The following is a 56867-nucleotide window of genomic DNA, read 5'->3' as shown; positions in this document are numbered from 1 at the left end:
GCCGGCCGGCGACGGTGGAGGCCGCCGAACCCGCCAGGTAGACCACGAAGATCAGCCCGACGACGACCTGGGACAGCGAGAAGGGTGGGGTCAGCAGGCGGAAACCCAGGTAGTTGTAGATGGTCACGAAGCAGCCCATCAGCAAGAAGCCAACCGCGAACAGCCTTACCAGCCCGGAATCCGTGAACGACCGGCCGATCGCCGCCGCCAGGTGCCGCACGCGCGGCGGGCTGGGCTCGAAGAAGGCCGAGGGCATCACGCTCACCCGGAACAACACCGCGCAGCCGAGCGCGACGACCCCGACGCTCCCGAGCGCCCATCGCCAGTCCGACACGTCGAGCACCAGGCTGGCGATGACCCGCCCGGCCAGCCCGCCGATGCCGTTGCCCGCGATGTACAGCCCCATCGCCGTACCCAGCGAACGACGGTCGATCTCCTCGGACAGGTACGACATCGCGGTCGCCTGCAGCCCGGCGAGCGCGAGACCCTGCAACGCCCGCAGCACGAGCAGCACCGTGAAGTTCGGGCTGAACGCCTGCGCGACCCCGAGCGCTGCCGCGGTGAACAGCGAAGTCGTCATCACGGGAGTCCGTCCGACGACACCCGACAGCGCGGTCAAGGGGATCACGCCCACGGCGAGCCCGGCGGTGCCGAAGGACACGGCGAGGCTGGCTTCGGCCGGGCTGAGCCGGAACTCGGTGCTCAGCGCAGGGAGCAGCGCCTGGACGCAGTAGAGCGTGGTGAAGGTCGCCAGCCCGGAGGCGAACAGCGCGAGGGTGATGCGCCGGAAGCCGGGCGTGCCGCGGAGGTGTCGCAGGATCTCGGTCTGCGTCTCTGTCACGTGGGACGACGGTAGGCAGGGGCGTATTATTCGTCCAATGCGAGATACTGGCTTGACTCATCCGCGAGTGGATTGAACTGATGGACGATCAGCTGACCGCGAGAATCACCGAACTGGCTCCCCGCGTCGCGCTTCTGGAAGCACTCGCCGAGGAGAGCAACCTCACGCGCGCGGCGGCGCTCGCCGGGATTCCGCAGCCGACGGCGAGCCGGTGGCTGACCGAACTGTCCGACCAGCTGGGCATCCCCGTCTTCAGCCGCGCCGGCCGCGGCATCAGGCTCACCCGCGCCGGCCGGCTCCTCGCCGAATCCGGGCGCAGCGCCGCCGCCGAACTCCGGCTCGGTTACCGGGCCGCGCTGGCCGAAGCCTCGCCTGGAAGCGGCCACGTCTCCGTGGCGTTCCTGCACACCATGGGCGGCGTCCGCGTTCCGGAACTGCTGGCCGGCTTCCGGTCCGCACATCCCGGCGTCCGGTTCACCCTCATTCAGGGCTCGGGCGAGGAGATCCTGCAACACCTGCACACCGGCGAAGCCGACCTGGTGCTCACCTCACCCCTGCCCACCGACGACCACGCCCTGGAATCCCGTGCCCTCACGGAACAGCCACTCGTGGCGGTCGTCCCGGCCGGGCACCCGCTCGCCTCTCGTGCCCGCGTGCGCCTGGCCGACCTCGCCCGGTTCGAATTCGTCGCCCTCAAACCCGGCTTCGGCCTCCGCCGCATCGTCGACGGCCTCCTCGCCTCCGCCGGATGCGCCCCGAAGATCTCGTTCGAAGGTGAAGAAGCCGACACCCTGCGCGGCATGGTCGCCGCCCGGCTCGGTGTAGCCGTCCTCCCGGAATCGGAACCCTTGCCCAACCCGGGCACAGTGGAGATCCCGCTGAATCCACCCGCGTATCGCGAGATCGGCCTGGTCTGGGCGGCGGGCCAGCCACTCCTGCCGGCGGTGCGGGTGTTCCGCGATTACGTCACCGCCCGAACCCACCCGGACTGAGTCCAGTTTCGTCTGCGGCAGACGCGATCGGGCTCGTATGTGCGATGCGTGGTGTTCATCGGCGAACGGATGTTCAGGCGGCGCTCGACGAAGTCGAAGCCTGTACGTCGGCGAGCGAGATCGGCAGAAGCCGCACCTTGACAAGGTCGCCCTGGGGCGAAGCACCTGGACTGGTCGGACGCCCCTCGTGTGTTCCCGGACGCGAACAACACGCTGCGCGTGCTGCGATACCTGTGCGACCTCTACAGGAAACCTTGCCGGCCGCCGGGCCGGCCACCGCGCGCCCGGCAGCCGACGAGCTCGCCGACCGCCGGTCGGGCGCCCCAAGTCTCACCCGGCCCGGACGTCGCCGGCGGATGCCCCGACGCCGAGGTGATTCCGTGACGCGCGCAGCGTCGCCGCATCGCCCGCTGCGTTCGCTTGCCGCCTGAACAGCCGACCGTGGCCGCGTCCGCTGCCCGAGCGTGAGCAGCTCGACCTGTGGGCCGCCACCGTCTGCCGCGAAGTCACCGAGATCAGGAGGTTCCCATGGCTGTAGGGCCTGAAATGAGTGCCTCGTCCCTGGCGACCATGCGGCGGCACGACTCCGCGAAGCTCGACCGCGTCACCAAGTCGGCCGAGTCGGACAGGATCTACCGCATTCTGCGGTACCGCGTGGCCGCGCTGAGAGCGGCGTCGCAGGACGAGGTTGCTGAGCAGCCGAGCGCGCGGGAGCCCGAGGTGTTGACGGTCGTCGCCGAGGGCCTGGCTGAACCTGCGATCGCACATGCCCCGTGCACCTTCACCGAGAAGGCCAGGACGCACGTCACCGATATTCTCTGCTCGTACGACCGCGCGAACGAGTTCCACCTCGCACATAAGCGCGCGCTCCTCGACGGTGCCCAGTGACGGCCGCCACGGTCTCTGGCAAGAGATCCAACGCCCGCACTCGCCCAGGAACTACCCACCCACGCCGCTACTGCGAGGCAGATCCGGTGAACCATGCCGAAGCTCCGGCCACCGCCATGCCATCCGCAGAAGCAGTCCGTTCACAGGAGACCCCGTGGCGCCCCAACAGACCCCATCGGCCCAGTTGACCATTTCGCGTCGCGAAGCCGTGCTCATCGTCCTCGTGCTCGCAGTCGTGCTCGTCGCCGGCACCTCCGGCCCCGCAGACGCGTTCCTGCTCGTCGTCGCCGCCCTGTTTCTGTCCACGATCAGGCTTGCGGATCAACAATGAAGCCGCGTTCCAGGACGTTCGGTCCTCGGTGGTGAACCGGGTCGAACACGGGGTGATTCCATTCCCGCGCACGCCGGGCACCAAATTCGTGGTTCGAGTACCGGGGCATACTCATGTTCGCCCCGGAGCAGACAAGGACAAGCCACTGTGGACTACCGCAAGCTGTTCACCGAGATCCACCGGCGCCCGAACATGTACGGCCTGGACGGCAGCTACCACGACTACTGCACGTACCTGCTGGGCGTCGACGCCGGCAACGACGGACAGTTGCTCACCGGGTTCACGGAGTTGCTCGTGCCGCGGGTCGGCGGCGGCAACAACCTGAGCTGGGTCTCATTGGTGCTGCACCTCGCCTTCCCCGACCGCACCTCGGGCTGGCGCGACGAGGCCGCCCGCGAGGGCAAGCAGGTCGCGGTGGATCTGCTCTTCTCCTTGCTGAACGAGTTCTTCGACAAGCGCGACGCCCACGGCGGGACCGCTGCCATCTTCGATGACTACCTGACCTGGTTGAAAGCTCAATCCTGGCATCGCCCGTGATGGTGGCGGCGCAGTTCAGGGGAGAGCTCAGGTGACACGACGCGGGGCGAGCCGGGAACATTCTGTACGACGGCAGCTGGCCGGTACTCGGCCGGCTTCCTGCCTGGGACAGGGACGATTGGCGCATGCCGGCCTTCGTGCACAAGGATTCCCTTGCCGGCCGGTACAGTCTCCTCGAGTTTCCCGGAGACGACCCGGGCGAGCGGCCGACGCGGCGCACGATCACCGCGGCCGAGGCTCAGGGGTTGCCCGAGTCGGGCAGTGCGGGTTCGGGGTTCGTGGAGCAGGTCCTCGCGAACCTGCTGTCTTGAGCCGAAACGAGGAGCTCGAATGACGCGGCGTGGAGCGACGCAGAAATACCGCGAAGGGGACTGGTTCACGGTTCCTCTCGAGGGTGGCCCGTTTGCCCTCGGGCTCATCGCGCGCAGCACCAAGAAGTCGCACTCCATCTTTTTCGGATACTTCTTCGGTCCGGCTCGAGCGTCGATTCCCTCGCTGTGGGACGTGGCCGACCTGTGGCCGGCCGATGCAGTGTGGGTCGGGATGTTCGGCGACGTCGGACTCCACGACGGGACCTGGCGAGTGCTCGGCCGGACGCCCGGATGGGATCGTGACACGTGGAAGATGCCGGCTTTCGTCCACAAGGATGCGCTCGTCCCCGGACGTTGGGTGCTTCGCGAGTATCCGAACGAGGACCCGGGTGCCCGTCCGGTCGGACGGCGGATCGGCGAAGCTGAAGCAGTGGGGCTTCCCCAGGACGGTCTTGCCAACGCGGCGCTCGTCGAGCTTCGGCTGACGCGGCTGCTGACCGAGGCCTAGTGGCGGAGGGCTGCGCCGACCGCGGAGTCCGCACCGACCGCGAACGCCGGGCGCCAGGAGCCGCCCGGCGATCGTGGGCGCCCGTCCTGGTCAGGGCCGGGCTGACAGTGAGGTCAGCGAGTACCCGGCGATCTCCTTGTACCTGCTGAGGATTGCCTCCAGTTGCTGGGGGTCGACGACGTCCTCGAGCCGGTCGAAGGGGCGGTCGCCGGTGCGTTCGTAGACCTCGCGCAGGATGGCGTCGGGTGGGGTGGTGCGGTTGGCGCGGACCACGGCGGCGGTGGCCGGGATGCGTTCGGCCTCGTAGGCGGACAGGGCGGAGACCACGTCGTCGGTCGCGGCGAGCTCGGTGGCCAGCTTGCGGGCGTCCAAAATGGACTGTCCGGCGCCGTTGGAGCCCCTGGGGACCATGGGGTGTGCCGCGTCGCCGAGGAGGGTGATGCGGCCGGTGCCCCACCGGGGCAGTGGTTCCTGGTCGACCATGGGGTATTCCAGGATCGTCGTGGACGAGGACAGGAGGGCCGGCACGTCCAGCCAGTCGAAGTGCCAATCGGCGAAGGCGGGCAGGAAGTCCTCGAGCCGTCCGGTGCGGTTCCAGTCGCGGTCGGCGTGCTGGGGCGTTTCGATCTCCACCACCCAGTTGACGAGCTGGCGGCCCTCGGCGTCGACGTGGTCGCGGATCGGGTAGACGACGAGCTTCCCGGTGGCGAGCCAGCCGGCGCGGATCATGCTGGCGCCGCCGAGGATCGCGGGCCACGGGGTGACCCCGCGCCACATGTTGTAACCCGAGTACACCGTGCCGCCGGCGTCCGGGTGCAGTTGCCGGCGGACGACGGAGTTCACGCCGTCGCAGCCCACGACGACCGCGCCGCGCACGCTGCCCTGCTCGAACTCCGCCGTGGCCCCGGTGGCGTCCTGCGAGACCGCCACGCAGCGCCGTCCGGTGAGCAGCCGGTCGGGGCCGAGCCGGTCGCGGACCGCGCGCACCAGGATGTCGTGCAGGTCGCCGCGGTGGATGGAGAACTGGGGCCACGCGTAGCCCGCGGTCCGGCCGGTCGGCTCGGTGTAGATGCGCTGGCCGAACCGGTTGAAGTAGAGCGAGCTCTCGGTTTCGATCGCGACGGCGGACAGCTCGTCCGCCAGACCGAGCCGGGTCAGTTCCCGGGTGGCGTGCGGCAGCAGGTTGATCCCGACACCGACGGCCGAGAGCTCGTCGACCGCTTCGTGGACCGTGCAGTCGACGCCGGCGGCGTGCAGTTCGAGGGCCAGGGTAAGGCCGCCGATGCCTCCACCGATGATGACGACTTCGGACATCAGTGCTCCATTTCTTCTCTGGGTGCCGCCGGGGCGACCCGGCGAGGTGCGTGATTTCGAACGAGCACAAAGGACGTACTGACCACGGCGAGCACGGCGGCCACCGCGACCGCGACGAACAGCACGGCGCTGCCGCCGAACGCGCTGAGCAACGCGCCGCCGATCGACGGGCCGAGGATGCCGCCGACCCGGCCGACGCCGAGCATCGCGCCCTCGCCGGTCGCACGGGCCTGAACCGGGTAGGTGGCCGCGCAGATGTTGTTGAGCAGGAACTGGCCACCGATGATGAACAACCCCGCGAACCCGATCGCGACGATGTTCAGCGCCGTCGAGCCGCCGGCGGCGACGACGAGCGTGGCCACCGCGCCCAGGCCGCACCAGAGCATCAGGCTGCGCCGGGCGCCGAGGTAGCGGTCGGCGACGAGGCCGCCGAGCAGGGCGCCCACAATGGACATCCCTTGCAGCACGGCGCCGAAGGCGTACCCGGTCGCGAAGGTCTCGCCGCGCGCGATCATCAGCTGCGGTGTCCAGGTGGACAGCCCGTAGACGCCGAAGAGCAGCAGGAAAGAAGACACCCACAGCGCCACCGTTCGCGTCCGGAAGCGGGGCGCGAGCACGAGCCGCCAGTCCCGGGGTTGCCGGTCGACGGACAGCCCGAGTTCGCGGTAGGACTGAGCACGCTCGGGTCGCAGCCGGGACAGCAAGCGCACCGCCTGTTCCTGTTTTCCCTTGGCCACCAGGAATTCCACGGATTCGGGGAACACGGCGAGGTAGATCACGCCCAGCACCGCGGCGGCACCGCCCACGTAGAACAGCGACTCCCAGTGGCCGCCCTCGGTGAGCGCGACGCCGAGGACCGCGGCCAGCACGCCGCCGAGGGCGAAGCCGGTGCCGCCGAGCACGGTGAGCCGGTTGTGCACCCGCTCGGGCAGGTATTCGTTCACGTACGCCGTGCCCAGCGGCAGCAGCACGCCCAGGCCCAGCCCGGTCACCGCGCGCAGCGTGACGAACGCCGGGAACGTCGTGCCGACGAGGCCGGTCAGCACGCTGAACACCCCGGCGATCAGCAGGCCGGCGATCAGGGTGGGACGGCGGCCGATCCGGTCGGCGACGACGCCGTGGACCAGCGAGCCGACGGCGAACCCGATCAACGCGGACGACACCAGGAAACCGGTTGCCCCGCCGGACAAATGCCAGGGTTTCACCACGAAGTGGATCATGTACGACGGGATGAAGGTGTCGTAACCGTCGAACAGGGTCGCCAGCGCGACGAGCAGGACCAGCAACCAGTGGAAGGGCCGGAGCGGAGCGGTCCGCAGTTCCGTGCGGATGTCGATGGTGGCGGCGGACAATACGACCTCCTCCTTGAGGGCTGTGCCTGGACTTTAAGTTCGCGCGCCCATCCACCGGAATCTGTGGGTTGTAGAATTCTGCTATGCGGGACGAGTCGGGGTACCTGGTTGAATCGGCCGACAACGTGCTTCGGCTGCTGGAACTGCTGGCCCAGCGCGGGCGGCTTCGCGTGAGCGAGGCGTCCGACGAGCTGGGTGTCGCCCGGTCCACCGCGCACCGGTTGCTGATCACGTTGCGGCACCGCGGGTTCGCGGTGCAGGACTCGCACAAGGTGTACCGGCCGGGGCCGGCGTTCGAGCGGATGGTGCGGCCCGGGCCGTCACCACTGGATCTGCGCGCGGCGCTACACATCCACCTGGCGGAGCTGAGCCAGGCACTCGGGGAGACCTGCCACCTGATGGTGCTGGAGGGCAACGGCACCCGGTTCCTCGACTGCGTGGAGAGCACGCAGATCCTCCGGGTCGGGGCCAGGACGGGGATGCTGCTGCCCGCCCACGTCACCTCGGGCGGCAAGGCGTTGCTGGCCGAGCTGTCGAAGGAGCAGTTCACCGCGTTGTACCCGCGGGACCTGCCCGCCCTGCCGGGCAGCGGCACCGTGAACCGGGCGGCCCTGTTGCAGCAGCTGACCGGGATCCGCCGCCGCGGGTACGCGACCAACTACGGCGAGAGCGACCGCGGCATCGTCGCGATCGGTGCCTGCGTGCGGGACGGCAGCGGCCGGGCGCTCGCGGCGTTCGCCGTCGCGTTGCCGAGCCCGCGGTGCCCGCGGTCCCGGATCCCGGAACTCGCCAAGGCCATCGAGGAACAATGCCGGCGGGCCTCGGCCGATCTGTGACGCGTCACCGGGCTCGGGCGCTGAGCGCCTCCCGGACGTCGCCGCAGGTCCGGAGCAGGTGCGCGGCCATCGCCTCGGAGCCCGCCGAGGCGAACCTCGCCGTGGGGACGGCGACCGCCAGTGCGACCGGCTGACCGTCGATGACCCCGATCGACGCGCCGATCGCCGTGACGCCGGGCTCGCTTTCGTCCTGGTTGAGTCCGAAGTGGTTGCGGCGGACCGCATCGAGCTCTCGGTGCAGTGCCGCGACGTCGTGAATCTTCTCGCCGGGCCAAGCGGGTAGCCCCGCCGTGTGCAACGCGGTGACCTCCGCCGGGTCGAGGTCGGCCAGCATCGCTTTGCCACCGGACGTGCGGTACGCCGGCATTCGCGAGCCGGTCCGCAAGCCCACCCGCAGCGGGTGGTGGCTCTCGATGCCGTCGACGAACCGGACTTCGGCCGCGGCGCGGACCATGAGGTGCACGGTCTCGCCGACGTCCGCGTGCAGGCGCTCGAGGTACGGCCGGACGCGGTCGGCCAGCGGCGGCGCCCAGCCGGGGGTGGCCAGGGCGAGCAGCTCCGGCCCGGGCCGGTACTGCCGCTTGTCGCCGCGCACCGCGAATCCGCGCTCGCACAGCGTCGACAGCAGCCGGTGCGCGCTCGACGGTGCCACACCCAGTTCCCGGCTCGCCTCGGTCACCGTGATGCGGCCGTGTTCGGACAGCAGGGTCAGCAGCGTCAGCGCCCGGTCCACCGCTTCGATTCGATACGGGCCGGAATTCCGCTCCACAGAAAAACCATACGTCGCCTTTGCGTTGTCCGGAAGGCTCTGCCTACGCTCCGGGAAGACCGCCGAACGCCAGAGGAGTGCGCATGTCCCCGGAGACGGAGCAGGTGATCGGCCGTGGCCCGGCCGCGAACGAGATGACCAGTGGGGACAGTCCGGAGCTGACGGAGCTGTACCGGGACTTCGAGTCCGAGCACCTCATTCCACTGTGGACGCAGATCGACGACCTCATGCCGATGCACCCGAAACCGAAGGCCGTGCCGCACGTGTGGCGGTGGTCGACGCTCTACCCCCTGGCGGAGCGCGCCGGGGAGCTGGTGCCGGTCGGGCGTGGCGGTGAGCGCCGCGCGATCGCGCTGGCCAATCCCGGCCTGCCGGGTCTCGCCTACGCGAGCCCGACGCTGTGGGCGGCGATCCAGTACCTCGGCCCGAAGGAGGTGGCGCCCGAGCACCGGCACTCCCAGAACGCGTTCCGCTTCGTCGTGGAGGGCGAGGGCGTGTGGACGGTCGTGGACGGTGACCCGGTGCGCATGTCCCGCGGTGATTTCCTGCTCACCCCCGGCTGGCGTTTTCACGGCCACCACAACGAAACCGACCAGCCGATGGCCTGGATCGACGGCCTGGACATCCCGTTCACCCACTACGCCGACGTCGGCTTCTTCGAGTTCGGCGCGGACCGGGTCACCGACGACGCGACCCCGAACTTCTCGCGCAGCGAGCGGTTGTGGGGGCACCCGGGCCTGCGTCCGCTTTCCGGACTGCAGGACACGGTGTCCTCGCCGATCGCCGCCTACCGCTGGGCGCACACCGACGCGGCGCTGACCGAGCAGCTCCTGCTCGAGGACGAAGGCCAGCCCGCGACCGTCGGGCCGGGCCACGCCGCGGTGCGCTACGTCAACCCGACCACCGGCGGCGACGTCATGCCGACGATCCGCGCCGAGTTCCACCGCTTGCGCGCGGGCGTCGAGACCCGGGCGCGGCGCGAGGTCGGGTCCAGTGTGTTCCAGGTGTTCGAGGGCCGCGGCGAGGTGGTCCTGGACGGCGTCGAGCACCGGCTGGACAAGGGCGACCTGTTCGTCGTGCCCTCCTGGGTGCCCTGGTCCCTGCGCGCCGAGAGCTCGTTCGACCTCTTCCGCTTCTCGGACGCTCCGATCATGGAACGCCTGCACTTCCACCGCACTCACGTCGAAGGAGAAGAGCGATGAGACTGGCGACGATCCGGATCGGCGGGACGACCGCCGCCGTACGGGTTGACGGCACGACGGCGATCGAGACCGGGTTCGCCGACGTCGGCGCCCTCCTGCAGGCGGGTGGTCTGGACCGGGCCGCCACCGCGGACGGTGCGCGGCACGACTTCGGCACCGCCGATCTCGCGCCGGTCGTGCCGCGGCCCGGCAAGATCGTCTGTGTGGGGCTGAACTACCGCAACCACATCCTCGAGATGGGCCGCGAGCTCCCCGAGTTCCCCACGTTGTTCGCCAAGTACCCCGAAGCTCTGGTCGGGCCCCGCGACGAGATCCTGCTGCCGCCGGAATCCGACCGGGTCGACTGGGAAGGTGAGCTCGCCGTCGTCATCGGCACGAGCGTGCGCCGGGCCTCGGCCGACGAAGCGGTGGCGGCCATCGCCGGCTACTCGGTGCTCAACGACGTCACCATGCGCGACTACCAGTACCGCACGGCCCAGTGGCTCCAGGGCAAGACGTGGGAGAACAGCACGCCACTCGGGCCGGTGCTCGTGACGCCCGACGAACTGCCCGCCGGCGCCCGGCTCGTCACGTCCGTCGACGGCGAACAGCTGCAGCAGACCCCGCTCGACGACCTCGTGTTCGACGCCGGGGAACTCGTGCGCTACATCTCCACGATCGTCACCTTGCAGCCGGGTGACGTCATCGCCACCGGCACACCCGGCGGCGTGGGGCACGCGCGCAAGCCCCAGCGTTACCTCGCACCGGGCCAGACGCTGACCACGCGCATCGACGGGATCGGTGAGCTGGTCAACGTCGCGGTGGCGGAAAAGGTGAGCGGCGGGCCGGATCGAGCCGCGGCCGGCGCATGAGCGTCACTTCCGAGGACGCGGCGCGCGCGGCTCTGCGGGAACGGCAGGGGCCCGGCGCCCGCTACGACTCGCCCCACGCGCCCGCCCACGAACTGCTCTGGGCCCGGCGCGGCACGGCGTACTTCGCGCGCAAGCTCGGTGAACTGTCCGACGCCGAGCTCGACGAGCCCAGCCTGCTGCCGGGCTGGTCCCGCCGGCACATCCTCGCCCACGTGGGCTACAACGCCCGGGCTCTGACGCGGCTGCTCACCTGGGCGCGGACCGGCGCCGAGACCCCGATGTACGCCTCGGCGGAGCAACGGCAGTCGGAGATCCACGCGGGGGCCACCCTGCCGGCCCGCGCGTTGCGGAGCCTGGTCGCCCACGCCGCCGCGCACCTCGACACCGAGTGGCGCGACCTGCCGGACACCTCCTGGGACGCGGAGGTCCGGACCGCGCTGGGCCGGCTGGTGCCGGTCCGGGAGACGGCGTGGATGCGCACCCGCGAGGTGTGGGTGCACGCCCTCGACCTGGCCAACGGTGCGACCACCCGGGAGTTCCCCGGCGATCTGCTCGACGAGCTGCTCGCCGATGTGCTGCGGGGATGGCGCCGGCGGCAGGAGCCGGTGCACCTGGTGCTCGCCCCCACGGGCCGGGCGCCGATCGTCCTGGGGGAGGGCGGCACGACCGTTTCGGGTGATCTGCCGGATCTCGTGCGCTGGGTGACCGGCCGCGGAACCGCCGGTGTGGTCACGGAAAGCGGCGAGTTGCCGGCGCTTCCGCGCTGGTTCTGACCCCTGCGGGGGAACGAGAGAAGACTCCGGCGCGGGTTCTGTGCCGGTCTACTGTGGACTTCGTGGGAATTTTTCCCCGTCGCGGCGGGTCACCTCCGAGGTGAATCGCGCCGTCCCGCACAGAAGAATTGTCCGACGGCAAGATTCCGGGACCGGACGGCTTCAGCCTACCGTCGTGCCCAAAAGGAGTGAGGCGTGTACAACGACTATCCCAAACCCCACGAGGACTTGCGCGAGCTGGTCGACCGGATCGACAAGCTCGGCCAGCTCGTCCGCGTCCCGGAGGCCGATCCGGACCTGGAGCTGGGCACGTTGATCGAGCTGGTCGCCCATCGCGGCGGCGAGGGCGCACCGGCACTGCTGTTCGAGAAGCTCGCCGGTGACGGCAAGGGGTTCCGCGTGCTCTCCGGCGCGACCAACTCCGCGCAGCGGCTGGCGTTGACGATGGGCTTTCCGCGGCCGGACCACCCGTTGGACGCGGTGAACTCCTACCGGGAACGGATGCAGACCCACCAGCCGATTCCGCCGTCCGAAGTGGACAGTGGTCCGGTGCTGGAGAACATCCTGCGCGAGGGCGAGATCGACCTGACCGCGATCCCGGCGCCGCGGCTGCACGAGCTGGACGGCGGGCGCTACCTCGGCACCGACGACCTGGTCATCATGCAGGATCCCGACGACGGCTGGGTCAACATCGGCACCTACCGGTCGATGGTCCAGGGCCCGGACCGGACCGGGTTGTGGATCTCGCCGGGCAAGCAGGGCCGGCAGATCCGGGAGAAGTACTTCGCCCAGGGCAAGCCGTGCCCGGTGCTGATCTCGTGCGGCCACGACCCGTTGCTGTTCCTCGCTTCCGGCAACGAGCTGCGCTGGGGACTGTCCGAATACGACTACGCGGGCGGGCACCGGGGCGCCCCGATCGAGGTGGTCCGTTCCGAACTGTACGGACTGCCGATGCCCGCCGCGGCGGAGTTCGTGATCGAAGGTGAGCTGCACCCCGGCGAGACGGCGCCCGAAGGGCCGTTCGGCGAGTTCACCGGCTACTACGCCGGCGGCCGCAGCGAGCAACCGGTGGTGCGAGTTCGCCGGGTCTACCACCGGGACAACCCGATCCTCACGGTCGCGTCGCCGATCCGCCCGCCGTCGAACTTCTCCTACAGCAAGTGCGTGATGAAGGCCGGCATGGTGTGGGACGAGATCGAGCGGGCGGGCCTGTCCGGGGTCCGGGGCGTGTGGTGTCACGAGGCCGGCGCGGCCCGGATGTTCACCGTCGTCTCGATCAAGCAGGCCTACGCGGGGCACGCGAAGCAAGCCGCGCTGCTGGCCGCCTCGTGCCAGTCCAGCTCGTACCTCGGCCGTTTCGTGGTCGTCGTCGACGACGACATCGACCCCACCAACACCTTCGACGTGCTGTGGGCCATGTCCACGCGCTGCGATCCGGCTCAGGACATCGACCTGATCCGCGGCACGTGGAGCGGCCCGCTCGATCCGCGCCTCGACCGCGCGACCACCACGAACTCGCGCGCGCTGATCACCGCGGTCCGTCCGTTCGGCCGCGAGTTCCCCGCCGTCGCGGAGGCCTCACCCGAGCTGCGCGACCGGGTCGCGGCCAAGTTCGCCGAGCTGCTCGACCGGCTCCCCACTTCCTGATCCTGGGACCGACGCTGAAAGGACAGCGGAGATGAGTTCCTCGACCTACGAAACCGACGGCGCCAGCGTGGTCGCCGTTCCGAAGTCAAGACCTGACGCGAAACTCGGCTTCGCGACGTTGTTCGCGGCCTGCCTGGCCGTGTGCGTCGCCGAGATCACCATCGCCATGCCGACCGTCCTCAACGGACTCTTCCAGAGCCGGCTGCACGCCGACGGCAGCGAGATCGCCTGGATCACCGACGCCTCCCTGCTCCCGGTCACCGCGCTCGCCCTCACGTTCGGCGTGCTGGGCGACAAGTTCGGCCGCAAACGGCTCCTGGTGCTGGGTGCCGTGGCGCTCATCGCCGGGCACCTCGTGACGGCCACCGCCGCCGGCACGGGCCAGCTGTGGACCGGCCGGGCGATCGCGGGGCTCGGCGCGGCCGCACTGTTCCCCACCTCGCTGGCCGTGGTCGCCATCGGGACCCGCACCGGCCACGAACGAGCGCGCGGTGTCACGCTGTGGGCGGCATCGCTGGCCGCGGGGGCCGCACTGGCCCCGGTGATCTCCGGGATCTCCGCCGACAACGGATCGTGGAAGTGGGCGTTCGTCGTCGTGATCGTGCTGTCCGCGCTGAGCGGCATCGTGAGTATGTTCGCGACGGACTCGCGGGCGCCCGAAGGCCGCTCGCTCGACTGGCCGGGCCAGATCACGATCGCGATCGGGTTGTTCGCGCTGCTGTACGCGGTCATCCAAGGCGGTACGGACGGCTGGGGCAGCACGGCCGTGGTGGTGGCGTTCGTGATCGCGGCGGTGTTCCTCGCGCTGTTCGTGGTCGTCGAACTGCGTTCGCCGGCCCCCTTGCTGCGGCTGGACGTGTTCCGCAACCGGGCGTTCACGGTGTCGGCTTTCGTGACCGTGGTCGGCATGTTCAGCTTCGTGGCCACGGCCTACAGCACCAGCATCCGGCTCGGTCCGGTCCAGCACCAGAGCCCGCTGCTCGCCGCGGCCGCGTTCGTGGTCCTCAACGGGGTGACGCTCGTGGTCGCCCCGCTGACCTCCCGGCTGATCGAGCACGTCAGCCCGCGCTGGATCCTCAGCGGCGGCTTGCTGCTGACCGGCGTCGGCGATCTCTGGGCCTCGACGGTGCCCATCACGGACCGGAGCCTGGGCTCGCTGGTGGGGCCCCTGCTGGCGGTGGGGCTGGGGTTCGCGCTGACGGTGACGTCGATCAGCGCGGTGGCGGTCAACACGGTGCCGGTGCGGCTCGCGGGCATGGCGAGCGGCGCGACCAGCCTGCTGCGGGACTTCGGGTTCACCCTGGGCCCGGCCGTGATCAGCGCGGTGGCGCTGAGCCGGGCGGCGGGGGACTTCACCACGTCGCTCGCGGCCAGTGCGCTGCCCGAGCATGCCAAAGCGGCCGCCGCGGCCGTGGCGAAGGCGGGAGGTCCGCTGGCGGTGAATTCGGCCCCGCCGGCCGCGCCCCAAGCCGCGGCGGTCCGGCTGGCCGTGGATGCTCTCGGGCACGGCTACTCGCTCGGCTACCTCATCAGCGGTATCGCGGCCGTCGTCGCCGCGCTGCTCGCCGCGGCGACCCTGGGCCGCACGGTCAAGCCGGCGGAGGAATCGGGGGAGTAGGCCCACGTCGGCGGTGACCCGTTCTCGCCACCTCCCGCCGTGCCCCGTCGCGGGGTCCCGCCGACCTGGCGGAACCCCGCGACGGTCGCGAAATCGGTACCCACCGGGACCCGCACCAGTGGCGGTCACGGCCGCAGCAGGGTCCGCAGCGCCGTGAAGGTCTCGGCGGGGCGCTCCTCGGCGAGGTAGTGCCCGCAGTCGAGAGCGTGGCCGTCGGCGGTGGGGGACCAGGCGCGCCACGTCGGGAGCACGGCGGGCTCGCGGCCGAGCGGGCCGTGGCGGCCCCAGAGAACGAGGGTGGGGCAGGTGATGAACCGCCGGCCCCGGTCGGCCTCGTCGTCGGCGACGTCCACCGTGGCGCCGGCCCGGTAGTCCTGGCACACGGCGTGCACGACGTCGCGCCGGTGGTAGGCGGCGCGGTACGCGGCGAGTGCTTCCGGAGCGAAGAGGTGCTCGCTTCCGCGCAGGAAGAAGGCGTCGGGGTCGGCGGCGATGAGGCGTTCGGGCAGATCGCCCGGCTGGGCCAGGAAAAACCAGTGCCAGGCCGAGCGCGCGAACGCGGCGTCGACGCGGGCGAAGACGTCGGCCGTGGGCAGGATGTCCAGCACGGCGAGCGCGGTGACCGCGGCGGGGTGGTCCAGGGCGAGCCGGTACGCGCAGCGGGCGCCGCGGTCGTGGCCGACCACCGCGAAGCGGGCGAACCCGAGAGCCGCCATCACCGCCACCACCTCCGCCGCCATCGCCCGTTTCCCGAACGCCGCGACGCCGGCGCCCGGCGGGGCGACGCTGTCGCCGTATCCGGGCAGGTCCGCCAGGACGACGGTGTGGTCCCGTGCGAGCGCCGGCGCGACCAGGTGCCACATCGCGGACGTCTGCGGATAGCCGTGCAGCAGCACCACGGGCGGACCCGAGCCCGCGATGCGGACGTGGAGCCGGCCGCCCGCAGGCGTGGAGACGGAACGGTCCGCGAAACCTTCGAGGATCACGCGCCGAACGAGTACCAGGCGTCGGCGTTGCCGGCCAGGACCCGCTCCCGTTCGCCGTCGGTCAGCGCCGCCAGCAGCCGCTGCCCGCCGGTGCCGTGGTCGTGCGGATGATCGCTGGCGTACATCAGCATCGTGCCCGCGTCGAAGAGGTCGAGCGCCGGCCTGACCTGGAGCGGGTCCTGCGGCAGGTGCGCCGGCGCCGTGGTGAGCCGCAGGTGCCGCCGCGCGACCTCCGAAGGTTTGCCGGTCAGCCACGGCACTTCGCGCCAGACGCCCTTCCAGTCCTTGTCGAACCGCCACAGCAGGGCCGGCAGCCACGAGAACCCGCATTCCAGCAACGTCACCCGCAGCTCGGGCAGATCGGCGAAGGCGCCTTGGGTGATCAGGCTGGTGACCTGCGCCTGCACGAGGATCTGCGAGTTGGCGAGGTAGTCCTCGAGGTAGGTGTGGGTGAGCCCGCTCGGGGTCGGCGCCTGGCCGAGCCGCCCCCACGCGTGCAGGCCGACGACGAGACCGTGCTCGGCGGCGGCGCGGAGCAGCGGGCGGTGGCGGGTGTTGCCCCACGGCGCGTCGGTGCGCACCGGCAGCAGCACCTGCACGATCTGCGGGTGGCTGCCGAGGCGGTCGATCTCGGCGACTGCGGCCGCGGTGTCGAGGGTGGGCACGACCATGCTCGCCCGCAGCCGGCCGTCGCGGCTCAGCCACTTCTCGACGAGCCAGTCGTTGACCGCGCGGGTCAGTGCGGCCTCGTAGTACGGGTTGCGGTTGCAGTGGAACGACGTGGTGCAGTTCAGCACGGCGAGCTTGAGCGATTCCGCATCCAGCACCGCGGAGCGCACCTGCTCGACCTCGGTCGCGGGCAGGAGACCCGCGGCCCGCGCTTCGGGCGTGGCGCTGGTGGGTGCGAGCGGCGGGTATGCCCCGCCCTGCGACGGTGACAGCGTCTGCCCGCCGTCCACGAGGTACTCGCGCCAGTACTCGTCGAGGAACGGCGCCAGCTCGGCCAGTGACGCGGGTGCGCAGTGCACGTCCGTGTCGACGGTGCCGATCGCGATCCCGGCGGAGGACACGCTCATCGCGTCCCCTCCGTGGCTCGCGCCGGCAGCCCGTACAGCCGGCAGGCGTTGGCCCCCATGATGTTTTCCCGCGCCTCGGACGGGAACAGCCGCGGTGCCAGCCGCGGGGAGTCGAAGTCCCAGTGCGGGTAGTCCGAGGCGAACATGATCCGATCGGTCATCCCGACGTGCTCCAGTGCGGTGGCGAGGTGGCGTGGGTCGTCCGGCTCTTCGATGGGCTGCGTGGTGAACCAGAGGTGCTCGCGGAGATACTCCGAAGGCGGCTTGCGCAGGTGCGGCACGTCGGCGCGCAGCCGCGGCCACGCCTCGTCGAGCGCCCACATCAGCGGCGCGGCCCAGACGATCCCGCCCTCCACGCAGATCACCTGCAGCGACGGGAACTCCTCGAAGACGCCTTCGCACAGCAGGTTCGTGACCAGCGCCGCCATCATGTTGCCGTTCCAGACGTGCTCTTCGAGGTAGAACGACGGCCACCCGGCGCCGCGGTGCTGCTCGATCCCGCCGGTGTGCGCCGCGACCGGGAGGCCCGCGTCGGCCGCGGCCCGGTAGATCGGCCAGTAGCGGCGCGCGCCGAACCCGGTCTCGCCCCCGGTGGGCAGGAGCACCTGCACGAACCGCGGGTCGCCGGCGCGCCGTGCGATCTCGTCGGCGGCGAGGTCGGGGGACTCGGTCGGGATCGCGATCGAGCTGCGCAACCGCGGTTCGGGCGCGAGCCACTCCTCGGCCAGCCAGTCGTTGAGCGCGCCGCAGAGAGCCGCGGAGTACCGCGGTTCCTCGGCACCGAAGGTGTGTCCCTGCAAGGGGATCAGGACTCCGTGGTCGACGCCGAACTCGTCGAGCAGCTGCGCCTGCGTCGTGCCCAGGTCGCTGCCGGGGATGCCGCCCGCCTCGGGCCACGAGTCGAGCCGGAAGCCGGCGTTGCGCACGCGCGGGTAGAACTCCGGCGGGTTCGGCACCCGTCCGCCGAACAGTTCCCAGCGTTCCCGGTGCGCTCCGCTCAACCGGGCCCGGATCTCCGCGGCCGGTGCGCTCGGATGGATGTCGGTGTCGACGATCGGGTATCCGGCCCGCGTGGCCGCGGCGCCCGGCGACGACGCACCGGTGGGCAGCGTGCTTGTCATGACGCACCTCCGACTGGGCCCGGCCTGGCCGCCGGGTGTGGGCTGGTCTCGACCACCACGTAGGCGTCCTCGACGCGGACGGGGTAGGTCTCGGTGACGTACGGGCCGGGGCGGCGCCCGCCCTTGGCGCCGGGCTCGGGAGCCGAGACCTGATCGGGCGCGACGGTGCCTTCCCCGACGCGAGGCTCCACGGACACCGAGTACGTGCGGGCCGGCGGCTCGCCGGGGCCGAGGAACGACTGGCCGGTCTCGAGGTCGTACTCCCAGCCGTGCCACGGGCAGGCGAGGAGGGCCTCCTCCTCGGCCATCGCGTACTCGCCCGGCGCGGCGGAGCTGACCCACGGCTTGGTGCGGCCGAGGCACAGCGGCCCGCCCATGTGCGGACAGTGGTTGTTGATCGCGTAGAAGCGGTCACCGACCCGGAACACGCCGATCGACCTGCGCCCCGCCTGCACGATCCGGCGCTCGCCCGGCGGGAACTCGTCGAGTCGCGAAACGACTATCTTCACGGTTCGGACTGTAAGGAGCCCGCCGCGTCCGGCGGAAGCAGAAAGTCGGGATACGCGATATCAACGGCGTGAATACGCACTCGTTCGGCGTAGCCGGCCCGCGCGGTGTGACTGTCCTCAAAGGACATTCTCGATCAGTGGCACCGCGACAAAAGACGTAGGCCGGATGAGCCGTCGCGGCCGTGCCCGGCACGCCGTTCTCTGCTTTCCTCGGTGGGACGTGCGGTCCGGTTCGTCCGGTGTGCCGCACGGGCCGAACCGCCCGCGAGGAGTACGGATCCATGGCCGACCCAGCACCGTCGACGCGTCCGTCGAAGAAGACCCTCATCGCCGCGAGCCTCGTCGGCACGTCGATCGAGTGGTACGACTACTACATTTTCGGGACCGCCGCGGCACTGGCGTTCGGATCGGTGTTCTACCCGAAGTTCTCCTCCGCCGCGGGGACGCTCGCGGCGTTGGCGACGTTCGCGGTCGGCTTCGTCGCCCGCCCCCTCGGCGGCGCGGTGATCGGGCACTTCGGCGACCGGATCGGGCGCCGGTCGATGCTCGTGCTCACCCTGCTGCTGACCGGCGGCACGACCACGCTCATCGGCGTCCTGCCGACCTACGCCGCGATCGGCGTCGGTGCGCCGCTGCTGCTCGTCCTCCTGCGAGTGCTGCAGGGCTTCGGGGTCGGCGGGGAATGGGGCGGCGCGGTCCTCATCGCCTCGGAGCACGCCGGCCCACGCCGCCGCGCGGTCTACGGCAGCTTCGCGCAGTTCGGCGTGCCGGTCGGGGTCCTCACGTCCAACCTCGCCTTCCTGGCCGTGTCCGGCCTGTCCGACGCCGACTTCCTGGCCTGGGGCTGGCGGATCCCGTTCCTGCTCAGCGTTTTCCTCGTGGTGGGCGGGCTCCTGGTGCGCAGCCGGCTGCAGGACGCGCCGGAGTTCACGAAGGCCAAGCGGGAGCGGGCCACGAACCGGGCGCCGTTCGCCGAGCTGGTCCGCCGGCAGCCGGTGACGCTGGTCCTGGCGAGCCTGGCCTCGATCGCTCCGCCCGCGATCGGCTACACCGTGACCGTCTACATGCTCACCTACGGGACGACCGTGGTCGGGTTCGACCGGACCACCCTGCTCTGGCTGATCCTGGCCTCGACGGCGATCTGGATCGGGGCGATCGTGCTGGCCGCCCTCGCGAGCGACCGGTTCGGCTCCCGGCGGGTGTACGTGCTCGGCGCGGTGACCGCCGTGCTGTGGCCGGTGCCGATGTTCCTGCTGGTGGACACCGGCGCCGCGGGCCCGGCGTTCGTCTCCTTCGCCGTCGCCGCGCTCGTCCAGGGCATCATGGCCGGGGCCCAAGGCGGGCTGTTCACGGAGATCTTCGACGTGCGAGTGCGCTACAGCGGGATTTCGATCGCCTACCAGCTCGGCGGGATGGTCGGCGGCGCGGTCACGCCGCTCGTCGCGACCGCGCTGTTCGGGGCGAGCGGATCGTCGACCGCCGTCGCGCTGTACGTCGCCGCGCTGTCGCTGGTGAGCCTGGTGGCCGCGGTCGGGCTCAGCGTCCGGCGCGCGACGTCGACGGAAGACCGGTCCGCCGCATCGGTGCGGCCGTCGGCGTGATTTGCCCTGCGGCACCGCATAATGGGGCCATGCCAGGGCAACGGAGTCCGAGCGGAACCAGACCGGAACTGTCGCCGGAAGATCTGCACGCCCTTGTTTCGGTGTCCGCCGACGGGCTCGCCGTGCTCGACGCCGCGGGGCGGTTCGCCGCCCTCAACGACTCGGCCGCGGCCCTGCTCGGTTCGGCCGCGGCCGACCTGATCGGCGAGCCGGCACCGTTCGCGCCCGATCCCGTGGCGCCCGGCTCGGCGGACCCCGGCGCAGTGGCGCCGGACGGTGGCCGGCAGCTCGTGCGCTGGCCGGTGCCGGGCGGACGGGTCCTGGATCTCGAGTACCGGCTGACGCCGCTGTCCGGCGGCGGGCAGGCGGTCTGGTTCAGCGACCGCACGGATGTCCGGCGTCAGCAGGAGCGGCTCACCGCAATCGCCCGAGCCGCGTCCAGCGTGGCCGGGGCGTTCTCGCTGCGGGCCACCCTCGACGCGGTGGCCCGCGAGATGGTGATGACGGCCAACATCGTCGCCGTCCAGATCCTGGCGCTCGACGATCCGGCCGCCGACCTGCGCATCCTCGGCATGGCGGGATTCGGTCCGGCCGAGGATTTCGTCGACCGCCTCAGCGCGTGCCGGCGGCTCGGGGCGCACGTGCGGTTCTTCGACGCGTTCGTCGGCCGCGAGCCGGTGGTGCAACCGCACCGCAAGGCCGCGATCATGGCCGACCCGGCGTGGGAGCCGCTGCACGAGATCATGAACCGGCCGGACTGGGACGGCTTCGTCGCGATGCCCATGGTGGTCCGCGCCCGCACCGTCGGCGTGATCAACGCCTACTACCGCGCCGGGGAGGACCCGGGCGCGGGTTCGCTCGCGTTCCTGCAGGCGATGGCCGACCACGCCGCCGTCGCGATCGACACGGCGTCGTTGCTGGCCCAGACCCGCACGCGCGTGCAGTCGGACGAACGCCGCCGGCTGGCCCGCGATCTGCACGACTCGGTGGTCCAGCAGCTCTTCTCGATGCGCATGCAGGCGAAGGCGCTGCGCCGCCGGCTCGACGGCCGCGACGCCGAGCTGGAGCACATCCGCCCGATCGCCGAGGAGCTCGCCGAGCTGTCCGCCAGCGCACTCTCCGACCTGCGGCTGCTGGTGTTCGAGCTGCGGCCGCTGGACCTCGCCGAACACGGCCTCGTCGCCGCCGTGCGCGCGCACGCCGAGAGCGTGCGCGTTCGGACCGGGCTGGTCATCGACGTGGTCACGGCCGACGAGCTGCGGATGACCGGCGCGCTCGACGTGCAGGAGGACCTGTACCGGATCGTCTGCGAGGCGGTGCACAACGTCGTGAAGCACGCCCGGGCGTCAACCGTCGAGGTCGGTCTCCGCGTCGAGGCCGGCGACCTCGTCGTGCGGATCCGGGACGACGGCGCCGGTGGCGGCGAGCCCCTCGGCAACCGCGAACAGCTGGGCCTGGTGTCCATGCGCGAGCGCACCGAGCGCTGGGGTGGGCGGTTCGCGGCGGGGCCGGGCCCCGGCGGGGGCTGGACGGTGCGGGCGGCGGTGCCGCTGCGGCGGGTGTGGGAAGAGGCGACCGGATGAGCCCCGAAGTGATCCGGATCGTGCTCGTCGACGACCACGTGGTGGTGCGGCGCGGGCTGCGCGCGTTCGTCGAGATCGAGCCCGCTCTCGAAGTGGTCGGCGAGGCAGGGGACGGAGAGCAGGCGATCGAGCTGCTGCGCGAATGGCGGACGCTGGAGCGGCCATTGCCCCACGTGGTGCTGATGGACCTGCAGATGCCCCGGATGGACGGCGCGGAGGCGACCAAGCGGATCCTCGCCGAGCACCCGGACGTGAAGGTCGTGGTCCTGACCAGCTTCGGCGAGGCCGAACGCGTGCACACCGCGCTCGCCGCGGGAGCCGCGGGCTACCTGCTCAAGGATGCCGAGCCCGAGGAGGTCGCCACGGCCATCCGCGCCGCCGCGGCCGGTGAGGTCCACCTCGACTCGGCCGTGGCCAAGCAGCTCACCCGGCGGATGGCCGCGCCCCGGGTCGGGCTCTCGGCGCTGACCGCGCGCGAGCGGGAGATCCTGGTGCTCGTAGCACGGGGCTTCGCCAACCGGGAGATCGCGGACACGCTGGTGATCAGCGAGCGCACCGCGCGCACGCACGTCAGCAACGTGCTGAGCAAGCTGCAGCTCTCGTCCCGCACGCAGGCGGCGCTGCTGGCGATCCGGGAGGGGCTGACTCCGCCACCCGGGTGATCTCGGGCGCCGGGATTTCCGTGCCGAGAAAGGAATTCCGCGTCGCGACGGAGGGCTTCCCGGGTGCGCGGGAAGCCCTCCGTCGGCCACGGTGTCCGGTGGTTCAGCCGGCCGCGGTGGTCTCCTCGCGCGGAGGCCTGGTCACGTCCGTGGCGCCGTCGGCGGCCGCGGTGACGGGACTCAGCGAACCGTCCGCGGTGGCCGGGAGCCGGCGCTGGAAGCGGCCCAGCACCAGGAGCGCGGTCATCATCACGACGGGGAACACGGCGAACACGAAGAAGGTGCCCTGGGCACTGAGGCCGTGGTCCAGGAGCACCCCGGCGAGCCACGGGCCGAGCATCGCACCGAGCTTGGACACCGAGGTCGCCCAGCCGGCGCCGTTGGCCCGGATCGCGGGGCGGTAGAAGATGCCCGAAATCCCGATCACCCCGCCGTGACCGCCGATGATGAACACGTTCGACAGCAGCAGCACGAACACATACGCCAGGGCCGAGAGGTGGACGAACCCGATCACGAGCAGGCACGGCACCGCGAGCAGCGGCATGATCGCGATGGTCCCGGCCCCGCGGCGGTCGATGAAGCGGCCGATCAGGACCTGTCCCAGTGCACCCGCCGCGGAGGTTCCCGCGGCGAGGGTGGCGGCCGCCGACACGCTGAAGCCGATCTGCTCGTTGAGGATCGGGCCCCAGAACGTCAGGTAGAACACGACCGTGGCCGAGCAGAAGTAGGACGCCCACACCAGTGTGGTGAGCACTGCCAGCCGCCCGCGGAACAGGGCCACCGGGGTGAACTGCTTGCGCTCGACGACGTCGGTCCCGACGACGTAGGTCGCGTCGTCCGGCAGCGACAGCCCGGGCCGCACGCGCAGCAGGGTGCGCTTGATCCGGTCCGGGGCGAGGCCCTTCTGCGCCAGGAACTTGACCGACTCCGGCAACGCCGGCACCACCGCGGCGAGCACGAGAAGTGACGCCGCACCACCGACGAGGAACACCGACTGCCAGCCGAAGCGCGGGATCAGCAGGTTCGACAGCGGGCCGCCCGACGCGCTGCCGATGCTGTAGCCGACCATCACGATCACCACGGACGTCGACCGCAGCCGGATCGGGGCGAACTCGCTGACCAGTGCCCACACCGGCGGGAGCGCGCCACCGACGAACAGCCCGGTGACCAGGCGCAGCAGCACCAGCTGGGGGTAGTTCTGCGCGAAGGCGACCAGGACCATGAAGATCCCGAACCCGGCGACCGACACGACGATGGCGGGCTTGCGGCCGATCCGGTCGCCCAGGTAGCCGATGACGATCCCGCCCAGCAGGGTCCCGACGACCCCCACGGTGCCCAGCGTGCCGAGCTCGGTGTTGGTCAGGTCGAACGATTGTTTCAGATAGCGGCCCGCGAAAGAGATGACTTGCAGGTCGAAGCCGTCCAGAAACGCGACCAGCCAGGATACGGAGAAGAGCGCGGTCCAGAACTTCCCCACTTTCTGGTTCTCGATCAGGGGGAGTACGTCGATGATCGGTCTGCTCGTCGTTGAATTCGACAAGGCACACTCCTTTGTGTGCTCGGGCCAGTGTGCTTCACCGTGTTTCGCAGATTGCCAGTATGTGGCTCACGGAGCGGGGTTCGGTAATAAATCGTCTGCACCCGCCGCATAACCGCCGTGAATACCCCGTTCGGGTTCACGAAGGCCGTCCGCGGCCGTGGAAAGCACAGTGCGCAGCCACGTGTGCGTGCGTTCGTCGGTGTTCTTGCGGTGCCACCAGAGGATCTCGACGATCGGGGGTGGATCGCCGGGGTAGGGCAGGATCCGCAGATCACCGCGGTCGGCGAACTGGGCGGCGAGCCGGTGCTGCATCACCGCGACCCGGTCCGTGCCCGCCACGAAGTACGGCGTGGCCTGGTAACTGTCCACTCGCACGGCGACCTGGGGCTGCGTGCTCAGCTCGGCGAGCACGGGCGCGAGCGGTGAGCTCGCCGGGTACCCGTCGTCGGGGTGGTTGGGGATCACCCACGGCATCCGTTCGAGGTCCGCGAGCCGGGGCCGCCCGCCCACCGGGTTGTCCGCGGCCACGACGCACGACCAGTGGTCGCGGAACAATTCCCGCCCGTGGATTTCGTCGACCTTGAACGCGGATTTCGGGGCGGAAATGATCGCGTCGATTCCGCGCAGCGTTTCCGGCAGGTCCGCCGGCAGCTCTCCTTTGGCCACCTTGACGCTCAGCCGTGCGTGTGGCGCCGCCGCGTGGAGCGTGCGCGACAGCTGTTCGCCGAACGCGGCGAGCACGTAGTCGTTGGTCAGAATGGTGAATTCACGCTCGGTGTCTTCAGGGTGGAATTCCGGTTCGGGCGAAAAGAGCCGTTCGAGACTCAGGTACACCGGTTCGATCTCGGCCGCCAGCTTCTCCCCGAGCGGGGAGAGCACGAACCCGGTGCGAGTGCGTTCGAGCAGTTCGTCGCCGAAGTGCCGGCGCAGCCGCCCCAGCGCGGCGCTGGCGGCGGGCTGGGTCACCCCGACCCGCTGGGCCGCCCGGGTCACGTTCTGCTCGCGCAGCAGTTCCCGCAGGATGACGAGCAGGTTCAGGTCGATGTTCGCGAGCGAGCCGACACCCCGTCGGGCCACGTCTGATCACCACCGGGCGGTCACGTGTGGTACGGGCCGGCCCGGGGAGGGCGACGGCCCCGGCCACCGTACTACGGCCGGCCCGCGGCGGGCAGTGTGGCGAAAGCCCGGTCCCGCCGCGGGGGCGCGGTGTGCGCACGGCGGGTTCAGACCGTGACGGCGGAGCGCCAGCCGGGGTGATAGCTCTCGCGCGCCATCGCCGAGTACGGCGCGGGACTGACGATGGCCCGGACGGAGAACTGCTCGTGCGGCTGCACGGTGGTCTTGCGCGACCCGCCGTCCGGCTCGCCCCAGACCACGCGGACCTCCGCGCCGAGCGGCACGTCCGGGTTGACCGTGGCGAGCGACAGGGCGGCGCGCTCGTTCGCGCTGTAGCCGGTGAACAGCGACAACCCGATCCGGTTGCCGTCGGCGTCGAGCACCGAGTCGAAGTTCGACGAGCCGTAGTTGGCGTTGGGCAGGTCGAAGAACTGGTAGCCGGGACCGTCCGGGTCGACGGGTGAGGCGAGCAGGGTGCCCACGTCTTCGGCGTTCCACGCGAGGGTGACCTTGCGCCGCTGGCTCTCCGGGTCGATCGCGGCGAGCGCGTCGCGGCCGATGAAGTCGTGGTCGAACTTGACGAACGAGCCGTAGCCGAGCTCCCAGGGGTTGAGGTAGTAGTCCTCGATCCGGTCGGACACGAAGCTGCCGGCCAGCGCGTTGGTCGCCTCGTAACTTCCGGCGCCGAGCCATTCGCGGTACGGGCGCAGCCGCTCGCCGGTGTAGATCGCGGGCAACGGCGACGGGATCCAGCCGGACTCCAGCGTGTTGCACGAGTACGCGCGCGCCCCGGCCGGCTCGAGCCCGAACTCACGGCCGGCGTCCAGGATGGTTTCGCGCACCTCGTCGTAGGTCTCGTACGGGCCCCACAGCTCCAGGCCGGGCGCGCCCGCCATGCCGTGCCGCAGGGTCCGGACCTGCCGGCCGGCGACGTTCAGGTGTCCCATGCGGAAGAACCGGACCTGCTCCACCGGGCCGCCGTGGACCTTCTCGATCACGGGCCAGGCGTTCGGGCCCTGGATCTGGAAGCGCCACAGGTCCCGCGTCACCGGCTTGCCGTACGGCCGCGAAGGCGAGCGCTGGTCCAGCTTCAGCTCGACGTCGTAGCCCTGGCCGGCGTGGAAGGTGAGCCAGTTGGCCACCGGGGCGCGGCCGACGAACACGAACTCCTCTTCGGCCAGCCGGAACAGGATGCCGTCGCCGATCACCCCGCCGTCGGGCGAGACGGGGACGAACTGCTTGGCCGAGTCGACCGGGAACTTCGCGACGCTGTTGACGCCGGTGTCGGAGATCAGCTTCAGCGCGTCGGGACCGGAGAGGAAGAGGTTGACCATGTGGTGGGTCTGGTCGAACAGCACGGCCGTGGACCGCCAGGCGAGCACCTCGCGGCGGAAGTTGGTGAACTCGGCCGGGACGACCGGGTAGATGTAGGCGCCGAGCTGGGAATTGCGGAGCAGGTCCACCGTGTTCCCCGCCTGATCGACCACGTCCTGCAGGCTTTTCGCGCTCATGTGCGGTCCGTTCTCGTGCGACGGGTGTCCGGGTCCCGGCGGCGGTCGCACGCCACCGGGGGGCCGAGGACCACTCGCCGGTCCTGGGCTGCCCCGTTGGACGGTAGGCCGCGGGGGCCCCGAGCGTGAGGTCCGGCAGGCCGGTCTCGGCTACGTCATTCGTCCTGGGCGGATCGGGCGGGGCGGGCGGCCCCGTCATTTGTCGCGGTGAACTCGGTCTCCCTGCCGGACGAAAACCGACCGCCGTTCCGTTCTACTGGTGGCCGCAGGCAGCGCTTGCGGGACGAGGAGACGAGGGCAGCGCATGACGATCCAGCAGGAGGTGGCGGGCTCGGGGCGCCGGCGGCCGGATCTGGCCGACCTGGTGCGGACCATGAGCTACGAGGTGATGCCGTTCCGCGGCACCGAATCGGCTGTGCTCGAACACGTGCCCACCGCCGTCCCGTTGACGGTCACCGTCACCGAGGCGAAGGGCATCGACACCACCTTGGACCTGACCGAACGCCTGCTGCGGCACGGTTACCAGGTCGCTCCGCACCTGCCGGCGCGGCAGTTCACCGACCGCGCCCACGTGGCCGACGTGGTGGCCCGCCTGCGTGCGGCCGGGGCGCGGTCGGTGTTCGTCATCGGGGGCGACGCGCCGAAGCCGGCGGGCGAGTTCGCCGACGCGTACGCCCTGCTGCGGGCGATGGAGGACCTGGGCCACCCGTTCACCGACGTCGGGATCGGCGGCTATCCGGAAGGCCATGCGAAGATCCCGGCCCCCGCGCTCGAGCGGGCGTTGCGGCAGAAGGCTCCGCTCGCGACCCGCGTGATCACCCAGATCTGCTTCGACGCGGCGGTCACCGGCGCGTGGTCCGCGGGCCTCGCCGCCTCCGGGATCGACCTGCCGGTCCACATCGGACTGCCCGGTCCGGTGAACCGCCAGAAGCTCGTGCGGATCTCGGCCGGGATCGGGCTGGGACAGTCGGCGCGGTTCCTGCGCAAGCAGCAGAACCTGATGTGGCGGTTGCTGCTGCCGCGTGCCTACGAACCGACGAAACTCGCCCGGCAGCTCGCCGCCGAGGCGCCGCGCGGCGGCAACGTGCACGGGCTGCACGTCTTCACGTTCAACGAGCTCGCGAAGACCGAGGCGTGGCGGCAGGAACTGCTCGCCCGGATCGCGGAAACGGACGGCCGCGCGTGACCGGGCCCACCCACGAGGACTACGGGCGCCTGATCGTGCAGGGCGCGGACCGGCCGGGGATCGTGGCGACCGTGTCGGGGGTGCTGACGGACGAGGGCGCCAACATCGTCTCGCTCGACCAGTCGACCAGCGATCCGTCCGGCGGCCGGTTCTTCCAGCGCACGGTGTTCCACCTGGCGGAGCTGCCCTCGCGGCTGGCCGGCCTGAACGCGACGCTGGAAACGCGCCTGGGTGAGCAGCTGGGGCTCGAGTTCCGGCTGGTGGAGGCGCGGCGGCGCAAGCGGGCCGCGATCATGGTGTCCAAAGCGGACCACTGCCTGCTGGACCTGCTGTGGCGCCAGCGCCGCGGCGAGGTGCACATGGCGGTGCCGATGGTGGTGTCGAACCACCCCGACCTGGGTGACGACGTCCGCGGCTTCGACATCCCGTTCTTCCACGTGCCGGTGGGCAAGGGGGACAAGGCCGCCGCCGAGAAAGAACAGCTCAACCTGCTCAAGGGCAACGTCGACGTGGTGGTGCTGGCGCGCTACATGCAGATCCTGTCCGCCGGTTTCCTCGCCGAGGTCGGCGTGCCGGTGATCAACATCCACCATTCGTTCCTGCCGGCGTTCGTCGGCGCCGGGCCGTACCAGCGGGCGAAGGAGCGCGGGGTGAAGCTCGTCGGCGCGACCGCGCACTACGTCACCGAAGACCTCGACGAGGGGCCGATCATCGAGCAGGACGTGATCCGCGTGTCGCACCGGGACCCGGTCCCCGAGCTGCAGCGCAAGGGAGCGGACGTCGAACGGCTCGTGCTCTCCCGCGCGGTGGCGTGGCACTGCGACGACCGCGTCGTCCGGGACGGCTCCACCACTGTGGTGTTCTAGCCGGGAACGGAAGGGAGTGGCGATGACGAAGGCCCGTGACGACTACCTGCTCGACCTGCGTGCGAGCCGGCAGGGGTACGCGCTGAACAAGATGTGCCTGTCGCTGAAGGACGAACGCAACCGGCGGCGGTTCACCGAGGACGAATCGGCCTACTGCGACGAGTTCGGCCTGTCGCCGGAGCAGAAGAAGGCGATCCTCGAACGGGACTGGACCGGGATGCTCGAGCTCGGCGGATCCGTCTTCTACACCTACAAACTGGCGATGCTGGACGGGAAGTCCATGCAGTACCTCGGCGGGGTGTTCACCGGGATGACGGCCGAGGAGTTCGCCGAGGCGATGCGATCGGGAGGGCGGAAATTTGGCTAGGGTGATCTGGGGCCTCGCGACTTCGCACGTGCCGTCGATCGGCGCCGCGATGGACAACGGCAAAACCGCCGAGCCGTACTGGAAACCGTTGTTCGACGGGTACGCCCCGGCCCGGGAGTGGATGGCCGGGCACCGGCCGGACGTCGCGGTGATCGTGTACAACGACCACGCCAACGCACTCGACCTCGACCTGATCCCGACTTTCGCGGTCGGCACCGCGGACTCCTACGAAGTGGCCGACGAGGGCTGGGGCCGCCGCCCGGTGCCACCGGTCGTCGGCGCGCCGGAGCTGAGTGAGCACCTCGTCCGCGGGCTCGTCGACGACTCCTTCGACATCGCGACCTTCCACGGCCTCGACGTCGACCACGGCCTCACCGTGCCGCTGTCGGTGTACTGCCCGGATCCGGGGGAGCGGTGGCCGTGCCCGGTGGTGCCCGTGCTGGTCAACGTCATCCGGCACCCGCAGCCCACGGCCGCCCGCTGCTACGCGCTGGGGCAGGCGATCGGCCGCGCGATCCGGTCGTTCCCGGAGGATCTCGGTGTCGCGGTGTTCGGCACCGGCGGCATGTCGCACCAGCTGGCCGGTGCCCGCGCGGGTCTGATCAACACGCCGTTCGACCGCATGTTCCTGGAGAAGATCGAGACCGACCCGGAGGCGCTGGCGCGGCTCACTCGGGAGGAATACGTCGCCCAGGCCGGCACGGAGGGCATCGAGCTGATCATGTGGCTGGTGATGCGCGGCGCGATGGACGAGCGGATCACGCGGATCCACGAGACGTACCACGTGCCGGCGTCCAACACCGCGGCCGCGCTGGCGCTGTTCGAGAACGGGGGAGCACCCGCATGACCGCGTTCGTCCTGCTGCACGGAGCGTGGCACGGGGGCTGGGCCTGGCGGCGGGTGGCCCCCGCGCTGCGCTCGGCGGGCCACGAGGTCTTCGCGCCGACGCTGACCGGGCTCAGCGACCGCGCCCACCTGCTCAGCCCCGCGGTGGGGCTCGGCACGCACGTCCAGGACGTCGTCGGGCTGCTCGAAGCACACGACCTCGGCGACGTCGTGCTGGTCGGGCACAGCTACGCCGGGCAGGTGGTCACCGGTGTCGCCGATCGGGTGCCCGAGCGCCTCGCCAAGCGGGTGTACCTCGACGCGTTCGCCGGCTGCGACGGCGAAGCCGCCATCGACCTGCTGCCCGAGCAGGTGGCCGGGCACTACCGCGAGTCGGTGGCCGGCCCGGGCTTCGGCTGGCTCGTCCCCGTGCGGTCCCTGACCGTGCTCGGCGTGACGGACGAGGCCGACCTGGCGTGGCTCGGCCCGCGCCTGACGCCGCAGCCGTGGCTCACCTACACCGAGCCGCTGCGGCTCACCGGCGCGGGCGAGCGTGTGCCGGCGGAGTTCGTCGAGTGCACGGACTGGATGCGGGTGTTCCGCGCCCACGCGGAGCGGGCCGTGAGCCGCGGCTGGCCCGTGCACGAGATCGCCACGGGGCACGAGGCCATGGTGACCGCGCCCGGCGAGCTCGCGGACCGCCTGCTCTCGATCGCGAAGTCGTAGCCCACCGGAGGAACTGTTGGAATTCCTGGTCCGCACCGAGAACCTGCTGCCGCCCGACACTCCGGACGAGCTCCGGGAGCGGCTGCGCAAGGCCGAACGCGAGCGCGCACACGAGTTGCGCGCCGCCGGGGTGCTCAAACGGCTGTGGCGGGTGCCCGGCCGCAACGCGACCGTCGGCCTGTACGAGGCCGAAGACCCGACCGCCCTGCACGACGCGCTCACCTCGCTGCCGATGTGGAAGTGGATGGACGTGACCGTCGAGGCACTGGCCACCCACCCGCAGGAGCTTTCGCCGTAGGGGCAAGCGGGCGGGCGGCAGTGGCCGGTCCTCCGGCCGTCGTGAACGCGGGGGAGTAGCGGGCGCACGGGATTCTGCTCGAGGATGACGGTGACAGGGAGGATGGTCGCGTCATGGACGAGCGCGCCGCGATGGAGCTGATCGAGAGGGCACAAGCCGAGACCTCGCGACGGGCCTCCGCGCTCGCACGGCAGTGGAACGAGATCGTGGCGGCCTCGGAGTTCAGCAGCGGCGACGACGAACACGACCCGGAAGGCGCCACCATCGCGTTCGAACGCGCGCAGGTCCAGGCCTTGCTGCGGCAGGCCCAGGACGAACTCGCGGCACTCGGCCAGGCCGCCGAACGAGTGCTGGCGGGCGTCTACGAGGTCTGCGAACGCTGCGGCGGCCCGATCTCCGAAGGCCGCCTCGCCGCCCTGCCGGCGACGCGGACGTGCATCACCTGTGCGAACCGAAGATGACGCGACCAGGGACGAACCGCAAGGGCAGTGCACGCGGACCGCGGAGATCGGCATTCGTTGACGTGTCGTCGGATCGTCCCTAGGTTCGACGCCATCGCCGACCTCGAAGGAGCGGTCATGGCCATTCCGGTGCCCGATGCGGCAAGGCTCGCCCAGCTGTCTCAGCGTTACGGATTCGACCTGACCGACGCCGAGATCGGGGAGTTCGTCCCGGCGGTCGAGGGGACGCTGGCGGCGTCGGAGGAGGTCGAGCGGCTCTACGGGCGGTCGTCGCCCGAGGTGCCGGTGCGGGAGTCGGCGCTGCCGGTGGACAATCCGCTCAACGCGTGGTCGGTGCGGACGGCGATCACCGAGACGGCGGAAGGCCCGCTGGCGGGGCGGACGGTCGCGGTGAAGGACAACGTCGCCGTGGCCGGGGTGCCGATGGTCAACGGTTCGGCGTCGATGGAAGGCTTCGTGCCGAGGCGGGACGCCACGGTGGTGCGCCGGCTGCTCGCCGCGGGCGCGACGATCGCCGGCAAGTCGACGTGCGAAGACCTGTGTTTCTCCGGGGGCAGTTTCACGTCGTGGCCGGGGCCGGTGCGCAATCCGTGGGATCTTTCGCGCAACGCGGGTGGCTCGTCGAGCGGCAGCGCGGCGCTGGTGGCGAACGGTGACGTCGATCTGGCGGTGGGCGGGGACCAGGGCGGCTCGGTGCGGATCCCGGCGTCGTTCACCGGGATCGTGGGCCACAAGCCGACGTACGGGCTGGTGCCCTACACCGGTGCGTTCCCGATCGAGCAGACCATCGACCACCTGGGGCCGATGACGCGCACGGTGGACGACGCCGCGCTGATGCTGGGTGTGCTGGCCGGAGTCGACGGCTACGACTCCCGGCAGCCGACGGTCCTCGACCCGGTCGACTACGTCGCCGCTCTGCGCGAGAGTGCCTCCGGTCTGCGCGTGGGTGTGGTGGGGGAAGGGTTCGGCACGCCCGTTTCGCTGGCCGGCGTCGACGACGTGGTCCGGGACGCGGTGGAGGTGCTGCGGTCGGCCGGGCTGACCGCGGCCGAGGTCTCGGTCCCGTGGCACACCGACGCCATGGCGGTGTGGAACGTGATCGCGACCGAAGGCGCCGCCTACCAGATGATCGACGGCCACGGGTACGGAATGGGGACCTGGGGCCAGTACGACCCGGAGCTGATCGCGCACTACGCCCGGGGCCGCCTCGCGCGCGGGCGCGACCTGTCGAAGACGGTGCAGCTCGTCGGCCTCTCGGGCCGTTACACCTTCGAACTCGGCGGCGGCAAGTACTACGCCATGGCGCGCAACCTTTCCTACGAACTGCGGGCGGCCTACGACGCCGCTCTGGGCGAGTACGACGTCCTCGTCATGCCGACGCTGCCGTATGTCGCGCGGGAGCTGCCGGCACCGGACGTGTCGCTCGCCGACTACCTGGACACGGCCTTGTCGATGATCGGCAACACGGCGCCGTTCGATGTGACCGGGCATCCCGCGTGCAGCGTTCCGGCCGGGCTGGTGGACGGGCTGCCCGCGGGGATGATGATCATCGGCAAGCGGTTCGACGACGCGATGGTTTTGCGGGTCGCGCACGCGTATGAGCGGGCGGTGGGCGGTTTCCCGGCTCCGGCGGGTACTGCTGCGGCGGCGTCCTAGCCCCGCGTATCAGGTGGTGGACATCTCCGCAGCTGTCCCTTGCCCGGGGCGGCGCCGAGCGTGAACCTGGATCAGCGAGCCGGGCGATCTCGGCCGCGCTGAATGCTGAACGCGCTACGACACGCACGATCGACGAGGATCAGCCCATGACCGCCACCGGGCAAGCCGTCACCACCAGCGGCGAAGCCGACCTGCTCGACCTGCTGGCCGCCGCGACCGGGGACCCCGGGCGGGTCGGGCGGCGGCTGACCGACCGGCTGGCCCATGCGCACGACGCGTCGCACTTCATGCTCACGCCGAGGGCGGTGGTGAGGGCGAGCAGCGCGGACGAGGTGGGGCGGTTGTTCGCCGCCGCGAGGGCGGCCGGGGTGGCGATCGGGTTCCGGTCCGGGGGGACGAGCCTGTCGGGGCAGGGCGGGACGGACGGGGTGCTCGTGGATACCCGGCGCCACTTCCGTGACGTCGAGGTGCTCGACGACGGCAAGCGCGTGCGGGTGGGCCCCGGGGCCACGATCCGGCAGGTCAACGCACGTCTCGCGCGGTGGGGGCGCAAGCTGGGGCCCGACCCGGCGAGCGAGGTCGCGTGCACCGTCGGGGGCGTGGTCGCGAACAACTCCAGCGGCATGGCCTGCGGCACCTGGGCCAACAGCTACGCCACGCTCGAGTCGATCGTGCTCGTGCTGCCGTCCGGCACGGTCGTGGACACGGGCAAGCCCGACGCGGACGGCCGGCTGCGCGCCGCGGAGCCCGAGCTGCACGCCGGACTGGGCCGGCTGCGTGACCGGGTGCGGGGTGACGCGACGCTGCGCAAACGGGTCGAGCAGCAGTTCTCGATGAAGAACACCATGGGCTACGGCCTCAATTCGCTGCTCGACCACACCGAGCCGGCCGACATCCTGGCCCACCTGGCGGTCGGCAGCGAGGGCACGCTGGCGTTCATCGCGTCGGTGGTGCTGCGCACGGTGCCGTTGCACGGGCACGCGCGCACCGGCCTGCTGGTCTTCGACGACCTCGCCGGGGCCACCGGGGCGTTGCCGGCGCTGGTCGCCACCGGGCCGGCGACGATCGAGCTGCTCGACGCGACCTCGATCCGCGTGGGCCAGCGCGACGCGCAGGCGACCGCGGTGCTGCGCGACCTAGCGGTCGACCGGCACGCGGCGTTGCTCGTCGAGTACCAGGCCGGCACGGCCGACGAAGTGGACGAAATGGCCGGGGGTGCCGGCGCGGTCCTGGCGGCGCTGCCGACCACGGCGCCTGCGGTGCTGTCCGCGGACCCGGCGACGCGGGCCGGCCACTGGCACGTCCGCAAAGGCCTGTACGCCATGATCGCCGGGGCCCGCCCGGCCGGCACGACGGCGTTGCTGGAGGACATCGTCGTACCGGTGCCCGAGCTGCTGCCGACGTGCGAGTCGCTCACGGGCCTGTTCGACCGCCACGGCTACCGCGACAGCGTGATCTTCGGCCACGCCAAGGACGGCAACATCCACTTCATGCTCACCGAACGGCTCGGCGACGGCCGGCCGCTCGACCGGTTCGCGGCGTTCACCGACGACATGGTCGACCTCGTGCTCGGCCACGGCGGCTCGCTGAAGGCCGAGCACGGCACCGGCCGGATGATGGCCCCGTTCGTCCGCCGCCAGTACGGCGACGAGCTCTACGACGTCATGCGTGAGATCAAGCGGCTGTGCGACCCGCGGGACCTGCTCAACCCGGGTGTCCTCATCGCCGAGGACCCGGGCGGGCACCTGCGCAACCTGAAGGCTTCGCCACAGGTGGAGGAAGAAGTCGACCGCTGCGTGGAATGCGGCTTCTGTGAACCCGTCTGCCCGAGCCGCGACCTGACCACCACCCCGCGCCAGCGCATCGTGCTGCGCCGGGAGATCGAGCGGGCCCGCGAGGCCGGGGACACGGCCGCGCTCGCTCAGCTGCGGGCCGAGTACGAGTACGACGCGGTGCAGACCTGCGCCGTCGACGGCATGTGCCAGACCTCCTGCCCGGTGACGATCAACACCGGCGACCTGATGAAACGGCTCCGGGCCGAAGACGCCGGCCGGGCCACCTCGGCGATCTGGGCCGGCGCCGCGCGGCACTGGGACGGCGCGACGCGCGCGGCCGCGACCGCGCTCACCACCGCGGCCAAGCTGCCGGAGCGCGTGGTCCTCGGCGCGAACGAGCTGGCCCGCAAGGCCGGGAGCACCGATGCGGTCCCGCTGTGGTCGCCGGAGCTGCCACGCGGCGGCCGGCGTCGCACCGAGTCCGTGACCGGGAACGCCGACGCGGTGCTGTTCGCGTCGTGCACCGGCACCATGTTCGGCGGCGTGGAGCCCGGCGTCGCGGCGGCGCTGCGGACCCTGTGCGAGCGCGCCGGGATCCGCCTCACGACCCCGGACGGACCGGCGTCGTTGTGCTGCGGCACGCCGTGGAAGTCCAAGGGCCTGGAGCGGGGCTACGAGGAGATGGCGCGGCGGGTGCTGCCGGCGCTGTGGGCCGCCACGGACAACGGCCGGATCCCGGTCATCGGCGACGCGTCCTCGTGCACCGAAGGGCTGCGGCACCTGATCGAACGCGGGCTGGAGCGGTTCCGGGAGATCCGGGTGGTCGACGCCGTCGAGTTCGTGCGCGACGAGGTGCTCGGCCGCCTCACGATCACCGCCCCGGTCGCCGCCGTGGCCCTGCACCCGACGTGTTCGGCCACGCGGATGGGGCTGTCCGGCGCGTTGCGCGAGGTCACCGCGGCCGTGGCCGGCACCGTGACCGTGCCCGAGGAGTGGGGGTGCTGCGGCTTCGCCGGCGACCGCGGTCTGCTGCACCCCGAGCTGACGGCTTCGGCCACCGCGCGCCAGGCCCGGGAGCTCGCCGACGCCGGCCCCTTCGACGCCCACGTCTCCTGCAACCGCACGTGCGAGCTCGGCATGACCAGGGCGACCGGGCACCGGTACGAACACGTCCTGGAGCTCGTCGAACGGGCCACCAGGCCCGCGCAGTGAACGAAACTCGATGGCGGACCGCGGCGGCTGCTGCTAGCTTCCCGGGAGCCGTGCGAGAGACCGAGGAGGTGGTACCCGTGAACGCAACGACATGGGTGCTCCCCTCAGGGGTCACGGTCGGGCGGTAGGTCGCCCGGGAGCGCCGTTCCACGAGCACTCCCGAAAGGCACGACCATGCGATTCACCGCCGAACAACGCCTCGACGACGGCGTCCTCGAACGCGAGTTCACCCTCGGCGACGTCCCCGGCATCCTGTGGACGCCAGGGTCCGCAACCGAGCCCGCGCCGCTGATCCTGCTCGGCCACCCCGGCGGGCTGCGCAAGATTTACCCGCGGCTGGTGGCGCGGGCTCGCGGCTCCGTCGCCGAAGGCTACGCCGCGGCCACCCTCGAGCTGCCCGGAAGCGGCGACCGGCCCCGATCCGCCGTCGCCGAGCAGGCGCGCGCCGACCTGCGCCGGGCGTTGGGGACGGGGGAGCCCCTGGAGGAGATCGTCGACCGGCTGGTCCTGCCGCTGGCCGAGCAGGCGGTCCCGGAATGGCAGGCCGCACTGGACGCCCTGCTCGCGCTGCCCGGGATCCGCGGCCCGGTCGGGCTTGCGGGCGGCGTGATCGCCCTCGGCGTGCGGCTGGCGGTGGTCGAACCGCGCCTCGCGGCCGCCGTGCTGTTCGCGGGGAGTTTCGTGCCCCGCAGCATCGTCGAGGAGGCGCGGCAGGTCACCATTCCGCTGCACGTCCTGCTGCAGTGGGACGACGAGGGCAACGACCGGCAGCTCGCCCTGGACCTGTTCGACGCCTTCGGCTCGAAGGAGAAGACGCTGCACGCCAACATGGGCGGGCACGCCGGCGTCCCGCAGTTCGAGGGGGAAGCCGGCAACCGGTTCTTCGCCCGGCACCTGAAGTGAGCACTGAGGGGTCCGCCGGGAAAGCCGGCGGACCCCTCCGCGTACGGAAACGACGAAGACGTTCCCGGTGTGCAGTGCTCACTTTTTCGCCCCACCGGGAAAACGTCACCGGCTGCGTCCGATCGGGCGCTTTCCGAACAGCTGGTCAATACTCATGGCCAAGTGGGCAGTGCGCGACCGCGCGCGGCCCGGGTCAGAGAACGATGATCTCGGCGGGGACGGCGAACCGCACACCCATCCGCAGGCCGGTCTCGGCCCCGGAGGCTTCGAGGAACTCCCGGGGCGACGCCATGTCGCCGGGGCCGATGCCGCGCAGGTACTCGGCGTGCGCTTCGAGGGAGGCGACGCCGTGGTCGAGGAAGTCCGTCGTGTCGACGCCGTGAGTGGATTCGGGGCTGTTGGTGACGATGATCTGCCGCACCTGCCACGGATCGAGGCCTTCGTCGAGCAGTTCGCGGAAGATCCAGCGGTTGCCGGCATCGCGGGCGCCGTCCAGCACGGCGCGGCCCAGCGCGATGTGGTCGGCCTGGTTGGGGGCGCCCGGGCCCCAGCGATCGTGGTAGTTGCCGGTCACGACGACGTCGGGGCGGTGCCGGCGGAGGGCGCGGGCGATGTCGCGGCGCAGCGGGAGCCCGTATTCGAGGACACCGTCCGGGTAACCGAGGAACTCCACGAGGTCGACGCCGACGACCGCCGCGCCGGCGCGCTCTTCGGCTTCGCGCAGCGGTCCGGCGACGGCGGGGTCGATGGCGTCGATGCCGGCCTCGCCGCTCGTCGCCAGGCAGTAGACGACGCGCTTGCCCTGGGCGGTCCAGCGGGCGACGGCCGAGGCCGTGCCGTACTCGAGGTCGTCCGGGTGCGCGGCGAACGCCAGCGCGGTCGACCACGATTCGTCCAGTGGCACCAGTGGTTCGGTCACCCTCGGGTCAGCCTTTCTCGAAATCACCACAGCTCGAACGCGGTCACCCTACTCGAATGCGGACGCGGTGTTTCCGAACCGCCCGCCCGGTTCGGTTCGGGATGAGCCGATCCCGGTGAAAAGCGATCCGATCACGGCGTTTCTCTCCGTATTCTCATCGGCCATTCACGCCGCGGATCCGGTGAGTTTCCCGACACCGTCCGCGTCGTGAACGCCCCGGGCCCGGGCGCCGGCAGCCACGCCGACGGAAGACGCGGCACTTAGTCTGGGGCGGTGATCTCGCAACCGACCCCCGTGGGTGAGCGGCTTCGCGCCGAGTGCGACGCGGTGGCGTCGCGGCCCCAGCACCTGCTGCTGACGCTGCTCGGCGACCACTGGTACCCGCAGTACGCCCAGCTCCCGTCCACGGCGCTGGTCGCGTTGCTGGGCGAGTTCGGCGTGACCGAGCCCAACGCGCGCGCGGCGCTGAGCCGCCTCGGCCGGCGCGGCCTGCTCGTCTCGCGCAAGGAGGGACGGCGCACCAGCTACGCCCTGACCACGGAAGCGATGGATGTCCTCGACGCCGGCACCGAACGCATCTTCACCTTCGCGACCTCGGCCGTCGAGTGGGACGGGAGCTGGACCCTGGTGGCGTTCTCGCTCCCGGAAGACCAGCGGACGACGCGCGCGAGCCTGCGGACCCGGTTGAGCTGGCTGGGTTTCGCCGCGGTGTTCGACGCGGTGTGGGTGGCGCCGGGGGATCGGGAGGCGGACGCCGCCGGGGTGCTGGCGGAGCTCGGGGTGACGAGCGCGACTGTCCTCATCGGACGCTCGTCCGCGCTGGTTGCGGGCGGGGATCCCTCGGGGGCGTGGGATCTGCAGGCGCTGCGCGAGCGGTACGACGATTTCCTCGCCCGCTTCACCCCGCTGCGCGACCGGATCCCCGAACTGGAACCCGCCGCCGCGCTCGTGGCGCGGACGGCGGTCATCGACGTCTGGCGCGAGTTCCCCGGGGTCGACCCCGATCTGCCCCGCGCGCTGCTGCCCGCGGGGTGGCCGCAGCGTGAGGCCCGTGAGCTGTTCGCCGCGCTCTACGACGGGCTGGCCGAGCCCGCGACGGCACGCGTGCGGGAGATCATCGCCGGGTTCTCGCCCGACCGGGCATCGTCGGCGACTTTCCACACCACCGCCGACGCCCTCACGCTCGTGGGTTCGCACCAAAGCTAGACACTCATGTTGACGACCGTCGTTTCGTGAGTCTAATGTCTCGGTGGTCGGCGACCGAGAGAAGAGGCGAGCGATGGAGCACGCAGACGTCCGCGAGCAGTACCGCCTCGCGAACCAGTACCGGAAGCTGGCGTTCCAGGAGCGGCCGTACCTCGGCTCGCCGGGGGCACCGGCGCAGGACGAGACGAACACGAGCAGCACCTGGGCGCACCTCAACGGCGGGTTCCTGGTCGGCTACGAGTACACGCGCTGGTGGCGCGAGAACCGCGCGCTCCGCACGGCCGCGGTGATCGGGGACTGGAGCTGGCTCAACAAGGTCCGCGTCACCGGGCCGGACGCGACGGAGTTCCTCGACCGCGTGTCGGTGAAGGACCCGACGCGGTGTGCGGTCGGGCAGACCCTGTTCACGCCGATGACGAGCGAGGCCGGGAAGATCGCCATCGAAGGGCTGACGCTCAAGCTCGGCGAGCAGGACTACCTGTTCACCCAGTCCGGCGCCCAGTTCTGGCTCGGGGTGCAGCACGAGCGCCTGGGGCTCGACGTGCACCTCGAGGACCAGACCGCCGACTGGACGTGCTTCGCCGTGCAGGGCCCGCGGTCGCTCGAGGTGCTGGAGGACGTCCTGGCCGTCGGCCTCCACGATCTCGGGTTCTCCCGCTGGCGCCGGCTGGAGTTCGCCGGCACCGAGCTGATCGTGCAGCGCCAGGGCGTGACCGGTGAGCTCGGCTACGAACTGTTCCTGCGCACCGAAACCGGCCGAGCCCACGAGCTGTGGCGCGCGGTGCGCGAGGCCGGCTCCGCGGTGGGCCTGCGCGAGCTCGGGTTCAAAGCCCAGCTGATCGGCCACACCGAGTCGAACATGCCCACGATCATCAGGGACTTCCTGCCCGACCGCTTCAGCCGCGAACGGCTGCCGCGCTTCGCGAAGCTGTGGATCACGCCGGAGGAGTTCGAGGTCTTCGGCCAGGACCTCACCGAGCACCTCGTCACGCCGGCCGAGGTCGGCTGGGGCTACACCGTGGACCTCGACCGCGGCGGCGCCGCCCGCGCGTTCCCGGGCCGCGACGCGCTGGCCCGCGAAGCCGATTCCGGCGGCCCGGCAAGGGTTTTCCGCGGGCTGCTGTGGAACTCCGACGACGTCGGCGAGCTGTTCGCCGCGCAGTTCCGCGACGCGCCCGCACCGCCGCCGCCCGATCTGCCGTGGGGCCAGTTCCGGATGCAGTACCTGCGCACCCGCGAAGGCGACCGGCAGGTCGGCTGGGCCAGCGCGGTCACCTACAGCCCGACGTTGCGGCGGCTGATCAGCAACGCCCGCCTCGACCGGAACCTGCCGCTCGGCGCCGAGGTGACGGTGGACTGGGGCGGGCCGGGGGCCGGCGGGATCGCCGGCGAGCCGACCTGGCGCCTGCGCGCCACCGTCACCGAGCAGCCGTTCCTGCGCCAGCGTCGCCGTGACGACGTGTCCGCCTCACCCGCGCGGCACGGGTAGGCCGCGATGGACGACGAACTCACCATCACCGCGATCCTTCGCCGCGCCGAGCAGTTCTCGCCGGACCGCGAAGTCGTGTCGCGCGAACCGGACCGCTCACTGCACCGCACGACCTGGTCGGCGATCGGCGGCCGGGTGCGGCGGCTGGCCTCGGCGTTGCTGGGACTCGGTCTCCGGCCCGGCGCGCGTGTGGCGACCCTCTGCACCAGCCACCGCCGGCACTTGGAGCTCTACTTCGCCGCCCCGATCGCCGGCCTCGTGCTGCACCCGCTGAACCCGCGGCTGCGCGTCGAGGACCTCGCCTACGTCGCCGGTCACGCGGCTGACGAAGTCCTCGTGCTCGACGAAGCCTTCCTGCCGATCTACGAACAGTTGCGCGAGACGACTTCGTTCCGCCACGTCGTCGTGATCGGTGCGGCGACCGGGGAGGCGATCTCCTACGAGGCACTCGTCGAACGTGGGCGGGCGGACTGGGTACCGCCGGACCTGCCGGAGCGGAGCACGGCGCTGATCGGCTTCACCAGTGGCACCACGGGCCGCCCGAAAGGTGTCGAGTTCACCCACCGCGCCGTCGCGCTGCACACGCTTTCGAGCTCCCTGCACGGCTGGCTCGCGGTGCGGGACACCGACGTCCTGCTGCCGGTTGTGCCGATGTACCACGCGCTCGCGTGGGGCTGGCCGTACACCGCGGCGTTGCTCGGCGCCGGGCTGGTCCTGCCCGGGCCGTTCCTCGACCCGGCGAGCCTGCTGGAGCTGTTCGACTCGGAACGGGTCACGCTCACCGGCGGCGTGCCGACGATCTGGACGGGGGTGCTGCACGCCCTCGACGCCGAGCCGAAGCGGTACGACCTCACGCCGCTGCGCGCGATCCTGTCCGGTGGCTCCACCGCGCCGCCGTCGATGATCGCGGGCTATGCGGAGCGGCACGGGCTGAACCTCGTGCACACGTGGGGCATGAGCGAGCTGATGATGGGCGCGATCGCCGAACTGTCGGCGGAGCTGCAGCAGGCGGATCCCGAGCAGCAGCAACGACATCGCGAGATGCAGGGGCGTCCGATGCCCTTCGTCGAGATCCGGGCTGGCGGCGAGGACGGCTTCGTGGCCTGGGACGGCGAGTCGCTCGGCGAGCTCGAGGTCCGCGGACCGTGGGTCGCCCGCGAATACCTGGCCGAACCGGACGCGAGTGCGCGGCAGTGGACGGACGACGGCTGGTTCCGCACCGGGGACATCGTGACCATCACCCCCGGCGGTTACCTCGGGATCGCCGACCGGGCCAAGGACCTCATCAAGTCGGGCGGCGAGTGGATCTCCACCCCGGCACTGGAGAGCGCGCTCGCGGCCCACCCCGCCGTCGCCGAGGCCGCGGTCGTCGGGGTGACCGACGAACGCTGGGGCGAGCGGCCGCTCGCGGTGATCGCCTTCCACCCGGGCACGAGCGCGACTCCGGACGAGCTGCGGGAGTTCCTCCTGCCGCGCGTGGCGCGCTGGTGGCTCCCCGAACGGATCGAGATCGTCGCGGCGGTGCCGAAGACCGCCGTCGGCAAGTTCGACAAAGTCGCGCTGCGGCGCACTTTCACCAGCAGGGGAGCCGACTCGTGACCGACCCGGCCGCTTCCTTCGACGTCCTGCACGTCGAGCCGCTGCGCGTCGCGTGGGCCGACACCGACGCCAGCGGGCGCATCCACTGGTCGTCGGTCTTCCGCTGGGCGGAGGCGGCCGAGCACGCGCTGCTGCGCGCCGCCGGCCGCGGCGCGGACGAGGCCGGTCCGTACCCGCGCCGCTCGACCGAGGCCGTCTACCACCGCGCTCTCGAGTTCGACGACCGGATCGAAGTCCGCCTCGGCGTGGAGAAAGCCGGCCGCAGCTCCGTGACCTTCGGCTGGCAGATCGTCCGCGGGGACGACCTCTGCGTGGAGGGTCGCCACACCGTGGTCCACGTCGGGCCCGACGGCCGGTCCGCGCCGTGGCCGGAGCAGCTGCGGGCCGCCTTGCGCCTGGGCTGAACCGGCCCGAGCCGGTTCAGCGAGCCGGGTTCCGGCCGTGGACGAACCAGATCGCCTCGGCCGGGCCGTCGCCGCGGTTGGTGAGGCGGTGCGGCGTCGTCGAGTCGAAGGCGATGGAGTCGCCGGCGTGGAGCTGGTAGGTGTCGAAGGCCAGGGCGACTTCCAGGGTGCCGCTGATGACGTAGCCGTATTCGATGCCCGCGTGCCGCGTGAGCTTGTCGTCGGGGACGGAGCTGCCGTCGACCTCGTAGCGGACGTGCAGGAAGTCGACCGTGCTGTCGTGGATGGACGACAGCTGTTCCCACGTGACGCCGGAGTCGAGGACGAGCTGGCGCCGTTCGCCCGGGCGGAGCATGGGGCTCTGCTGCTCCTCGGGGCTTTCGTTCAGCTTCGCCAGGGCGCCGTGGAAGCTGTGCTTCTCGACGCCCGCGGCCGGTGCGGGCGCGGGCGGTTCCTCCGCGCCCGCACCGGCGGCGCTGCTGAACAGCTCGTCGATGGAGACGTTGAGGGCACTGCAGATCGCGTACAAGGTCGCGACCGAGGGCTGGGACTTGTTGTTCTCGATCTGCGACACGAACGCGGCCGAGTACCCGAGGTCGCGCGCGAACTGGCGCAGCGACAGCCCGGCCGCCTGCCGGCGTGCGCGCAGCTGCTCGCCGAGGTTCGCGGCCTCCGAGTGCTCCGCCGCCGGCTCGTGCTTCGCTGCCACGTCTCGCTCCTCGCGCTGTCGTCCAGTCGGTGTTCACTATAGCTTGACGCCCGTGCCGCGAGAGCGGCTCAGGCGGTGAGCCGGTCGCGCACGAACTCCAGCTCCCGCACGACGTAGTCGGTGATGTCGCCGCTCTTGAGGTGCTCGGGCAGCACGTCCCAGGTGTAGGTCTCGATCTCCAGGTGCGACGACTGCGGCTGCGCGCGGTGGCGGTCGAGAGCCTGCTCCAGGGCGAACCGCGTGGTGCGGAACGGGCCGAGGTCGTCGAGGAACACCGGCACGTGGAAGTGGGTGCGCCATTCGCGCGCGCCACCGGGGTCGCGGCGCCAGGCGGCGATCGCGTCGGAGAGGTTGAGGTGGCGGGTGACGGTGCCCTCGCGCAGCTCGGACGTCTGGCTCAGGTAGATGGTGCGGGTGAAGCGCTCCAGCTCGCGCACCACCTCGTCGGTCACCTCGGGTACCCACAGCGCGGCGGCCTGCTGCAGCTTGAACACGGGCACGCCGGCGCCGGCGAGCAGGTCGAGGGAGGCGGGGATGTCGTCGAACTCCACGGCCTGGTGCCCGATGTCGAACACGATCCCGACGTGGCGGCGCAGCGCGCCGAAGGCTTCCGCGAGCGGCAGGTCGGCGAGGCCGGAGAGCGTTTCGGCCGCGGCGCGGGAGTACAGCCGCGTGGTGAAGTAGCGGACCGTCTCCTCGATGGTTTCCAGGTAGCAGAACGGTTCCGGCTCGATCGCGAGCTTCACCCGCCGGCCGGTGCGGCGTTCGAGCGCGACGAGGTGGGCGACGACCCGCAGCACGTTGCGGGTGAACAGCTCCACGTACGCCTCGCCGGTGACCTTGGGCCGGTAGGCCAGCGGCACGGTCTGGATGGTCGGCTCGACCCCGTCCGCGGCGATGTCGGCGAGCACGTCGGCCACCTGCGTGGTGTACGCGACGCGCTCTTCGGTACTCCAGTCCGGTTCGTACACGTTCTCCATCACCGAGCGGCCCTTGAACGGCCCGTGCGGGAACGCGTTGACGGTGTAGACGTAGAGATCGCTGTCCGCCAGGTACTTCTTCAGCCGGTCCCGCTCGGGGCCGTCGCCGGCGAGCCGGTCGGCGGACGCGCCGGAGAGCCGCAGCGACACCCCGAACGGCGCGTCGGGGGAGACCCGGCGCTTCACTTCGGGGACGTAGGTCTCGAGGCTGGCGTTCATCTCGTCCCAGGTGTCACCGGGGTGCACGAGGGTCGAGTAGGACAGGTGGCCCAGACGCGTGCCGAGGTCCATGAGGTTCCTCCGGGGAAGGCGGCAGAGAGGGTGCCGGAAGTGCTGCGGTGACGCGCTGCAGCAGACGTTTGCTCGAAGTGAACAGTCCGAAACCCAGTGCTGTCAAGGATTACGCCGCTTGACCTGCGTATCTGGCAAAGTTGTTCGCTGAGTCTTGACTCACCGGCTGGTTCATTGTTCACTACCGCTGTACAGCGTCGTCGAACGGGAGTGAACCCGGCGAATATCGGCGCCGTGTCCACGCCCGGATCCCGGCTGCGCGGGTTTCCGGAGAGCCTACGAGGAGTTGAGCATGCGCGCCGCGGTCTTCCACGACAAGCACGACATCCGGGTCGAGGACATCCCGGAGCCGGCCGCAGTCGGCGCGCGGCAAGTGCGCGTCCGGCCGTACCTGTGCGGGATCTGCGGCACCGACCTGCACGAGTACGCGGCCGGGCCGATCGTCATCCCGACCAGCCCGCACCCGCTTTCGCACGCCGCCGCGCCGCAGGTGCTCGGGCACGAGTTCTCCGGTCAGGTGCTGGAGATCGGCGCCGAGGTCACCGGCGTCCGCGTCGGCGACCGGGTTTCGGTGATGCCGTTGATCTACTGTGGACACTGCTACTACTGCCGCCGCGGGCTCAACCACCTGTGCCCGCAGATGGCCTGCACGGGGCTGAGCTGGGACGGCGGCGGGATCAGCGAGCAGGTGGTGGTCCCGGAGCACCAGATCTCGGTGCTGCCGGAATCGGTGTCGGACGTGCAGGGCGCGCTGGTCGAGCCGGCCGCGGTCGCCGCGTACGGCGTCGACCGCACCGGCTTCACCTCCGGTGACAGCGTCCTGATCACCGGCGCGGGGCCGATCGGCGCGCTCGCCGCGCTGTACGCCCACGCGTCGGGCGCGGCACAGATCTTCGTGAGCGAGCCCAACGCGCGCCGCCGGGCCCTGCTCGACGCGCTCGGGGTCGCGACCGTGCTCGACCCGACGGCCGAGGACGTGCCGGAGGTGGTCCGCGGGCTCACCGGCGGGATCGGGGCCGACGTCGCCGCGGAGTGCTCCGGCTCGGAGGCCGGCCTCGCCACGGCACTGGGCAGCCTCCGGTCCCACGGCACCGCGACGCAGGTGGGCCTGCACGTCCGGCCCGCCACGATCGACCCGATGGCTCTGTCGCAGCGCGATCTGAGCCTGGTCGGCACGTGGTGCTACCCGGTGTTCGACTTCCCCCGCATCATCTCGCTCGTCGCGACCGGCCGGTTCCCGGTGGAGCGCGTGCTGACCGAGGTGATCGCGGTCGACGACGTCGTCACCGGCGGGTTCGACCGGCTGCTCGACCCCGAAGGCGACGCCCAGAAGCTGCTCGTCAAGGTCGGCTGACCGGAACCGCCTTCACCACCCAACCGTTTCCCGCTGTCCACGAGACCTTTGTGGACAGACTTCGTCCTGCCCTGCGACCCGGTGCGCCTGCACCCGAGGAGCGATCCGATGAGCGACACGACAAGGGGTTCCGTGGTCGTCACACAGTCGGCCCCGTCGCCCGCCCCGGCTTCGGGGACCGCCCACCCGCCCGGCCGGCCGAGCCTCTGGCGGCAGACGACGGCACAGCGCGCCTCGCGCGGACTGGTCACGATCCTCGTCGCGACCGCGCTGCTGTTCCTCGTCAGCCTGCTGCTGCAGCCCGAGAGCCTGGGCCGCAGCTCACTGCAGGGAATGCTGCCCTTCGCCGCGGTGCTCGCCGTGGTCGCGCTCGGGCAGACGCTGGTCGTGCAGCAGGCGGGGATCGACCTGTCGGTGCCCGGCACCGTGTCCCTGAGCGTGATCATCGTGACGCACTACCCCGCCGGGGACAACGGAAAGCTGCTTCCCGCGGTGCTGCTCGCCTACGTCGCGGCGCTGGCGGCGGGCCTGCTCAACGGCCTGGTCGTGAGCCGGCTCGGGATGTCGGCGATCGTCACCTCCTTGGGCACCAACGCATTGCTGTACGCGGTGGTGCTCGGGGTCTCGGGCGGCTCGCCGGTGACGACCACGGACACGTTGCACTCGCTCGTCACCGGCCGCTTCCTCGGTCTGCCGTACGCGGTCTACATCGCCGTCGTCCTCGTCGCGGTGACCGGCTTCGCGATGAAGGGCACCGTGCCGGGCCGCCGGTTCGAGGCTGTGGGCGACAACCCGGAGGCCGCGGGGCTGGCGGGCCTGCGGGTGCGGCGTCACCAGCTCGCCGCCTACGTCTGGGCGTCGCTGCTCTACGGCACGGCGGGCATCCTCCTGGCCGGCATCGTGACGACGCCGGGCGCGTTCCAGGGCGACACGCTGCTGCTGCCGTCGGTCGCGGCCGTCGTGCTGGGCGGCACCTCGCTGCTCGGCGGCAAGGGCAGCCCGGTCGCCAGCGCCATCGCCGCCCTGTTCCTGTCCCAGCTCGACCAGTTCGTGCTGACGCTCGGCGTCAGCGCGGCGACGAACAACATCGTCCAGGCGCTCGCGCTCGCCGCGGGTGTCGCCGTCTACACCGTGAACTGGGCCGCCGTGCGCGGCTGGTTCCGCCGTGTCCCCGCTCCCCGGACCCAGCAGTAGGAAGGGTTTCCCATGTCTCCCCAGTCCCTTCGCCGGTCGTTGCTCGCCGGCTTGGCTTCCCTCGCCCTCGTGACCACCGCCTGCACGGTGGACGACGGCGGCTCGACCAGCGCCGAGGGCGGCAAGCCCGCCAACGCGAACGTGCCGGCCTGGTGCGGTTCGAAGCAGATCACCCTCGGCCTGGCCGACGGCTTCGGCGACAACAACTGGCGCAAGGTCACCACGGCCGAGGCCAAGGCCGAGGTCGCCAAGTGCCCCAACGTCACGTCGTTCACCTACACCGACGGGCAGGGCAACACCCAGAAGGCCATTTCGGACATCCAGGGCCTCGTCGCCAAGGGCACGCAGGCGATCGTCGTCTTCCCGGACGCGGGCCAGGCCGTGCTGCCCGCCCTGCGCAGCGCCTACAAGGCGGGCGTGGTCACCGTGCCGTACCGGGTCAACCCGGGCGGGACGCCCGGCCAGGACTACGACGCGTTCGTGAGCACGAACTTCGAGCAGGCCGGCGTGCTGTGGGGCCAGTGGCTCGTGAAGGCGCTCAACGGCAAGGGCAAGGTGCTCAACCTCGGCGGGCCGGCCGCGAACTCGCAGAGCCTCGACGAGTACAAGGGTATGCAGAGCGTGCTCAAGGACCACCCGGGCATCCAGTTCGTCGGCACCACGCCGTACGAGGTGACCAACTGGGACGCCGCGCAGACCCAGCGCGTGATCACCGCGGCGCTGGCCAAGAACCCGGAGATCGACGCGATCACCACCGACTTCGGGGCCGCGCTGGCGAGCTCGTTCTCCGCGTTCACCTCGGCCGGGCGCAAGATCCCGGCGATCGCGACCGAGGACGCCAACCAGCTCGCCTGCAACTGGCAGCAGCAGAAGGACGCCGGCAACCCGTTCCAGCTGTTCACCGTCTCCTCGCAGAACGCGATGTCGCGCCTGGCGATCGACGTCGCGGTGGCCAAGGCGACCGGCGGTGTGGTGCCGAAGGACCTGGTCTACCCGCAGTCGGCGTTCGAGGACTCGATCTCCGGGCAGCCGCACCCCGTCACGTGCGACAAGGACCTCCCGAGCGACGCGTTCGTGTCCAGCTCACTGTCCAAAGCGGACCAGACCGCGGCCCTGAAGTAGGAGAGGCGACCATGACCGAAGTTGCGGCACTGAGCCTGTCCGGGGTGTCGAAGAGCTACGGGCCCGTGCGCGCCCTGTCGGAGGTGTCGCTCGACGTCTTCGGCGGGCGGGTGCACGCGCTGCTCGGCGAGAACGGCGCGGGCAAGTCGACGCTGATGGGCATCGCGTCGGGCTCCACCCGGCCCGACGCGGGCACGATCACGGTGGCCGGCGAGCCGATCGCGGCTCTGACCACCGACCGGGCGAGCCGGCTCGGCATCGCGATCGTGCACCAGCACCCGGCCGTGCTGGCCGACATGACGGTCGCGGAGAACATCCGCCTCGCGGTGCCCGCCGAGCGGATGCCGGCCGGCAACCCGCGTGTGTGGATGGTCGAACTGCTGCGGAGCGTCGGCTCGGACCTGCGGCTGCAGGACCGGGTGGCCGATCTCGGCGTCGCGCAGAAGCAGCTGCTGGAGCTGGCGAAGGCCGTCGCGCTGGAGCCGAAGGTGCTGATCCTCGACGAGCCGACCGCGCCGCTGGGCGCGGAGCAGACCGAGATCCTGTTCGACCAGGTGCGCCAGGCCACCGCCCGCGGCACGGCGGTCGTCTACATCACCCACCGGCTCGCCGAGGTGCGTGAGATCGCCGACGAGGTGACGGTGCTGCGCGACGGCCGGGCGCGCGGCCACTCGGCCGTCGCCGACCTCACCGACGACGAGATGCTGCGGCTGATCGTCGGGCGCGAGCTCGCCTCGGCGTTCCCGGAGAAGTACACCGATCTCGCCGACGCGAAGGTCGCGCTGGAGGTCGAAGGCCTCTCCGGTGAGGGTTTCCACGACGCGCGGCTCGTCGCGCACCACGGGGAGATCGTCGGGCTCGCGGGCATCGTCGGCAACGGCCAGAGCGAGTTCCTGCGCGCGCTGGCCGGGCTGCGCCCGTCGACGGGCCGGATCGTGCTCGACGGCGTGCCGCTGCGGGGCCGGGCCCTGGTCCGCTCAACGGCGTACATGCCGGCCGACCGCCACCGGGAAAGCCTGCTGCCGGCGATGTCGGTGCGGGAGAACGCGGCCGTCGCCTCGTTGCCCTCCTTCGCCGGCGGGGGAGTGGTCTCCTCGGAACGCGAACGGGCCGGAGTGGACGCCGAGCTGGCCAAGCTGTCGGTCAAGACCGCTTCGCGCGAGACGAACGTGATGGCGCTTTCGGGCGGCAACCAGCAGAAGGTGGTGATGGCGCGCGCTCTGCTCGCCGCACCGCGGCTGCTGCTGGCCGACGAGCCGACCCAGGGCGTCGACGTCGGCGCCCGGTCGGAGATCTACACGATCATGCGCGACGTGGCCGCGTCCGGGGTGCCCGTGGTCGTGGTGTCTTCCGACGCCAAGGAGCTGGAAGGGCTCTGCGACCGGGTCGTGGTGTTCTCGCGCGGCCACGTCGTCGCCGAGCTCACCGGCGAGGACGTCACCGAGGAGAAGATCACCGGCTCGGTCGTCAACGCCACCACCCTGCGCCGCGACGCGCCGGCGGCCAAGAAGGCCGGACCGGCGAAACCGGTTCCGTCGACCCGCCGGCCCCCGATGGCCGAGCGCCTGCGTGACCTGGCCAAGGGCGACTACGCGCCGAGCATCGTGCTCGCACTGGTCATCCTCGCGCTCGGTGGCTACACCTTCGCCCACAACGTGCGGTTCCTCGCACCGTTCAACGTCACCTCCCTGCTCACGCTGCTCACGGCGCTCGCGTTCATCAGCCTGGGCCAGACCATCGTGATCATGACCGGCGGGATCGACCTGTCGGTCGGGCCACTCGCCGGGCTGCTGGTGGTGATCGCGTCGTTCTTCGTCACCGACGGCCACTCGCCGCTGCTCGTGGCGCTCGCGTTCGTGATCATGCTCGCGGTGGCGGTCGCGTCCGGGGTGCTCAACGGGGTGCTGATCCGCTTCGGCGGGTTCACCGCGGTGGCCGCGACCCTGACCCTCTACATCGGACTGCAGGGCGTCTCCTTGCTGCTGCGGCCGTTCCAGGGCGGGTTCATCAGCACGTCGGTCACCGACGCGATCACCGCGACGGTCGGGTTCGTGCCGATCGCGTTCCTCGTGGCGGTGGTGGTCGCCGTCGGGCTGGAGCTGGCGTTGCGGTTCACCGCCTGGGGCCGCGGCCTGCGGGCGGCCGGCTCGAACGAGGGGTCCGCGCGGCGCCTGGGGGTGAAGGTGAACCGGGTCCACGTGCTGGCCTACCTCGGCTGCGCGGTCCTGACGTTCTTCGGCGCGCTCCTGCTGATGGCCCAGATCGGCGTCGGTGACCCGACGCAAGGCGTGAGCTACACGCTCTCCAGCATCACCGCGGTCGTGCTCGGCGGGGCGAGCCTCGCCGGCGGGCGCGGGTCGTTCATCGGGACGCTGCTGGGCGCCGCGCTGATCCAGGAAGTGCTCAACGCGACGACGTTCCTGAACCTGAGCCAGAGCTGGCAGTACTTCTTCCAGGGAATCCTCATCCTCGTCGCCGCGGCGATCTACACCCGCGTGCGCCGCCGGACGCCGGCCCTGGTCTGAGCTTTCGCCGTACGCACAGCAGAAAGAGGAGACAGTGAGCGAAACAGCACTCGTCGTCGGGGTCACCGGCATCGCCGGGGCCGCGGTGGCCACCCGGCTGGTCGAGCGCGGCTGGGCGGTGACCGGGGTGTCCCGCCGCAGCGAGTCCGGCGTGCCCGGGGTCCGCTCGGTTCGCGCCGACCTCGAGGACGCGGCCGCGCTGAGCGCCGCGCTCGCGGACACGAAACCGACGCACGTCTTCCTCACCGCGTGGTCGCGCCGCCCCACCGAAGCGGAGAACATCGACGTCAACGCCGGCATCGTGCGCAACGTGCTGGCGGCGGCCACCGCGGGCGGCGCCGTGCGGCACGTCGCGCTGATGACCGGGCTGAAGCACTACCTCGGGCCGTTCGAGGCCTACGCCGCCGGGGTCACGCCGGACACGCCGTTCCACGAGGACGAGGCGCGGCTCGACGTGCCGAACTTCTACTACGCGCAGGAGGACGAGCTCTTCGCGGCCGCCGAGCGCCACGGCTTCACCTGGAGCGTGCACCGGGCGCACACCGTGATCGGCCACGCCGTCGGCAACGCCATGAACATGGGGATGACGCTGGCGGTCTACGCGGCCGTGTGCCGGGAGACCGGGCGGGACTTCCGGTTCCCCGGCTCGGAGGTCCAGTGGAACGGCGTCACCGACATGACCGACGCCGGGCTGCTGGCCGACCAGATGGTGTGGGCGGCCACCGACGGGAACGGGCGCGACGAGGCGTTCAACATCGCGAACGGCGACGTGTTCCGCTGGCGCTGGATGTGGCCGCGCCTCGCGAAGCTGCTCGGGGTGACGCCGGCCGGGTTCGACGGCAAGCCCGCGCCGCTGGAGGAGCAGATGGCCGACGCCGGCCCGGTCTGGCGCCGGATCGCCGAGCGCCACGGGCTGCGCGAAGCGGACCTCACCCGGGTCGCGTCGTGGTGGCACACCGACAGCGACCTCGGCCGGCCCATCGAGTGCCTCACCGACATGAGCAAGAGCCGCAAGGCCGGGTTCACGGGCTACACCAGCACGCTGGACTCCTTCGCCCGGCTCTTCGAGACCTTGCGCGCGGAGCGGATCATCCCGCCCGCCGCGACCGAATAGGCACGACCGAACAGGCACGACCGAACAGACAGAGCGGAATGAGCACAGCGGAATGACCACAGTGGACGTTACGAGCCCGACCGGCGCGCGGTCAGCGCTCGTCGCTCGCCGCCGGGAGCGGACGGGCGAGCAGCTCGAACAGTTCGGCCGGCGGCTCGGCGAGCCAGTCGCGCGCCCGGCCGGAGGCGGTGCGCCCGACGACGAACCACAGTCCCCGCGCGGGCGCGGCGGTGTGGTTGACGTACAGGTGCGCGCGGTCGGAGCGGAAGGAGAACGAGTCGCCGGCGCGCAGCACGTGCTCGTCGGACTCGAACCGCAGCGTGAGCTCGCCGTCGAGGAGGTAGGCGTGCTCCGTGCCCGGGTGGCGCATCAGCCCGCCGTCGACGGAACTGCTCGCGCCGGGCTCGTACGTCACCAGCAGCGGCTCCACCGACCGCGAGCCGTCGATGGCGAGGCGTTCCCAGCGCACGCCGTTGTCCATGTCCAGCACCGGGTTGTCGGCGGCGCGCTGGATGGTGGTGCCGGCTTCGTCGGGTTCGAGGACGGCCGGGCGGCGGCCGGGCTCGGCCTTCCCGCGATGGCCGGCGACCTCGAGGCCGAGCACTTCGTCCAGGGACAGGCCGAGGTGGCTGACCAGCGTGTAGAGCGTGCTCACGGACGGTTGCGACTTTCCGGTCTCGACCTGCGACAGCAGGCTCGCCGAGAGCCCCGTGGCCAGCGCCACGCCGCGCAGGGTGCGCTTCTGCCTGATCCGCGCTTCGCGCAGGGCAGGGCCGATCCGGTCGTCCACGGTGCCGCTCCCGTTCCGTTCACGGCGCCATCGCCGACTGTTCACTCGATCATACGTTCGTGCGTTGTGGCTGTACACACGCCCAGGTGCGACCTGCGCAACATCCCGGATTCACGGCGTCTCGTTCAGCGGGAGCGAACGCCTACCGGGTCGACGAAAGGAGCCCGGCCATGCCGGCTCGGCTGACCGACAGGACCGTGGTGGTGACCGGCGCGGGCCGGGGAATCGGCGCCGCCCTCGCCCGTGGGATGGCGGCGGAGGGCGCGGCGCTGGTCGTCACCGACCGCGACGAACCCGAAGCCGCCGCGGTGGCGCAGTCCATTCGTGACAGTGGCGGGCGCGCCGTGCACCGGCGCGTCGACGTCGTCGACCGCGAAGACGTGCGCGCCGCGATCGACCTCGCCGTGAGCGAGTTCGGCCGGCTCGACGCGTACTTCAACAACGCGGGGTTCAACGAACCGGAGAAGTTCCTCGACATCACCGAAGCCGTGTGGGAACGCATCTTCCGCGTCAACGCGTTCGGGGTCGTGCTCGGCAGCCAGGAGGCCGCGCGCCAGTTCATCCGGCAGGGCGGTGGCGGCAAGATCGTGAACACGGCCTCCATCGCCGGCCGTCAGGGCTTTCCGAGCTTCGCGCCCTACTGCGCCAGCAAGGCCGCGGTGATCTCGCTGACCCAGTCCGGCGCCCGCTCGCTCGCGGAGCACGGCATCACCGTCAACGCGTTCGCGCCCGGCGTGGTGCGGACCCCGTTGTGGGACAAGCTCGACAGCGACCTCGAACGCATCGGGGAGGGCGACGCCGGCTTCGCCGCGATGGCCGACGACATCATCCTCGGCCGCCCGGCCGAACCCGAAGACCTGGTTCCCACGGCCGTGTTCCTCGCCGGCCCCGACTCCGACTACATCACCGGGCAGGTGATCCCGATCGAGGGCGGGATGGTCCTCGTCTGAGGCCTGCCCCGCCCGTCACACGTTCCCGGCGGTCCACCGCCGCGGGGGAAAGGAAAACTCATGCCGATCGCCACGTTCGGGCCCAACGCCGTCGACTGGGAGACCCGGATCGACCACGAACGCCTGCGCACCCAGCGCCTGCAGCGCCTGCGCGAGCAGCTGGACAAGTCGAGCCTCGGCGCCGTCCTCGCGTTCGACTTCGCCAACATCCGCTACATGTCCGCCACCCACATCGGCACGTGGGCCATGGACAAGCTCATCCGGTTCTCCCTGCTGACCCGCGCCACCGACCCCATCGTGTGGGACTTCGGGTCCGCGGCCAAGCACCACGAGCTCTACAACCCGTGGCTCGCCACCACGACCGCCGAGGCCGACGCCGACCCGCACGCGCCGCACCACGGCGCGGTCCGGCCGCGCGCCGAGTCCGGGGCCCGCGCGGGGATCTCCACGCTGCGCGGCGCGTTCCACCCGGACGCGGGCATCGCCGATGACGTCGCCGCGAAGATCAAGCGCGAGCTGGAGAAGTTCGGGCTGCTCGGCGAACCGCTCGGCGTCGACGTGATCGAGCTGCCGATCCTCGCCGCCCTGCAGCGCGCGGGCATCACGGTCACCGACGGGCAGCAGGTCTTCATGGAGGCCCGGCGGGTGAAGACCGCCGACGAGATCTCGCTGCTGACCCAGGCGGCCTCGATGGTCGACGCCGCCTACGACGACCTGTACCAGTTCCTGCGCCCGGGTGTCCGGGAGAACGAGTGCGTGGGGCTGGTCTCGAAGTCGCTCTACGACCTCGGCTCGGAGTACGTCGAGGGCGTGAACGCGATCTCCGGCGAGCGCTGCTCGCCGCACCCGCACGTGTTCTCGGACCGGCTGATCCGGCCCGGGGACCCCGCGTTCTTCGACATCCTGCACAGCCACCAGGGCTACCGCACCTGCTACTACCGCACGTTCGCGGTCGGTTCGGCCAGCCGCGCGCAGCGTGACGCCTACGTGCGGGCCCGCGAGTACATGGACCACGCCATCGCGCTGGTGCGCCCGGGCGCCACCACGGCGGACATCGTGTCGGTGTGGCCCACCGCGCAGGAGTTCGGGTTCGCCGACGAGGAAGCCGCGTTCGCGCTGCAGTACGGGCACGGTGTCGGGCTGTCCATCTGGGAGAAGCCGATCTTCTCGCGCCTGGTCTCGCTGGAGCACCCCGAGGTGCTGGAGGTCGGGAACGTGTTCGCGCTCGAGACGTACTGGCCCTCGGCCGACGGCATCGGCGCGGCCCGCATCGAGGAAGAGCTCGTGGTGACCCCCGAGGGCTGCGAGGTGATCACCAAGTTCCCCGCCGAGGACCTGCTGGTCGCCGGCCCTCGCTACATCGCCGTGAACGGCCCGCTCTCCACGGCGCGCGAGTCCCAGTCGCACCTCAACACGCCCGCCGGCCGCGGCGAAGCCACCGCCTGAGAAGGAGCGAGACGATGAAAGCCCTGAGGTTCACCGCGGCGGACACCGTGTCCGTCGACGAGCTGGCCGTACCGCGGATCGCCGCGGACGAGGTGCTCGTCGCGGCCCGCTCGGTCGGCATCTGCCACTCCGACATCGAGCTGCTCGAAGGCCGCTACATCATCCCGTTCTCCTACCCGGTGATCCCGGGCCACGAGTGGTCCGGCGAGATCGTCGAAACCGGTGCCGACGTCACCCGGTTCGCGCCCGGCGACCGCGTGGTGGGCGAGTGCGTGATCGGCGACGACCACTTCGGCTTCTCGATCAGCGGCGCGGCGGCGGAGTTCTTCGTCGCCAAACCCGCGTGGCTGCACCGGCTGCCGGATTCGCTGTCCTTCACCGACGGCGCGCTCGTGGAGCCGTTCAGCTGCGGGTACCACGCGCTGATGAAGGCGGGCAACGTCAACGCGAGCGACACGGTGGTGGTGTTCGGCGCCGGTCCGATCGGTCTCGGTGTCACGGCCGGTGCCGCGGCGCTGGGCGCGCGCACCATCACCGTCGAGCCGGCGGCCGGGCGCGCGGAGGCGGCGCGCAAGCTCGGCGCCGAGGTCGTGCTCGACCCGACGGCCGGGCCGATCGCGGAGCAGGTGGCCGAGGTGACCGGCGGTTCCGGGGGCACGGTGGTGATCGAGGCGACGGGGCTGCCGGCGGTGATGGCCGACGTGCTCGACGTCGCCGCGCACGGCGCGCGGGTGGTGTACGTGGGCATCGACGTGGGCGGCAGCGCGCCGGCGAAGCTGGGCCTGATCCAGTCGAAGGAGCTGAGCATCCGTGGCATCATCGGCTCGCCGGGGGTGTGGCCGGAGACGCTGCGGTTCCTCGCGCGCGCCGGGGTCGACCTGTCCGACCTGGTGACCGGCCGGTTCCCCGTGGAGCGGGCCGCGGAGGCGATCACCGCCTCGCGCGACACGGCGAAGAACATCAAGGTGCACCTCGAGTTCGGAGCCACGCGGTGACCGCGACCATGCGTGCGGCCGTCTACCACGGCCGCCAGGACGTCCGGATCGAAGAGGTGCCGCTGCCCCGGCTGCGCGAAGGCGAGGTGCTCGTCGCCGTGCGGCGCAGCGGGATCTGCGGCTCGGACGCCACGGAGTGGGCGGCCGGCCCGAAGATGGTGCCGCTCACCCGGCGCCACCCCGGCAGCGGGCACCTCGGCCCGATGATCATCGGCCACGAGTTCGTCGGCGAGATCGTGGACGGCGGTGAGGGCTTCGCCGCGGGCGATCTGGTCGCCGCCGGCGCCGGTGTCTCGTGTGGACAGTGCGATCGCTGCGGCGAGGGCCGCACCAACCTGTGCCGCCGCTACTACACGCTGGGCCTCAACGCCCCCGGCGGGCTCGCCGAGTACGTGGCCGCGCCGGCCGGCATGCTGCGCCCGATCCCGGCCGGGGTGTCCCTCGACCATGCCGGGCTGGCGCAGCCGCTGGCCGTCGGCCTGCACGCCGCGCGGCGGGCGGGGGTCCGGCCGGGGGACTCCGTGGTGGTCATCGGGGCCGGCGCCATCGGCTCCTTCGTGCTGGCCGGGCTGCGGCACCTGGACGACGCCGACGTCACCGTGGTCGACTTCGCCGGCGACAAGCTGGACCGGGCCGCCCGGCTGGGCGCCACCCGGACCGTGGACGCGGCGGGCGACGTCGTCGAGGCCGTGCGGGAGCTGACCGGAGGGCGTGGGGCCGACGTGGTCATCGAGGCCAGCGGCGCGCCGGGGCAGTTCGAGAACGCGCTGCGGATGGTCACCGACGGCGGGCGGATCCTCGCCGTCGGCCTGCCCAAGCAGGCGCCCGTCGTCGACCTGTTCGGCCTGGTGCTGCGCGAGATCACCGTCGAGTCGACGGTCGCGCACGTGTGCGGCGCGGATCTGGTGCCGGCGTTGGAGATCCTGTCCGCCGGGGTGCTCGGTGCCGAGCTGCTCGACTCCGTGATCGGGCTCGACGAGCTCACCGACCGCGGCCTCGCGCGGCTGGCCGCCGGGGGCGTGGACGGGAA

At 71.4% G+C, this 56867-nt stretch carries 53 protein-coding genes (2 of these 53 cut by a window edge); 38 read left to right on the top strand and 15 right to left on the bottom strand.

Annotation, left to right across the window (positions count from 1 at the left end; translation table 11 throughout):
- Positions 1-841 carry the 5' portion of an MFS transporter gene (locus ACQPXB_RS32675; RefSeq protein ID WP_432845575.1) on the bottom strand. Its footprint begins 383 nt before the window's first position, so 841 of the gene's 1224 nt are visible here — the first part of the coding sequence; it begins with the start codon at positions 839-841; the stop codon falls past the left edge of the window.
- An 80-nt stretch (positions 842-921) separates the two neighbouring features.
- Between ACQPXB_RS32675 and ACQPXB_RS32670 the strand changes: the two genes are divergently transcribed.
- The 6 genes from ACQPXB_RS32670 to ACQPXB_RS32645 all read left to right on the top strand — a co-directional run bounded on the left by ACQPXB_RS32670 (position 922) and on the right by ACQPXB_RS32645 (position 4408).
- Complete coding sequence (locus ACQPXB_RS32670; protein ID WP_366589905.1) at positions 922-1833, top strand: LysR family transcriptional regulator; 912 nt, start codon at positions 922-924, stop codon at positions 1831-1833.
- 570 nt (positions 1834-2403) lie between these two features.
- Positions 2404-2721 (top strand): hypothetical protein, encoded by a 318-nt coding sequence (locus ACQPXB_RS32665; RefSeq protein ID WP_432845574.1) that lies wholly within the window; start codon positions 2404-2406, stop codon positions 2719-2721.
- 154 nt (positions 2722-2875) lie between these two features.
- Positions 2876-3052, top strand: a complete 177-nt coding sequence (locus ACQPXB_RS32660; protein ID WP_366589911.1) for a hypothetical protein — start codon at positions 2876-2878, stop codon at positions 3050-3052.
- A 147-nt stretch (positions 3053-3199) separates the two neighbouring features.
- Positions 3200-3589, top strand: a complete 390-nt coding sequence (locus ACQPXB_RS32655; protein WP_432845573.1) for a hypothetical protein — start codon at positions 3200-3202, stop codon at positions 3587-3589.
- A 125-nt stretch (positions 3590-3714) separates the two neighbouring features.
- Positions 3715-3900 (top strand): hypothetical protein, encoded by a 186-nt coding sequence (locus tag ACQPXB_RS32650; protein ID WP_432845572.1) that lies wholly within the window; start codon positions 3715-3717, stop codon positions 3898-3900.
- 19 nt (positions 3901-3919) lie between these two features.
- Complete coding sequence (locus ACQPXB_RS32645) at positions 3920-4408, top strand: Imm26 family immunity protein (RefSeq protein ID WP_432845571.1); 489 nt, start codon at positions 3920-3922, stop codon at positions 4406-4408.
- Between the two features lie 90 nt (positions 4409-4498).
- Here the strand turns inward: ACQPXB_RS32645 and ACQPXB_RS32640 are convergent, their stop codons facing one another.
- Both ACQPXB_RS32640 and ACQPXB_RS32635 read right to left on the bottom strand, forming a co-directional pair.
- Complete coding sequence (locus ACQPXB_RS32640) at positions 4499-5722, bottom strand: flavin-dependent oxidoreductase (protein WP_432845570.1); 1224 nt, start codon at positions 5720-5722, stop codon at positions 4499-4501.
- The gene (locus tag ACQPXB_RS32635; protein ID WP_432845569.1) at positions 5722-7074 is read right to left on the bottom strand and encodes an MFS transporter; all 1353 of its coding nucleotides are present in this window, start codon (positions 7072-7074) and stop codon (positions 5722-5724) included. Before ACQPXB_RS32635 ends, ACQPXB_RS32640 begins: the two co-directional genes overlap by 1 nt.
- Before the next feature lie 83 nt (positions 7075-7157).
- Between ACQPXB_RS32635 and ACQPXB_RS32630 the strand changes: the two genes are divergently transcribed.
- Positions 7158-7910, top strand: coding sequence for an IclR family transcriptional regulator (locus tag ACQPXB_RS32630; RefSeq protein WP_432845568.1), 753 nt, complete (start codon positions 7158-7160; stop codon positions 7908-7910).
- A gap of 4 nt (positions 7911-7914) precedes the next feature.
- Here the strand turns inward: ACQPXB_RS32630 and ACQPXB_RS32625 are convergent, their stop codons facing one another.
- The gene (locus ACQPXB_RS32625) at positions 7915-8643 is read right to left on the bottom strand and encodes an IclR family transcriptional regulator (RefSeq protein WP_432845567.1); all 729 of its coding nucleotides are present in this window, start codon (positions 8641-8643) and stop codon (positions 7915-7917) included.
- 170 nt (positions 8644-8813) lie between these two features.
- Between ACQPXB_RS32625 and ACQPXB_RS32620 the strand changes: the two genes are divergently transcribed.
- From ACQPXB_RS32620 to ACQPXB_RS32600, 5 genes are all read left to right on the top strand, one after another.
- Entirely contained in the window at positions 8814-9881 is a 1068-nt protein-coding gene (locus ACQPXB_RS32620) for a cupin domain-containing protein (RefSeq protein WP_432856879.1), read from the top strand.
- Positions 9878-10732, top strand: a complete 855-nt coding sequence (locus tag ACQPXB_RS32615) for a fumarylacetoacetate hydrolase family protein (RefSeq protein ID WP_432845566.1) — start codon at positions 9878-9880, stop codon at positions 10730-10732. Before ACQPXB_RS32620 ends, ACQPXB_RS32615 begins: the two co-directional genes overlap by 4 nt.
- A complete protein-coding gene (locus tag ACQPXB_RS32610; RefSeq protein ID WP_432845565.1) occupies positions 10729-11505 on the top strand; it encodes a maleylpyruvate isomerase family mycothiol-dependent enzyme in 777 nt (258 codons plus the stop codon). The genes ACQPXB_RS32615 and ACQPXB_RS32610 overlap by 4 nt, the downstream gene beginning before the upstream one ends.
- Before the next feature lie 195 nt (positions 11506-11700).
- Entirely contained in the window at positions 11701-13152 is a 1452-nt protein-coding gene (locus ACQPXB_RS32605; RefSeq protein ID WP_432845564.1) for a UbiD family decarboxylase, read from the top strand.
- Between the two features lie 31 nt (positions 13153-13183).
- Positions 13184-14770: an MFS transporter gene (locus tag ACQPXB_RS32600; protein ID WP_432845563.1), complete on the top strand. Its 1587-nt coding sequence runs from the start codon at positions 13184-13186 to the stop codon at positions 14768-14770.
- A 125-nt stretch (positions 14771-14895) separates the two neighbouring features.
- Here ACQPXB_RS32600 and ACQPXB_RS32595 read toward each other — a convergent pair whose 3' ends face one another.
- The 4 genes from ACQPXB_RS32595 to ACQPXB_RS32580 are packed head-to-tail and all read right to left on the bottom strand — an operon-like array spanning position 14896 to position 18462.
- Entirely contained in the window at positions 14896-15756 is an 861-nt protein-coding gene (locus ACQPXB_RS32595; RefSeq protein ID WP_432845562.1) for an alpha/beta fold hydrolase, read from the bottom strand.
- Positions 15753-16832, bottom strand: coding sequence for an amidohydrolase family protein (locus tag ACQPXB_RS32590; protein ID WP_432845561.1), 1080 nt, complete (start codon positions 16830-16832; stop codon positions 15753-15755). Before ACQPXB_RS32590 ends, ACQPXB_RS32595 begins: the two co-directional genes overlap by 4 nt.
- Positions 16829-17953, bottom strand: coding sequence for an amidohydrolase family protein (locus ACQPXB_RS32585; protein WP_366589945.1), 1125 nt, complete (start codon positions 17951-17953; stop codon positions 16829-16831). Before ACQPXB_RS32585 ends, ACQPXB_RS32590 begins: the two co-directional genes overlap by 4 nt.
- Entirely contained in the window at positions 17950-18462 is a 513-nt protein-coding gene (locus ACQPXB_RS32580) for a Rieske (2Fe-2S) protein (protein ID WP_432845560.1), read from the bottom strand. Before ACQPXB_RS32580 ends, ACQPXB_RS32585 begins: the two co-directional genes overlap by 4 nt.
- A gap of 281 nt (positions 18463-18743) precedes the next feature.
- On the opposite strand from ACQPXB_RS32580, the gene ACQPXB_RS32575 reads away from it, so the two are divergent.
- The 3 genes from ACQPXB_RS32575 (at position 18744) to ACQPXB_RS32565 (ending at position 22308) form a co-directional block, all read left to right on the top strand.
- Positions 18744-20063 carry an MFS transporter gene (locus ACQPXB_RS32575; RefSeq protein ID WP_432845559.1) on the top strand — a complete coding sequence of 440 codons (1320 nt, stop codon included), beginning with the start codon at positions 18744-18746 and terminating at the stop codon, positions 20061-20063.
- Positions 20064-20164: 101 nt separating this feature from the next.
- Positions 20165-21646 (top strand): histidine kinase, encoded by a 1482-nt coding sequence (locus tag ACQPXB_RS32570; protein WP_432845558.1) that lies wholly within the window; start codon positions 20165-20167, stop codon positions 21644-21646.
- On the top strand, positions 21643-22308 hold the full coding sequence (locus ACQPXB_RS32565) for a response regulator (protein WP_432845557.1): 666 nt from the start codon (positions 21643-21645) through the stop codon (positions 22306-22308). Before ACQPXB_RS32570 ends, ACQPXB_RS32565 begins: the two co-directional genes overlap by 4 nt.
- Before the next feature lie 103 nt (positions 22309-22411).
- On the opposite strand, the gene ACQPXB_RS32560 is transcribed toward ACQPXB_RS32565, so the two are convergent.
- The 3 genes from ACQPXB_RS32560 to ligM all read right to left on the bottom strand — a co-directional run bounded on the left by ACQPXB_RS32560 (position 22412) and on the right by ligM (position 26475).
- The gene (locus ACQPXB_RS32560; RefSeq protein ID WP_432845556.1) at positions 22412-23848 is read right to left on the bottom strand and encodes an MFS transporter; all 1437 of its coding nucleotides are present in this window, start codon (positions 23846-23848) and stop codon (positions 22412-22414) included.
- Between the two features lie 66 nt (positions 23849-23914).
- Complete coding sequence (locus tag ACQPXB_RS32555; protein WP_432845555.1) at positions 23915-24925, bottom strand: LysR family transcriptional regulator; 1011 nt, start codon at positions 24923-24925, stop codon at positions 23915-23917.
- A gap of 146 nt (positions 24926-25071) precedes the next feature.
- Positions 25072-26475, bottom strand: coding sequence for a vanillate/3-O-methylgallate O-demethylase (gene ligM, locus ACQPXB_RS32550; protein ID WP_432845554.1), 1404 nt, complete (start codon positions 26473-26475; stop codon positions 25072-25074).
- Between the two features lie 304 nt (positions 26476-26779).
- Here ligM and ACQPXB_RS32545 point away from each other — a divergent pair, with 304 nt between their 5' ends.
- From ACQPXB_RS32545 to ACQPXB_RS32500, 10 genes are all read left to right on the top strand, one after another.
- The gene (locus tag ACQPXB_RS32545; protein ID WP_432845553.1) at positions 26780-27661 is read left to right on the top strand and encodes a methylenetetrahydrofolate reductase; all 882 of its coding nucleotides are present in this window, start codon (positions 26780-26782) and stop codon (positions 27659-27661) included.
- A complete protein-coding gene (gene purU, locus ACQPXB_RS32540) occupies positions 27658-28527 on the top strand; it encodes a formyltetrahydrofolate deformylase (RefSeq protein WP_432845552.1) in 870 nt (289 codons plus the stop codon). Before ACQPXB_RS32545 ends, purU begins: the two co-directional genes overlap by 4 nt.
- A gap of 22 nt (positions 28528-28549) precedes the next feature.
- Entirely contained in the window at positions 28550-28894 is a 345-nt protein-coding gene (locus tag ACQPXB_RS32535) for a protocatechuate 3,4-dioxygenase (protein WP_366589969.1), read from the top strand.
- Entirely contained in the window at positions 28887-29741 is an 855-nt protein-coding gene (locus ACQPXB_RS32530) for a class III extradiol dioxygenase subunit beta (RefSeq protein WP_432845551.1), read from the top strand. The genes ACQPXB_RS32535 and ACQPXB_RS32530 overlap by 8 nt, the downstream gene beginning before the upstream one ends.
- Complete coding sequence (locus ACQPXB_RS32525; protein WP_432845550.1) at positions 29738-30445, top strand: alpha/beta fold hydrolase; 708 nt, start codon at positions 29738-29740, stop codon at positions 30443-30445. The genes ACQPXB_RS32530 and ACQPXB_RS32525 overlap by 4 nt, the downstream gene beginning before the upstream one ends.
- 16 nt (positions 30446-30461) lie before the next feature.
- Positions 30462-30743, top strand: coding sequence for a muconolactone Delta-isomerase family protein (locus ACQPXB_RS32520; RefSeq protein ID WP_432845549.1), 282 nt, complete (start codon positions 30462-30464; stop codon positions 30741-30743).
- A gap of 113 nt (positions 30744-30856) precedes the next feature.
- Positions 30857-31204 carry a TraR/DksA family transcriptional regulator gene (locus ACQPXB_RS32515; protein WP_366589978.1) on the top strand — a complete coding sequence of 116 codons (348 nt, stop codon included), beginning with the start codon at positions 30857-30859 and terminating at the stop codon, positions 31202-31204.
- A gap of 117 nt (positions 31205-31321) precedes the next feature.
- Positions 31322-32860 carry an amidase gene (locus ACQPXB_RS32510; protein ID WP_432845548.1) on the top strand — a complete coding sequence of 513 codons (1539 nt, stop codon included), beginning with the start codon at positions 31322-31324 and terminating at the stop codon, positions 32858-32860.
- A 146-nt stretch (positions 32861-33006) separates the two neighbouring features.
- Positions 33007-35847 (top strand): FAD-binding and (Fe-S)-binding domain-containing protein, encoded by a 2841-nt coding sequence (locus ACQPXB_RS32505; protein WP_432845547.1) that lies wholly within the window; start codon positions 33007-33009, stop codon positions 35845-35847.
- A gap of 174 nt (positions 35848-36021) precedes the next feature.
- On the top strand, positions 36022-36750 hold the full coding sequence (locus ACQPXB_RS32500) for an alpha/beta hydrolase (RefSeq protein WP_432845546.1): 729 nt from the start codon (positions 36022-36024) through the stop codon (positions 36748-36750).
- A gap of 193 nt (positions 36751-36943) precedes the next feature.
- Here ACQPXB_RS32500 and ACQPXB_RS32495 read toward each other — a convergent pair whose 3' ends face one another.
- Positions 36944-37669 (bottom strand): PIG-L deacetylase family protein, encoded by a 726-nt coding sequence (locus tag ACQPXB_RS32495; RefSeq protein WP_366582319.1) that lies wholly within the window; start codon positions 37667-37669, stop codon positions 36944-36946.
- Positions 37670-37942: 273 nt separating this feature from the next.
- On the opposite strand from ACQPXB_RS32495, the gene ACQPXB_RS32490 reads away from it, so the two are divergent.
- The 4 genes from ACQPXB_RS32490 to ACQPXB_RS32475 all read left to right on the top strand — a co-directional run bounded on the left by ACQPXB_RS32490 (position 37943) and on the right by ACQPXB_RS32475 (position 42367).
- Entirely contained in the window at positions 37943-38875 is a 933-nt protein-coding gene (locus ACQPXB_RS32490; RefSeq protein ID WP_432845545.1) for a PaaX family transcriptional regulator, read from the top strand.
- Between the two features lie 73 nt (positions 38876-38948).
- Entirely contained in the window at positions 38949-40364 is a 1416-nt protein-coding gene (locus ACQPXB_RS32485; RefSeq protein WP_432845544.1) for a hypothetical protein, read from the top strand.
- A 6-nt stretch (positions 40365-40370) separates the two neighbouring features.
- Positions 40371-41963, top strand: coding sequence for a long-chain-fatty-acid--CoA ligase (locus ACQPXB_RS32480; RefSeq protein WP_432845543.1), 1593 nt, complete (start codon positions 40371-40373; stop codon positions 41961-41963).
- A complete protein-coding gene (locus ACQPXB_RS32475; protein WP_366582315.1) occupies positions 41960-42367 on the top strand; it encodes an acyl-CoA thioesterase in 408 nt (135 codons plus the stop codon). Before ACQPXB_RS32480 ends, ACQPXB_RS32475 begins: the two co-directional genes overlap by 4 nt.
- Before the next feature lie 16 nt (positions 42368-42383).
- Here ACQPXB_RS32475 and ACQPXB_RS32470 read toward each other — a convergent pair whose 3' ends face one another.
- Both ACQPXB_RS32470 and eboE read right to left on the bottom strand, forming a co-directional pair.
- A complete protein-coding gene (locus ACQPXB_RS32470) occupies positions 42384-43076 on the bottom strand; it encodes a helix-turn-helix domain-containing protein (protein WP_366582314.1) in 693 nt (230 codons plus the stop codon).
- A gap of 68 nt (positions 43077-43144) precedes the next feature.
- Complete coding sequence (gene eboE / locus ACQPXB_RS32465; protein ID WP_432845542.1) at positions 43145-44347, bottom strand: metabolite traffic protein EboE; 1203 nt, start codon at positions 44345-44347, stop codon at positions 43145-43147.
- A 292-nt stretch (positions 44348-44639) separates the two neighbouring features.
- Between eboE and ACQPXB_RS32460 the strand changes: the two genes are divergently transcribed.
- The 5 genes from ACQPXB_RS32460 to ACQPXB_RS32440 all read left to right on the top strand — a co-directional run bounded on the left by ACQPXB_RS32460 (position 44640) and on the right by ACQPXB_RS32440 (position 51656).
- Complete coding sequence (locus ACQPXB_RS32460) at positions 44640-45701, top strand: 2,3-butanediol dehydrogenase (protein ID WP_432845541.1); 1062 nt, start codon at positions 44640-44642, stop codon at positions 45699-45701.
- Positions 45702-45809: 108 nt separating this feature from the next.
- Positions 45810-46895 carry an ABC transporter permease gene (locus ACQPXB_RS32455; RefSeq protein WP_432845540.1) on the top strand — a complete coding sequence of 362 codons (1086 nt, stop codon included), beginning with the start codon at positions 45810-45812 and terminating at the stop codon, positions 46893-46895.
- Positions 46896-46907: 12 nt separating this feature from the next.
- The gene (locus ACQPXB_RS32450; protein WP_366582310.1) at positions 46908-48017 is read left to right on the top strand and encodes a substrate-binding domain-containing protein; all 1110 of its coding nucleotides are present in this window, start codon (positions 46908-46910) and stop codon (positions 48015-48017) included.
- An 11-nt stretch (positions 48018-48028) separates the two neighbouring features.
- Positions 48029-50542: an ATP-binding cassette domain-containing protein gene (locus ACQPXB_RS32445; protein WP_432845539.1), complete on the top strand. Its 2514-nt coding sequence runs from the start codon at positions 48029-48031 to the stop codon at positions 50540-50542.
- 34 nt (positions 50543-50576) lie between these two features.
- On the top strand, positions 50577-51656 hold the full coding sequence (locus tag ACQPXB_RS32440) for an SDR family oxidoreductase (protein WP_366582308.1): 1080 nt from the start codon (positions 50577-50579) through the stop codon (positions 51654-51656).
- A gap of 91 nt (positions 51657-51747) precedes the next feature.
- On the opposite strand, the gene ACQPXB_RS32435 is transcribed toward ACQPXB_RS32440, so the two are convergent.
- Complete coding sequence (locus ACQPXB_RS32435) at positions 51748-52446, bottom strand: cupin domain-containing protein (protein ID WP_432845538.1); 699 nt, start codon at positions 52444-52446, stop codon at positions 51748-51750.
- A 170-nt stretch (positions 52447-52616) separates the two neighbouring features.
- Here ACQPXB_RS32435 and ACQPXB_RS32430 point away from each other — a divergent pair, with 170 nt between their 5' ends.
- The 4 genes in view from ACQPXB_RS32430 to ACQPXB_RS32415 are tightly spaced (at most 60 nt apart) and all read left to right on the top strand, a layout consistent with a single transcriptional unit that may run on beyond the window.
- Positions 52617-53396, top strand: a complete 780-nt coding sequence (locus ACQPXB_RS32430) for an SDR family NAD(P)-dependent oxidoreductase (protein ID WP_366582306.1) — start codon at positions 52617-52619, stop codon at positions 53394-53396.
- Positions 53397-53456: 60 nt separating this feature from the next.
- Entirely contained in the window at positions 53457-54842 is a 1386-nt protein-coding gene (locus ACQPXB_RS32425; protein WP_366582305.1) for a M24 family metallopeptidase, read from the top strand.
- Positions 54843-54856: 14 nt separating this feature from the next.
- Positions 54857-55837 (top strand): zinc-dependent alcohol dehydrogenase, encoded by a 981-nt coding sequence (locus tag ACQPXB_RS32420; RefSeq protein ID WP_432845537.1) that lies wholly within the window; start codon positions 54857-54859, stop codon positions 55835-55837.
- Positions 55834-56867, top strand: the 5' portion of a protein-coding gene (locus ACQPXB_RS32415) for a zinc-dependent alcohol dehydrogenase (RefSeq protein ID WP_432845536.1). Its footprint extends 31 nt past the window's final position; only the first 1034 of its 1065 coding nucleotides appear in the window; it begins with the start codon at positions 55834-55836; its stop codon lies off the right edge, out of view. Before ACQPXB_RS32420 ends, ACQPXB_RS32415 begins: the two co-directional genes overlap by 4 nt.

This window comes from Amycolatopsis sp. CA-161197, assembly GCF_050942255.1.
In the GTDB taxonomy this organism is placed as follows: Bacteria; Actinomycetota; Actinomycetes; order Mycobacteriales; family Pseudonocardiaceae; genus Amycolatopsis.
The sequence above is the reverse complement of the archived record's forward strand: the minus strand, read 5'-3'. Positions and strand labels throughout refer to the sequence as shown.

Coding starts and splice junctions, on each gene's coding strand:
- ACQPXB_RS32445 (WP_432845539.1), top strand. CDS start 48,029: ATGACCGAAGTTGCGGCACTGAGCCTGTCCGGGGTGTCGAAGAGCTAC.
- ACQPXB_RS32670 (WP_366589905.1), top strand. CDS start 922: ATGGACGATCAGCTGACCGCGAGAATCACCGAACTGGCTCCCCGCGTC.
- ACQPXB_RS32460 (WP_432845541.1), top strand. CDS start 44,640: ATGCGCGCCGCGGTCTTCCACGACAAGCACGACATCCGGGTCGAGGAC.
- ACQPXB_RS32420 (WP_432845537.1), top strand. CDS start 54,857: ATGAAAGCCCTGAGGTTCACCGCGGCGGACACCGTGTCCGTCGACGAG.
- ACQPXB_RS32450 (WP_366582310.1), top strand. CDS start 46,908: ATGTCTCCCCAGTCCCTTCGCCGGTCGTTGCTCGCCGGCTTGGCTTCC.
- ACQPXB_RS32430 (WP_366582306.1), top strand. CDS start 52,617: ATGCCGGCTCGGCTGACCGACAGGACCGTGGTGGTGACCGGCGCGGGC.
- ACQPXB_RS32525 (WP_432845550.1), top strand. CDS start 29,738: ATGACCGCGTTCGTCCTGCTGCACGGAGCGTGGCACGGGGGCTGGGCC.
- ACQPXB_RS32515 (WP_366589978.1), top strand. CDS start 30,857: ATGGACGAGCGCGCCGCGATGGAGCTGATCGAGAGGGCACAAGCCGAG.
- ACQPXB_RS32640 (WP_432845570.1), bottom strand. CDS start 5,722: ATGTCCGAAGTCGTCATCATCGGTGGAGGCATCGGCGGCCTTACCCTG.
- ACQPXB_RS32630 (WP_432845568.1), top strand. CDS start 7,158: ATGCGGGACGAGTCGGGGTACCTGGTTGAATCGGCCGACAACGTGCTT.
- ACQPXB_RS32585 (WP_366589945.1), bottom strand. CDS start 17,953: ATGACAAGCACGCTGCCCACCGGTGCGTCGTCGCCGGGCGCCGCGGCC.
- ACQPXB_RS32610 (WP_432845565.1), top strand. CDS start 10,729: ATGAGCGTCACTTCCGAGGACGCGGCGCGCGCGGCTCTGCGGGAACGG.
- ACQPXB_RS32505 (WP_432845547.1), top strand. CDS start 33,007: ATGACCGCCACCGGGCAAGCCGTCACCACCAGCGGCGAAGCCGACCTG.
- ACQPXB_RS32500 (WP_432845546.1), top strand. CDS start 36,022: ATGCGATTCACCGCCGAACAACGCCTCGACGACGGCGTCCTCGAACGC.
- ACQPXB_RS32535 (WP_366589969.1), top strand. CDS start 28,550: ATGACGAAGGCCCGTGACGACTACCTGCTCGACCTGCGTGCGAGCCGG.
- ACQPXB_RS32510 (WP_432845548.1), top strand. CDS start 31,322: ATGGCCATTCCGGTGCCCGATGCGGCAAGGCTCGCCCAGCTGTCTCAG.
- ACQPXB_RS32615 (WP_432845566.1), top strand. CDS start 9,878: ATGAGACTGGCGACGATCCGGATCGGCGGGACGACCGCCGCCGTACGG.
- ACQPXB_RS32620 (WP_432856879.1), top strand. CDS start 8,814: ATGACCAGTGGGGACAGTCCGGAGCTGACGGAGCTGTACCGGGACTTC.
- ACQPXB_RS32480 (WP_432845543.1), top strand. CDS start 40,371: ATGGACGACGAACTCACCATCACCGCGATCCTTCGCCGCGCCGAGCAG.
- ACQPXB_RS32565 (WP_432845557.1), top strand. CDS start 21,643: ATGAGCCCCGAAGTGATCCGGATCGTGCTCGTCGACGACCACGTGGTG.
- ACQPXB_RS32455 (WP_432845540.1), top strand. CDS start 45,810: ATGAGCGACACGACAAGGGGTTCCGTGGTCGTCACACAGTCGGCCCCG.
- ACQPXB_RS32665 (WP_432845574.1), top strand. CDS start 2,404: ATGCGGCGGCACGACTCCGCGAAGCTCGACCGCGTCACCAAGTCGGCC.
- ACQPXB_RS32600 (WP_432845563.1), top strand. CDS start 13,184: ATGAGTTCCTCGACCTACGAAACCGACGGCGCCAGCGTGGTCGCCGTT.
- ACQPXB_RS32590 (WP_432845561.1), bottom strand. CDS start 16,832: ATGAGCGTGTCCTCCGCCGGGATCGCGATCGGCACCGTCGACACGGAC.
- ACQPXB_RS32575 (WP_432845559.1), top strand. CDS start 18,744: ATGGCCGACCCAGCACCGTCGACGCGTCCGTCGAAGAAGACCCTCATC.
- ACQPXB_RS32425 (WP_366582305.1), top strand. CDS start 53,457: ATGCCGATCGCCACGTTCGGGCCCAACGCCGTCGACTGGGAGACCCGG.
- eboE (WP_432845542.1), bottom strand. CDS start 44,347: ATGGACCTCGGCACGCGTCTGGGCCACCTGTCCTACTCGACCCTCGTG.
- ligM (WP_432845554.1), bottom strand. CDS start 26,475: ATGAGCGCGAAAAGCCTGCAGGACGTGGTCGATCAGGCGGGGAACACG.
- ACQPXB_RS32485 (WP_432845544.1), top strand. CDS start 38,949: ATGGAGCACGCAGACGTCCGCGAGCAGTACCGCCTCGCGAACCAGTAC.
- ACQPXB_RS32645 (WP_432845571.1), top strand. CDS start 3,920: ATGACGCGGCGTGGAGCGACGCAGAAATACCGCGAAGGGGACTGGTTC.
- ACQPXB_RS32545 (WP_432845553.1), top strand. CDS start 26,780: ATGACGATCCAGCAGGAGGTGGCGGGCTCGGGGCGCCGGCGGCCGGAT.
- ACQPXB_RS32650 (WP_432845572.1), top strand. CDS start 3,715: ATGCCGGCCTTCGTGCACAAGGATTCCCTTGCCGGCCGGTACAGTCTC.